The 57,671-nt window shown below is 45.7% G+C and carries 56 protein-coding genes and 2 pseudogenes (2 of these 58 only partly in view); 45 read left to right on the top strand and 13 right to left on the bottom strand.

Annotation, left to right across the window (positions count from 1 at the left end):
• The 8 genes from nuoL to GRQ40_RS17490 form a co-directional block, all read left to right on the top strand.
• Positions 1-948: the 3' portion of an NADH-quinone oxidoreductase subunit L gene (gene nuoL, locus GRQ40_RS17525; protein WP_159720606.1), read on the top strand. The gene continues 909 nt to the left of window position 1, outside the view; the window shows 948 of its 1,857 coding nt (coding positions 910-1,857); its start codon lies beyond the left edge, outside the window; its stop codon occupies positions 946-948.
• Positions 948-2,480 (top strand): NADH-quinone oxidoreductase subunit M, encoded by a 1,533-nt coding sequence (locus GRQ40_RS17520; protein ID WP_159720604.1) that lies wholly within the window; start codon positions 948-950, stop codon positions 2,478-2,480. Before nuoL ends, GRQ40_RS17520 begins: the two co-directional genes overlap by 1 nt.
• Before the next feature lie 5 nt (positions 2,481-2,485).
• Positions 2,486-3,994, top strand: coding sequence for an NADH-quinone oxidoreductase subunit NuoN (gene nuoN / locus GRQ40_RS17515; protein WP_159720602.1), 1,509 nt, complete (start codon positions 2,486-2,488; stop codon positions 3,992-3,994).
• Positions 3,995-4,273: 279 nt separating this feature from the next.
• A complete protein-coding gene (locus GRQ40_RS17510; protein WP_044741566.1) occupies positions 4,274-4,510 on the top strand; it encodes a DUF1146 family protein in 237 nt (78 codons plus the stop codon).
• A 123-nt stretch (positions 4,511-4,633) separates the two neighbouring features.
• Entirely contained in the window at positions 4,634-5,386 is a 753-nt protein-coding gene (locus tag GRQ40_RS17505; protein ID WP_159720600.1) for a YwmB family TATA-box binding protein, read from the top strand.
• Between the two features lie 31 nt (positions 5,387-5,417).
• The gene (gene murA, locus GRQ40_RS17500) at positions 5,418-6,722 is read left to right on the top strand and encodes a UDP-N-acetylglucosamine 1-carboxyvinyltransferase (RefSeq protein ID WP_044741568.1); all 1,305 of its coding nucleotides are present in this window, start codon (positions 5,418-5,420) and stop codon (positions 6,720-6,722) included.
• Positions 6,723-6,918: 196 nt separating this feature from the next.
• Entirely contained in the window at positions 6,919-7,953 is a 1,035-nt protein-coding gene (gene spoIID, locus GRQ40_RS17495) for a stage II sporulation protein D (RefSeq protein WP_066150580.1), read from the top strand.
• A 238-nt stretch (positions 7,954-8,191) separates the two neighbouring features.
• Positions 8,192-9,118, top strand: a complete 927-nt coding sequence (locus GRQ40_RS17490; protein WP_044741570.1) for a stage II sporulation protein SpoIIQ — start codon at positions 8,192-8,194, stop codon at positions 9,116-9,118.
• Between the two features lie 122 nt (positions 9,119-9,240).
• Here GRQ40_RS17490 and GRQ40_RS17485 read toward each other — a convergent pair whose 3' ends face one another.
• Positions 9,241-9,714: a BsuPI-related putative proteinase inhibitor gene (locus GRQ40_RS17485; RefSeq protein WP_159720598.1), complete on the bottom strand. Its 474-nt coding sequence runs from the start codon at positions 9,712-9,714 to the stop codon at positions 9,241-9,243.
• Between the two features lie 257 nt (positions 9,715-9,971).
• Between GRQ40_RS17485 and spoIIID the strand changes: the two genes are divergently transcribed.
• The 7 genes from spoIIID to GRQ40_RS17450 all read left to right on the top strand — a co-directional run bounded on the left by spoIIID (position 9,972) and on the right by GRQ40_RS17450 (position 14,428).
• The gene (spoIIID, locus tag GRQ40_RS17480) at positions 9,972-10,229 is read left to right on the top strand and encodes a sporulation transcriptional regulator SpoIIID (protein ID WP_027407999.1); all 258 of its coding nucleotides are present in this window, start codon (positions 9,972-9,974) and stop codon (positions 10,227-10,229) included.
• A gap of 116 nt (positions 10,230-10,345) precedes the next feature.
• Positions 10,346-11,347 carry a rod shape-determining protein gene (locus GRQ40_RS17475; protein WP_044741596.1) on the top strand — a complete coding sequence of 334 codons (1,002 nt, stop codon included), beginning with the start codon at positions 10,346-10,348 and terminating at the stop codon, positions 11,345-11,347.
• Positions 11,348-11,463: 116 nt separating this feature from the next.
• The gene (locus GRQ40_RS17470; RefSeq protein ID WP_159720596.1) at positions 11,464-12,300 is read left to right on the top strand and encodes a flagellar hook-basal body protein; all 837 of its coding nucleotides are present in this window, start codon (positions 11,464-11,466) and stop codon (positions 12,298-12,300) included.
• Between the two features lie 24 nt (positions 12,301-12,324).
• A complete protein-coding gene (locus tag GRQ40_RS17465; protein WP_066150574.1) occupies positions 12,325-13,173 on the top strand; it encodes a flagellar hook-basal body protein in 849 nt (282 codons plus the stop codon).
• A gap of 16 nt (positions 13,174-13,189) precedes the next feature.
• Positions 13,190-13,432, top strand: a complete 243-nt coding sequence (locus tag GRQ40_RS17460) for a DNA-directed RNA polymerase subunit beta (protein ID WP_066150571.1) — start codon at positions 13,190-13,192, stop codon at positions 13,430-13,432.
• A gap of 113 nt (positions 13,433-13,545) precedes the next feature.
• Positions 13,546-13,983, top strand: coding sequence for a 3-hydroxyacyl-ACP dehydratase FabZ (fabZ, locus tag GRQ40_RS17455; protein WP_080859589.1), 438 nt, complete (start codon positions 13,546-13,548; stop codon positions 13,981-13,983).
• Between the two features lie 97 nt (positions 13,984-14,080).
• The gene (locus tag GRQ40_RS17450) at positions 14,081-14,428 is read left to right on the top strand and encodes a hypothetical protein (RefSeq protein WP_066150565.1); all 348 of its coding nucleotides are present in this window, start codon (positions 14,081-14,083) and stop codon (positions 14,426-14,428) included.
• 243 nt (positions 14,429-14,671) lie between these two features.
• On the opposite strand, the gene GRQ40_RS17445 is transcribed toward GRQ40_RS17450, so the two are convergent.
• Positions 14,672-15,736: an LLM class flavin-dependent oxidoreductase gene (locus tag GRQ40_RS17445; RefSeq protein WP_159720594.1), complete on the bottom strand. Its 1,065-nt coding sequence runs from the start codon at positions 15,734-15,736 to the stop codon at positions 14,672-14,674.
• Between the two features lie 507 nt (positions 15,737-16,243).
• On the opposite strand from GRQ40_RS17445, the gene GRQ40_RS17440 reads away from it, so the two are divergent.
• Complete coding sequence (locus GRQ40_RS17440) at positions 16,244-17,101, top strand: Cof-type HAD-IIB family hydrolase (RefSeq protein ID WP_159720592.1); 858 nt, start codon at positions 16,244-16,246, stop codon at positions 17,099-17,101.
• Positions 17,102-17,282: 181 nt separating this feature from the next.
• Here GRQ40_RS17440 and GRQ40_RS17435 read toward each other — a convergent pair whose 3' ends face one another.
• The gene (locus tag GRQ40_RS17435) at positions 17,283-18,317 is read right to left on the bottom strand and encodes a substrate-binding domain-containing protein (protein WP_066150554.1); all 1,035 of its coding nucleotides are present in this window, start codon (positions 18,315-18,317) and stop codon (positions 17,283-17,285) included.
• Positions 18,318-19,091: 774 nt separating this feature from the next.
• On the opposite strand from GRQ40_RS17435, the gene GRQ40_RS17430 reads away from it, so the two are divergent.
• From GRQ40_RS17430 to GRQ40_RS17365, 14 genes are all read left to right on the top strand, one after another.
• Positions 19,092-20,159 (top strand): BtaManbiosPhlase, encoded by a 1,068-nt coding sequence (locus GRQ40_RS17430; protein WP_159720590.1) that lies wholly within the window; start codon positions 19,092-19,094, stop codon positions 20,157-20,159.
• Between the two features lie 98 nt (positions 20,160-20,257).
• On the top strand, positions 20,258-21,586 hold the full coding sequence (locus GRQ40_RS17425) for an ABC transporter substrate-binding protein (RefSeq protein WP_159720588.1): 1,329 nt from the start codon (positions 20,258-20,260) through the stop codon (positions 21,584-21,586).
• Positions 21,587-22,465 carry a carbohydrate ABC transporter permease gene (locus tag GRQ40_RS17420; protein WP_159720586.1) on the top strand — a complete coding sequence of 293 codons (879 nt, stop codon included), beginning with the start codon at positions 21,587-21,589 and terminating at the stop codon, positions 22,463-22,465.
• The gene (locus GRQ40_RS17415; protein WP_159720584.1) at positions 22,452-23,282 is read left to right on the top strand and encodes a carbohydrate ABC transporter permease; all 831 of its coding nucleotides are present in this window, start codon (positions 22,452-22,454) and stop codon (positions 23,280-23,282) included. The genes GRQ40_RS17420 and GRQ40_RS17415 overlap by 14 nt, the downstream gene beginning before the upstream one ends.
• Positions 23,283-23,537: 255 nt before the next feature.
• Positions 23,538-24,485, top strand: a complete 948-nt coding sequence (locus GRQ40_RS17410) for an MTP-1 family protein (RefSeq protein ID WP_159720582.1) — start codon at positions 23,538-23,540, stop codon at positions 24,483-24,485.
• Positions 24,486-24,558: 73 nt separating this feature from the next.
• Positions 24,559-25,782 carry an MFS transporter gene (locus tag GRQ40_RS17405; protein ID WP_159720580.1) on the top strand — a complete coding sequence of 408 codons (1,224 nt, stop codon included), beginning with the start codon at positions 24,559-24,561 and terminating at the stop codon, positions 25,780-25,782.
• A 20-nt stretch (positions 25,783-25,802) separates the two neighbouring features.
• Positions 25,803-26,750: a mannose-6-phosphate isomerase, class I gene (gene manA, locus GRQ40_RS17400; protein WP_080859600.1), complete on the top strand. Its 948-nt coding sequence runs from the start codon at positions 25,803-25,805 to the stop codon at positions 26,748-26,750.
• Positions 26,751-27,006: 256 nt separating this feature from the next.
• Positions 27,007-27,996 (top strand): LacI family DNA-binding transcriptional regulator, encoded by a 990-nt coding sequence (locus GRQ40_RS17395; RefSeq protein ID WP_066150528.1) that lies wholly within the window; start codon positions 27,007-27,009, stop codon positions 27,994-27,996.
• Entirely contained in the window at positions 27,993-28,889 is an 897-nt protein-coding gene (gene rbsK / locus GRQ40_RS17390; protein ID WP_159720578.1) for a ribokinase, read from the top strand. Before GRQ40_RS17395 ends, rbsK begins: the two co-directional genes overlap by 4 nt.
• The gene (gene rbsD, locus GRQ40_RS17385) at positions 28,886-29,281 is read left to right on the top strand and encodes a D-ribose pyranase (RefSeq protein WP_044741589.1); all 396 of its coding nucleotides are present in this window, start codon (positions 28,886-28,888) and stop codon (positions 29,279-29,281) included. The genes rbsK and rbsD overlap by 4 nt, the downstream gene beginning before the upstream one ends.
• 50 nt (positions 29,282-29,331) lie before the next feature.
• Complete coding sequence (locus GRQ40_RS17380; RefSeq protein WP_159720981.1) at positions 29,332-30,807, top strand: sugar ABC transporter ATP-binding protein; 1,476 nt, start codon at positions 29,332-29,334, stop codon at positions 30,805-30,807.
• Positions 30,807-31,772, top strand: coding sequence for a ribose ABC transporter permease (gene rbsC, locus GRQ40_RS17375; RefSeq protein ID WP_159720576.1), 966 nt, complete (start codon positions 30,807-30,809; stop codon positions 31,770-31,772). Before GRQ40_RS17380 ends, rbsC begins: the two co-directional genes overlap by 1 nt.
• Positions 31,773-31,813: 41 nt before the next feature.
• Positions 31,814-32,746, top strand: a complete 933-nt coding sequence (gene rbsB, locus GRQ40_RS17370) for a ribose ABC transporter substrate-binding protein RbsB (RefSeq protein WP_080859615.1) — start codon at positions 31,814-31,816, stop codon at positions 32,744-32,746.
• 353 nt (positions 32,747-33,099) lie between these two features.
• Positions 33,100-34,407: an EAL domain-containing protein gene (locus GRQ40_RS17365; protein ID WP_159720574.1), complete on the top strand. Its 1,308-nt coding sequence runs from the start codon at positions 33,100-33,102 to the stop codon at positions 34,405-34,407.
• 50 nt (positions 34,408-34,457) lie between these two features.
• Here GRQ40_RS17365 and GRQ40_RS17360 read toward each other — a convergent pair whose 3' ends face one another.
• Positions 34,458-35,138 carry a DNA alkylation repair protein gene (locus GRQ40_RS17360; RefSeq protein ID WP_159720572.1) on the bottom strand — a complete coding sequence of 227 codons (681 nt, stop codon included), beginning with the start codon at positions 35,136-35,138 and terminating at the stop codon, positions 34,458-34,460.
• Between the two features lie 432 nt (positions 35,139-35,570).
• Between GRQ40_RS17360 and GRQ40_RS17355 the strand changes: the two are divergent.
• From GRQ40_RS17355 to GRQ40_RS17345, 3 genes and pseudogenes are all read left to right on the top strand, one after another.
• Positions 35,571-35,705, top strand: a pseudogene (locus GRQ40_RS17355) (type I phosphomannose isomerase catalytic subunit); the annotation flags it as partial.
• Between the two features lie 35 nt (positions 35,706-35,740).
• Positions 35,741-35,966: pseudogene (locus tag GRQ40_RS17350) on the top strand (UTRA domain-containing protein); the annotation flags it as partial.
• Positions 35,967-36,176: 210 nt separating this feature from the next.
• Complete coding sequence (locus GRQ40_RS17345) at positions 36,177-36,623, top strand: VanZ family protein (RefSeq protein ID WP_159720570.1); 447 nt, start codon at positions 36,177-36,179, stop codon at positions 36,621-36,623.
• Between the two features lie 16 nt (positions 36,624-36,639).
• Here the strand turns inward: GRQ40_RS17345 and GRQ40_RS17340 are convergent, their stop codons facing one another.
• A complete protein-coding gene (locus tag GRQ40_RS17340) occupies positions 36,640-37,638 on the bottom strand; it encodes a Gfo/Idh/MocA family protein (protein ID WP_159720568.1) in 999 nt (332 codons plus the stop codon).
• A gap of 395 nt (positions 37,639-38,033) precedes the next feature.
• Between GRQ40_RS17340 and GRQ40_RS17335 the strand changes: the two genes are divergently transcribed.
• The 5 genes from GRQ40_RS17335 (at position 38,034) to GRQ40_RS17315 (ending at position 42,632) form a co-directional block, all read left to right on the top strand.
• Positions 38,034-38,909, top strand: coding sequence for an ROK family protein (locus GRQ40_RS17335; protein WP_159720566.1), 876 nt, complete (start codon positions 38,034-38,036; stop codon positions 38,907-38,909).
• A gap of 219 nt (positions 38,910-39,128) precedes the next feature.
• Positions 39,129-39,290: a hypothetical protein gene (locus GRQ40_RS17330; protein ID WP_156450556.1), complete on the top strand. Its 162-nt coding sequence runs from the start codon at positions 39,129-39,131 to the stop codon at positions 39,288-39,290.
• Positions 39,291-39,305: 15 nt separating this feature from the next.
• Entirely contained in the window at positions 39,306-40,220 is a 915-nt protein-coding gene (locus GRQ40_RS17325; RefSeq protein WP_159720564.1) for a TetR/AcrR family transcriptional regulator, read from the top strand.
• Positions 40,221-40,306: 86 nt separating this feature from the next.
• On the top strand, positions 40,307-41,908 hold the full coding sequence (locus tag GRQ40_RS17320) for an MDR family MFS transporter (RefSeq protein ID WP_044742415.1): 1,602 nt from the start codon (positions 40,307-40,309) through the stop codon (positions 41,906-41,908).
• A 127-nt stretch (positions 41,909-42,035) separates the two neighbouring features.
• Positions 42,036-42,632 carry a TetR/AcrR family transcriptional regulator gene (locus GRQ40_RS17315; protein ID WP_159720562.1) on the top strand — a complete coding sequence of 199 codons (597 nt, stop codon included), beginning with the start codon at positions 42,036-42,038 and terminating at the stop codon, positions 42,630-42,632.
• Positions 42,633-42,948: 316 nt separating this feature from the next.
• On the opposite strand, the gene GRQ40_RS17310 is transcribed toward GRQ40_RS17315, so the two are convergent.
• The 5 genes from GRQ40_RS17310 to GRQ40_RS17290 all read right to left on the bottom strand — a co-directional run bounded on the left by GRQ40_RS17310 (position 42,949) and on the right by GRQ40_RS17290 (position 48,855).
• A complete protein-coding gene (locus GRQ40_RS17310) occupies positions 42,949-44,604 on the bottom strand; it encodes a hypothetical protein (protein ID WP_159720560.1) in 1,656 nt (551 codons plus the stop codon).
• Positions 44,605-45,049: 445 nt separating this feature from the next.
• Positions 45,050-45,385 (bottom strand): DUF779 domain-containing protein, encoded by a 336-nt coding sequence (locus GRQ40_RS17305; RefSeq protein ID WP_044742418.1) that lies wholly within the window; start codon positions 45,383-45,385, stop codon positions 45,050-45,052.
• A 93-nt stretch (positions 45,386-45,478) separates the two neighbouring features.
• The gene (gene adh / locus GRQ40_RS17300) at positions 45,479-46,999 is read right to left on the bottom strand and encodes an aldehyde dehydrogenase (protein ID WP_159720558.1); all 1,521 of its coding nucleotides are present in this window, start codon (positions 46,997-46,999) and stop codon (positions 45,479-45,481) included.
• 197 nt (positions 47,000-47,196) lie between these two features.
• Positions 47,197-47,724, bottom strand: a complete 528-nt coding sequence (locus GRQ40_RS17295; RefSeq protein WP_159720979.1) for a VanZ family protein — start codon at positions 47,722-47,724, stop codon at positions 47,197-47,199.
• A gap of 564 nt (positions 47,725-48,288) precedes the next feature.
• A complete protein-coding gene (locus GRQ40_RS17290) occupies positions 48,289-48,855 on the bottom strand; it encodes a hypothetical protein (RefSeq protein WP_159720556.1) in 567 nt (188 codons plus the stop codon).
• A 245-nt stretch (positions 48,856-49,100) separates the two neighbouring features.
• Here GRQ40_RS17290 and GRQ40_RS17285 point away from each other — a divergent pair, with 245 nt between their 5' ends.
• From GRQ40_RS17285 to GRQ40_RS17265, 5 genes are all read left to right on the top strand, one after another.
• A complete protein-coding gene (locus GRQ40_RS17285) occupies positions 49,101-49,607 on the top strand; it encodes a competence protein ComK (RefSeq protein WP_080861596.1) in 507 nt (168 codons plus the stop codon).
• A 133-nt stretch (positions 49,608-49,740) separates the two neighbouring features.
• A complete protein-coding gene (locus GRQ40_RS17280; protein ID WP_066150477.1) occupies positions 49,741-50,175 on the top strand; it encodes a DUF1284 domain-containing protein in 435 nt (144 codons plus the stop codon).
• Between the two features lie 92 nt (positions 50,176-50,267).
• On the top strand, positions 50,268-51,641 hold the full coding sequence (locus GRQ40_RS17275; protein WP_159720554.1) for an aspartate kinase: 1,374 nt from the start codon (positions 50,268-50,270) through the stop codon (positions 51,639-51,641).
• 379 nt (positions 51,642-52,020) lie between these two features.
• Positions 52,021-52,983, top strand: coding sequence for a processed acidic surface protein (locus GRQ40_RS17270; RefSeq protein ID WP_052660930.1), 963 nt, complete (start codon positions 52,021-52,023; stop codon positions 52,981-52,983).
• A 1-nt stretch (position 52,984) separates the two neighbouring features.
• Complete coding sequence (locus GRQ40_RS17265; protein WP_159720552.1) at positions 52,985-53,605, top strand: class D sortase; 621 nt, start codon at positions 52,985-52,987, stop codon at positions 53,603-53,605.
• 6 nt (positions 53,606-53,611) lie between these two features.
• On the opposite strand, the gene GRQ40_RS17260 is transcribed toward GRQ40_RS17265, so the two are convergent.
• On the bottom strand, positions 53,612-54,073 hold the full coding sequence (locus tag GRQ40_RS17260; protein WP_044742424.1) for a YwpF-like family protein: 462 nt from the start codon (positions 54,071-54,073) through the stop codon (positions 53,612-53,614).
• Between the two features lie 283 nt (positions 54,074-54,356).
• On the opposite strand from GRQ40_RS17260, the gene ssb reads away from it, so the two are divergent.
• Together ssb and GRQ40_RS17250 are read left to right on the top strand one after the other, a co-directional pair.
• Positions 54,357-54,701, top strand: coding sequence for a single-stranded DNA-binding protein (ssb, locus tag GRQ40_RS17255; protein WP_080861607.1), 345 nt, complete (start codon positions 54,357-54,359; stop codon positions 54,699-54,701).
• Positions 54,702-55,049: 348 nt separating this feature from the next.
• Complete coding sequence (locus GRQ40_RS17250; RefSeq protein WP_159720550.1) at positions 55,050-55,544, top strand: hypothetical protein; 495 nt, start codon at positions 55,050-55,052, stop codon at positions 55,542-55,544.
• A gap of 159 nt (positions 55,545-55,703) precedes the next feature.
• Here the strand turns inward: GRQ40_RS17250 and GRQ40_RS18835 are convergent, their stop codons facing one another.
• Entirely contained in the window at positions 55,704-55,838 is a 135-nt protein-coding gene (locus tag GRQ40_RS18835; RefSeq protein WP_255458239.1) for a hypothetical protein, read from the bottom strand.
• Positions 55,835-57,671, bottom strand: the 3' portion of a protein-coding gene (locus tag GRQ40_RS17245) for a DEAD/DEAH box helicase (RefSeq protein ID WP_159720548.1). Its footprint extends 932 nt past the window's final position; 1,837 of the gene's 2,769 nt are visible here — the last part of the coding sequence; its start codon lies beyond the right edge, outside the window; it ends in the stop codon at positions 55,835-55,837. The genes GRQ40_RS18835 and GRQ40_RS17245 overlap by 4 nt, the downstream gene beginning before the upstream one ends.

The raw sequence follows: 57,671 nt of genomic DNA, 5'->3' as shown, positions 1-57,671 counted from the left end.
CTCGCATATTCAACCGTGAGCCAGCTCGGTTATATGATGCTGGCGCTTGGCTCTGGGGGATATGTGGCGGGAGTTTTTCATTTAACGACACATGCGTTTTTTAAAGCCTTGTTGTTTCTTGCTGCCGGCAGTGTCATTCATGCTGTGCACACGCAAGATATTGAGAAGATGGGCGGCCTTTGGCGCAAGCTGCCGTTGACCGCGCCGTTGTTTTTGATTGGAACGCTAGCCATTAGCGGAGTTCCGCTATTGTCCGGGTTTTTTAGTAAGGATGAGATTTTAGCGGCTGCATGGATGCATGGGCATGTCGTATTATTTTGGATTGCTGTAGTCGCCGCCTTTTTCACCGCCTTTTATATGTTCCGCCTCTTTTTCCTTGTGTTTAGCGGTGACGGGCGCAGTGAAGCGGGCGATGTTCATGAATCTCCGGCAACGATGACATGGCCTATGATCGTTCTCGGCATCCTGTCCATTGCCGCTGGATATGTAAATACACCGTGGTTTGGCCCATTCCTTGGCGACTTTTTAACAGGTGAATCCGCTCCTTCGCATGAAGAAGCTCCTTTATGGATCATGATCGTTGCCACAGCTGTATCGCTCGCCGGCATTTATCTCGCATGGCTGATGTACGGAAAGCGTTCGCTGGCACGGGATTGGCTTAGCTCCAAAAATTCGCTTACATATAACGTGCTGCTGAATAAGTATTATGTCGACGAGTTTTATCGCATGACCGTTGGTTATATGGTGAAAGTATTGAGCCTGTTTTTGCAGTATCTCGACCGCTTTATTGTTGAAGGCTTCGCCAATGTGTTGGCTGCTTTCATACGGGCGATCGGCACAGCGGGATCGAAATGGCAAAATGGACAGGTTCAATGGTATGGGGCGGTTACGTTTATCGGCTTGACGGTTCTGATCGTCATTCTCGCGTTTACGGGGGGGTATTTATAATGAACGAGACGTACTTCCTGTCATTGCTTATTTTTTCCCCATTGCTTGGCATGATTTTACTAGCCTTTGTACCAAAGGAGCAGGAGCAAACGATCAAATGGCTTGGTGTGTTGGGGACATTGCCATCGCTTATTTTAGCACTGTTTGCTTTTAGTCAATACTTAGGTGGATATGACTTAAACCGTTTAGCGGAAAAGCATGCCTGGATTCAGTTCGGGAAGTTTGCTTTTCTGTCCAGCTCAACGTTTACCGTGGATTACGAGCTGACGGTTGATGGTTTAGGACTTGTCATGATGGTGCTGACCGCGCTGCTAGCAACGCTGGCGGCCATTGCCTCCATTCATATAAAAAAAGAATGGAAAGGCTATTTTATGCTGTTTCTATTGCTTGAGATCGGCATGCTAGGTGTATTTGCTGCCGGAAATTTAATCTTGTTCTTTATTTTCTTCGAACTGACGCTTGTTCCGATGTTCTTTTTAATCGGGAAATGGGGCTATTTCGAAAAAGAAAGAGCCGCATACAGCTATTTGATCTATAACGGAATCGGCTCGGCCATTTTGTTGCTTGTCATTTTAATTTTATTTGCGCGCACAGGGACATCCAACATTGCGCTACTAAAAGAAATGCTTCACAATCCGCAGGCAGCAGCCCAGATGATTGCGCCGATCTCGACGGATTTGCGATACGGCTTATTGATTGCCTTGCTCGTCGCTTTTGGCGTTAAATTGCCGATTGTGCCGCTTCATAGCTGGATGTTGCGAGTCCATGTGCAGGCGCCTCCAGCGATTGTCATGCTGCATTCAGGTGTGCTACTGAAAATTGGCGCGTTCGGTTTGATTCGTTTTGGCATGGGATTATTTCCTGAGCAATTTTATCGGCTGGCGGCCGTGATTGCGTTATTGGGGGTTATTAATCTACTATATGGGGCCTTTTTAGCCTTTGTCCAAGAAGATTTTAAAATGGTGCTGGCTTATTCTAGTATTTCGCATATGGGAATTGTTTTGATTGGGCTGGGCGCTTTGAATGAAGCAGGGATACAAGGCGCTATCTTTCAAGTCGTTTCTCATGGCCTGATCTCAGCGCTTCTCTTCTTATTAATTAGTATTTTATATGAACGTGTTCAGACGACACAGCTTGGTCATTTAGGGGGGACAGCCAAAATAATGCCACTGGCCTCTGGCTTTTTATTGGCAGGGGCGATGGCTTCGCTTGGCTTACCTGGCATGTCTGGATTTATTAGTGAATTTATGGCGTTTTTGGGCTTATTTAGGTCAACGCCCATCCTGGCTGCCATCGGTACGCTCGGAATAATTATGACCGCTGTCTATTTATTGCGAGCCGTTCTGAATATCACTTACGGAAAAGCACAGTCCAGAGTGGCGGAGGCAAACGTGTCAGATATTCATGCGATAGAGCTTATTCCTGTCCTTATATTGCTTGGTTGCATTATTTTAATAGGCATTTACCCCCATATTTTAGCGCAGCCGCTTAAAGCGCCGATTCAACTGATGATGAATGGGTTAGGAGGGTGAGAGACATGAGTTGGGACACACTTATGCAATACAAATGGGGAATCATGACGCCGGAATGGATCATTCTTGGCGTGGGAATTGCTCTCTCGCTCATCGACCTATTTCTGCCGAATGATAAAAGCCGTCGGCCCCTTGGCTGGTTTGCGTTTGTTGGGGTGATCGTAGCGATCGTGTCGCTTGTGGCTCTCCTTCCCGTTCATACAACCACTATTTTGAATGATTCGTTTCGTCTTGATTCGTTCGGCAAGGCTTTTAAGTTGCTTTTATTGTTTGGCGCGGCGTTCGTGCTTCTGTTATCCATTGATTATCAGCCGCGCGAGGGCATGAAATACTATGGCGAATTCTATTATTTATTCTTAACCGCTTTACTCGGTGCGATGGTGATGACATCAAGCGGCGATTTGATCACATTGTTTGTCGGCTTGGAGCTTTTATCGATTTCCTCCTATATTTTGGCCGGGTTGCGAAAGGCGCATTCTTTGTCCAACGAGTCAGCGCTCAAATATGTGATTAATGGCGGGATTTCTACTGCCATTACTCTATTTGGGATGAGCTATGTATTTGGTCTAACAGGCTCCACGAATTTGAAGAAAATCGGAATGCAGCTCAGTACACTGCAAGATAGCGGCCATCAATATATATTGGCTCTTGCGTTTTTGTTGCTGTTGGTCGGTCTTTCATTCAAATTGTCATCCGTTCCGTTTCATATGTGGGCTCCTGATGTCTATCAAGGGGCGCCAACGCCAGTCACTGCTTTTTTAAGCGTTGTCTCGAAGACGGCAGGATTTGTCATCATCTTGCGTTTGTTTATTACCATATTTGCCGCTGCTCCTGCACAAGGAAAAGATCCATCCTCTATGCTGCTGTCGATGCAGGATTATATCGCTTTTTTGGCGGGAGCGACCATGGTGATTGGCAATGTGATCGCTTTAAAACAGCGTAATATCAAACGGTTATTTGCTTACTCAAGCATCGCCCATGCGGGTTATATATTAGTGGGGTTTGCTTCCATGTCTTGGGTGATGATTGACTCGATTTGGTTTTATTTAGCTGCTTATTTGCTGATGAATTTAGGGGCGTTTGCCGTGTTGCAGATCATTACAGATCAATCGGGATCGGAAGATATTAGCCAGTTTGCCGGCTTATATCGGCGTCATCCGCTTTTGGCGGTATTGATGGGGATTTTTATTCTATCTCTGGCTGGAATCCCTGGAACGGCCGGCTTCATTGGAAAAGTGCATATCTTTTTAGGAGCATTTGCGACGGATCCTGCTCACTATGTTTTAGCATCCGTGATGGTGGCGGCCACGGTTGTTTCCTACGTGTATTATTTCGGTTTATTTACACAAATCTTCTTTCGCCCGGCTGCTGTTCACGAACCGATCAAGCTGCCGATTGGCGCTGCTCTTGTCGTCCTTATTTGCGCGGTTGGCACGCTCGTTTTTGGCGTGCTGCCGGGGATGGTCTATCACTTTTTAGACCAGTTTCAACATTTTGATGATTTTTTGCATTAATATTACAATAAAGGAGGATGTACTCCTTGAGATTGTAGACAAAGTCAACATCGACTTTGTCTACAATCATTTTAATCTTCTTCATGGATGGAACGCTTGACAGGCAAGGAATGCAGCTGAGTGAAGAAGGGGAGTTCATGAGCGGACGATCGAGGCCTATGACGCAGGATAAAAGCGTTTGTCAACAAGTCTGGAGAGGTTAGAAGTAAGGAACTGTCAAGCTTTACACTCACAGGCGGGCGCTTTTCGCTTTTATATATGAGAAAGGAGTAACTGGAGATGATGGTAGGAGTAGGACAACAAGCTTTGTTAAGCATTATTTCCCATCTTGTGTTTATGGCTATTACATGGTGGGTACTGCAAGGAGTACATATTGAAAAGCTCTTGAAGCCGAATCGCATCATTCAAGCTCGCTTATTTTACATACTATTGACCATTGCGATCGGTTCGACTGTCAGCAACTTTTTCCTTGATTATTTTCTTTGGTCGAAGCAACTGCCATTCCTTTTTCAATAAAGAAGAGGCGTTGCGTTTTTTGTCAAAAAGGAAAAAATCTCTTTGTGATTTTGTCGACCGTTTTTGTGTATGTTCACTTCCAATCTGGCAACAATAAAAGCTAAGGAGAGGAAGTGAAACGGGATGATAAAGAGAAAAAATATGATCATGCTGGCAATGGCATTTGCCGTACTCATGATCATGTATCAATATTCTATCGGTGAAGCAAAGGGGAATGAGCCGCTACAAGAAATAAGAACAATGGCTCATGTTTTACAAGAAAATGGTGCATCGATCCAACAGTGGACCATTTACACAAGGGAGTATGCCCAAGTTATTGAAAATGATTCAGCGTTTTTAAAAAAAGCCAATGAATTAAAGAAAAAATTCCCGGCGTTTCGCTGGGTGATGGAATCAGATCAGCATGTTCAGAAAGTGACAGGCACGTATGAACATTCCTCCATGCAAGAAAAAATTCAACTCGTTACTACCGTTGCAAATGAAAAGCCCCAAACGTATATCCTCTATGAGCTAAAAGGATTTGGTTGGAGCGAACAAGTATGGGAAAAAATCAGTAGCACCATCAGACAAAAGTCATCTAAACTCTTTATGAAACAGCCGGTATTTTTCTCTTGTGTAAAAGGGGAATTCAATGATAAGATGGAAGGTGTTTTGTTAAAACAAGCTTACCATCTTTTACATGAATTCAACGCAACGCCTGTTGAGGCGCTTAAGGAAGGGACGTTTGTTTCCGTATCTGCATATACTGGGCAGTGGGAGAACGTTCTTCCGACCAAAACACATCCAATGAATATTCAGCTAGCTCTCAGACAGACAGGATTGGGCGGTCAGACGACTGTTGTCGTTGGAACCCCAATTATTACAATTGAATATTAATATAGAGAAATTGGACGCGGAGGGGAATACCTTGGAAAAAATCATCGTCCGTGGCGGGAACCGGTTGAGCGGCACTGTGCGAGTAGAAGGAGCAAAAAATGCCGTTTTGCCTGTTATCGCTGCAACTTTATTAGCAAGTGAAGGCAAAAGTGTAATTCATGATGTTCCTGCTCTCTCCGATGTATATACAATCAATGAGGTGCTGCGTTACTTAAACGCAGAAGTCAGCATGGAAGGAAATCAAGTGACTGTAGATGCATCCCGAGAGCTCAAGTTAGAAGCCCCGTTTGAATATGTGCGTAAAATGCGAGCCTCTGTTCTTGTGATGGGACCGCTGCTTGCGCGAAACGGCCGGGCTCGCGTCGCGTTGCCGGGCGGCTGTGCGATTGGTTCGCGCCCGATTGATCAGCATCTAAAAGGATTTGAAGCGATGGGCGCTTCTGTCAAGGTTGGCAATGGCTTTATTGATGCAGAGGTAACCGGGCGGCTGCGCGGAGCGAAAATTTACTTGGATTTTCCGAGCGTTGGAGCGACGGAAAATATCATGATGGCCGCCGTATTGGCTGAAGGAACCACAGTGATTGAAAACTGTGCGAAGGAACCGGAAATCGTCGATTTAGCTAACTTTTTGAATGCGATGGGCGCAAAGGTAAGAGGAGCCGGTACCGGAACGATTCGAATTGAAGGAGTTTCTGAATTGCAAGGGGCTGTGCATACAGTGATTCCGGATCGGATTGAAGCAGGTACGTTTATGGTTGCTGCTGCGATTACAGGTGGAAATGTTTTGGTGCAAGGAGCTGTTCCAGAGCATTTAAGCTCATTAATAGCGAAAATGGAAGAAATGGGTGTGACCATTATCGAAGAAGAAAATGGCCTTCGTGTGATCGGTCCCGAAAAGCTGAAAGCAGTTGATATTAAAACCATGCCGCACCCAGGTTTCCCGACCGATATGCAATCGCAAATGATGGCCTTATTATTGAAAGCCGAAGGCACAAGCATGATTACCGAAACGGTATTCGAAAATCGTTTTATGCATGTAGAAGAATTTCGCCGGATGAATGCGGACATCAAAATTGAAGGCCGCTCGGTCATTATGAATGGCCCTTGCCGCTTGCAAGGGGCAGAAGTAGCGGCGACTGATTTGCGCGCTGCCGCTGCGTTGATTTTGGCAGGACTTGCGGCTGAAGGGTATACGCGTGTGACGGAATTAAAGCATTTAGACCGCGGCTATGTCCGTTTCCATGAAAAGCTGGCGGCTCTTGGCGCAGACATCGAGCGTGTTCGTGAACAGGAGTCCACAGTGAATGAAGAGAAGCTAACGGACTTGAATATTTGAAGCAAAAAACGACCGTCAGCTACAGCTTACGTAGTGAAAGGTCGTTTTTATTTTTGACGAAAATCGACATCGGACTGTTGTCAGCTTCGTTCAAACAATTTGTCATATATACTTGTCCGAGCCCATACATTATGTAATAACGAGCACGCAAGCAGCTGCTTGCGCTTGAAAATTGGATATTGGAGGGCTCGGGAAAATGAAACGTGTAAAACTACTAATCGTACTAGCTTCTCTATTATTGATTGTGGTTCTGCTGATCCCGACACTGCTCGTCATTCCATTTACCGACAAGGTAGACGGAACGTTGGCGGAGGAGCTTCGAAAGCAGTCCATTTCTACAGAGCAAGAAAAGCCGAAAGGTACAACAGGTCCTCATGTGGAGGTAGCGGTATATCGGAGCAAGGAGAAACAAATCGAGCATATTCCGCTTGAACAGTATGTCATCGGTGTTGTCGCAGCTGAAATGCCTGCTGATTTTGAATTAGAAGCACTCAAGGCGCAGGCGTTGGCAGCAAGAACGTATATTGTCAAGCAGATGTTGAACGATCAGCCGATTAGCCTGCCAAAGGGAGCAAATGTGACGGACACGGTGATGCACCAAGTTTATTACAGCGACGATGAACTTAAACGGCTATGGGGAGCCGATTATAATTGGAAAATCAAGAAAATCACAGAAGCTGTTCAAGCGACAGAAGGACAGATTGTCACGTACAATAACGTTCCTATCGAGGCGTCTTTTTTTTCCACAAGTAACGGGTATACAGAAAACTCAGAAGCCTATTGGGGGAATGCTTTTCCGTACTTAAAGAGCGTAGCGAGTCCCTGGGATAAAGATTCTCCAAAATTTTATAATCAAACAGCGATGTCCGTTTCCGAATTTGAACAAAAGCTAGGTGTGACGCTTCCGAAAGACGGTTCAGTCGGTAATTTGCTAGGACGTACACCAGGAAAGCGAGTTGAGGCTGTTCAAATCAATGGAAAAAAACTGACAGGAAGAGAAGTGCGAGAGAGATTAGGATTAAAATCAACCGACTTTACGTGGATGCGCAAAGGAAACGAGATTATCATTACCACGAAAGGGTATGGACATGGAGTAGGCATGAGCCAATATGGGGCTAATTTTATGGCGAAAACAGGGAAAACATATGATGAAATTATCAAATATTACTACCGCGGGGTAAGCATTTCTTCTGCGACTGCCTTTTTAAACAAATTAACCGCGAAAAAATAAACCATCGATTCGCATTCAAAGCCTAAAAAGATCCATTCATTTGCGACTCATTCATGGGTGAATGGGTCTTTTCTTTTTGGGGTTGATCGCATAGCCGAAACGGTTTCGGCTTCAGGTTTACAGAGCTTCTTTTTTTATGTATAAAAAGCGATTCTTTTCAAAAAATAAACGAAAAAAATGTTTTTTGATGTATAGATTTTCCTCTTTCTGTTCAAAATGGTTGCTGAGGTGATGAACAATGAGAGAGGAAGAAAAGAAACAACCTTCTCCAATGAAACCAAGTTTAAAACGCGTGTTGCGCAAGCGTTGGGTATTTCCTGCTGTATATTTAACGAGTGCCGCAGTGATTCTAGCCGGAGTGCTTTGGTTCCAAAGCAATCATGATGAGCAGTCGCAAAAAGATGAATATGAATACAGCCAAGATGCTCCAGGAACTTCTTATAACGAGAACGACTCCATTCCGGTCAACGAATCTGTCGAACACATCTCAATGCCAGTCCTTGATCCGAACGCTGTCGAAGTCAAAACGCCTTTTTATGATTATGCCGCATCGAAAGAAGAACAAGAAGCAGCTCTCGTCTTTTATAATAATACGTATTATCCAAACCACGGCATTGACCTTGTAATGAAAGACGGAAAAGAGTTTGAGGTGACCGCTTCTTTAAGCGGGACAGTGACAACAGCGAAAAAGGATCCGATTTTAGGCTATGTGGTAGAAATCGATCATGATAATGGCGTGGTAACGGTTTATCAATCATTAGCCGATCTACAAGTAAAAGAAGGCGACACCGTGAAGCAAGGTGAAGTGATTGGGAAGGCCGGACAAAGCCAGTTTAACCAAGAAGCGGGCACTCACGTTCATTTCGAAATTCGGAAAGATGGAAAAACGGTTAATCCGCTTGACTATGTAGACAAGCCTGTGACATCCTTAACGGAATCCAACGCAGCGGAACAAAATGACAAACAGCAAACAGAAAATCAATCGGAAAACAATCAACTAAATAACCAATCTCAAAGCGACCAGCAAAATAATCAGGCACCAAGTGAACAAAACCAAAGCGAACAATCACAATCTAATGACCAATCAACAACAGATGAGAATAGCACGAATCAAGATTCTTCTTACAAAACGCCTGATTCCTCAATCGGAATGGCGCGAACATAAGGGAAAGGCCGTCTGAACCGCTCTCTTTTGATTCTATGAAACCACGATCATGGGCGTCGAAGAGGAAGCGAGCAGATGGCACGAAATAAGCGGTACGAGCGATGAAATCGCCGTACCGCTTTTTAGTTGACAGAAAAAGACATGGTCGCTTTCGCCTCAGGCCATTGCGGGTCAGTCAGCCACCACGTAATGGTATACTGTCCTTTTGGAAGCGGAGGCAATAGGTTGCGAAATGATAGTTCTTCCCCTTGCTTGAGAATGCGTTCCTCATATACGGGAGTAAACATTTTCCTATCACTGAATTGGAAAAATTTTTTTCCGTTGCGATACAAGATATAATCATATGTTTGGCTGCTTGTAAATGTCACCTTTTGTTCACGCTCTGTTTGATTTTTGACGCTAAATATGAAAAGATAACGCCCGTTTTGTTTTTGATAAGTCAACGATGGCTCAAGCGTGCCGGCGACGATGCGATGTTGTGGATCTTCCTCGCGCTGTTTGGCGATAGAGGGGGTTGCCTCATCCCAAAGCGGCCATGCGATGCTTAGGATCAGGAGGGACAGCAGCACACCAACGGCTTTTTTCTGCAGATTCATCTTTTCACCGCCTTTTTAGTTGATTTAATTATGTTATTCCCCATCTTATTGCAAAAAAATAGCATATCTGTACCATTTCCTTAATAAAATGTTACAAACTTATCAACTAACGGGAGTGTTTGAGGTGGGGATCGTCCATAACAGCAGGAATAAAGCCTAGGATGCTTTCGAATTGAACAAGAAGAAGTGCTTTTGATCAACCACGAAGCGAGTCTCATTTCACACTTCTCACATCCAATTTAGGGAGGGCGAGTGGTGTGCACGATTACATCAAAGAGCGTACTATCAAGATTGGAAAGTATATCGTGGAGACGAGAAAAACCGTTCGCGTCATCGCGAAAGAATTTGGCGTTTCCAAAAGTACGGTTCATAAAGACTTAACAGAGCGGCTTCCAGAAATTAATCCGGAGCTTGCCAATGAAGTCAAAGAAATTCTCGATTATCATAAATCGATTCGTCATTTGCGTGGGGGGGAAGCAACGAAAAAAAAATATAAGAAAGAAACGATTCAATAAACTTGGGTCTTCCTTGCTTTCAAATTTCGTAAAAATAGTATCAGTTTCCTATCTTCCTATGATAAAATAATCAATTAGGAGTAATTCGATGGATTGAAGCAAGGAGGAACCTAATGATGTTTGCGAGAGATATCGGTATTGATCTCGGTACAGCGAACGTATTAATTTACGTAAAGGGCAAAGGGATCGTGCTGAACGAGCCGTCCGTTGTGGCAATTGATACGAATACGAACAAGGTATTGGCGGTTGGGGAGGAAGCACGACGAATGGTAGGGCGTACCCCTGGGAATATCGTTGCCATTCGGCCGCTCAAAGACGGTGTCATTGCCGATTTTGACATTACCGAGGCGATGCTAAAACATTTCTTAAACAAGCTTGACTTAAAAGGATTTTTTGCGAAGCCGCGCATTTTAATTTGCTGCCCGACGAATATTACTTCTGTCGAACGAAAGGCCATTAAAGAAGCGGCAGAAAAAAGCGGCGGCAAAAAAGTGTATTTGGAAGAGGAACCAAAAGTCGCGGCGATTGGCGCCGGCATGGATATTTTCCAGCCGTACGGCAATATGGTCGTCGATATTGGCGGTGGCACAACCGATATCGCCGTTCTTTCGATGGGAGATATCGTCACCGCCTCTTCGATTAAGATGGCGGGGGACAAGTTTGATATCGAAATTTTAAACTATATCAAACGGACGTACAAGCTATTAATCGGAGAGCGCACGGCTGAAGAAATTAAAATGAAAGTGGCAACTGTATTCCCAGGTGCACGCGCAGAAGAAATCGATATTCGCGGCCGTGATCTTGTTACAGGATTGCCGCGTACGATTACGGTTCGTTCAGCTGAAATTGAAAAGGCGCTGCATGAGCCGGTTGCTGTCATTGTCCAAGCGGCCAAAAGTGTTTTAGAGCGTACGCCGCCTGAATTGTCGGCAGATATTATCGACCGTGGAGTGATTTTAACGGGCGGAGGCGCGCTTTTACACGGAATCGATCAGCTGTTATCCGAAGAATTAAAGATACCGGTATTAGTGGCCGAAAATCCAATGGATTGTGTAGCCATCGGAACCGGTATTATGCTCGACAATATCGATCGCGTGCCGAAGCGAAACTTTGTATAACGGCATGCTATACGCGAATAGGTAGTGTTTTTCTTCACGGTACCTATTCGCTTTTTCATTGGTTTGGCGTATAATAGGAGGTAAGTATGGACATTGAACAAATGAGGTGACAATCGTTGTTGCGCGGATTTTATACAGCCGCTGCCGGCATGCTAGCTGAGCAGCGCCGAGTGGAGATGCTAACAAACAATATCGCCAATGCCAATACGCCGGGGTATAAGGAAGACGAGGCCGCATTGCGCGCTTTTCCAGAGCTGTTGCTTTCACGGGTGCAGGAAACGACGACGCCAACAAGCGATCCCGCTTCACGGCTTCATCATTCTCCGGTCGGCTCTATTCATACAGGCGTCTATATGCAGGAACTCATTCCGAATTTTTTGCAAGGGGATGTGAAAGAAACGGGGCAGCCTACCGATATCGCGTTAGTGGATGGGACGGTTCCGATCGATGCGCAAACGGGGATGAAGGGTGCGCTCTTTTTCGTTGTTCAAAACGCCAATGGCGACATCCGTTATACAAGAAACGGCAATTTTACGCTTGATGCCGAAGGCTATTTAACGACAAATGAAGGCTATTATGTTCTTGATGAAAATAATCAGCGCATTCGTTTAAACGGAACGGATTTTGCAGTCGCTCCCGATGGGACGATTACGGAAAATAATGCTCGTGTCGCTCGCTTGAATGTGGCCTTTGCTGCTAACCCGAATACGGTTGTGAAAGAAGGAAACGGATTATTCCGCAACGATAATGGACCGCTGCCAAGCGCTGTCGACAATCCCAATGTTACATATGAACTGAAGCAACGTTTCCTCGAACGGTCAAATGTTGATGTCACTCGTGCGATGACCGATATGCTCTCAGCTTATCGTTCATTTGAAGCCAATCAAAAAATCTTGCAAGCATATGATCGAAGCATGGATAAGGCGGTAAATGAAATTGGCCGCCTCAAATAACGAGAGAGAAGAGAGGTAGGGCTTATGCTGCGTTCGATGATCACAGCCGCTAACACGATGAATCAGCTTCAACAGCAGCTGGATGTCATCAGCCATAATATCACCAATAGCAATACACCGGGATTTAAGCGCCGTGAAACGAATTTTTCTGAGCTGCTCGTTCAGCAATTTACCAATTTGCCAAATGATCAAGCGAACCGCTTGACTCCTGCTGGTGTCCGCCGCGGTGTCGGCGCCAAGCTGGGTGAAACGAATCTTGTGCTAAAGCAAGGTGCCTTGATGCAAACAGGCCGTCCGCTAGATGTCGCCTTTGCTAAAGAAGGGCAGTTTTTTCGCGTTCTCATCAATCATCAAGATGGGACAAGCACGATTGGCTATACACGGGATGGGGCGTTTTACTTGAGTCCATCAGAAGCGGATCCAAATGAGCTTATGCTTGTGACAAGCGACGGGTATCCGGTTCTTGATCGAAACAATGAACCGATTCTTGTTCGCGACGGCTTTCAAAAGATAACGATTACGAATACAGGCACAATCCAAGTCACAGACGCGAACGGAAATGTGTCGCAAACTGTAGAGCTAGGCGTAACGAACATTTTGCGTCCGCAGCTATTGCAGTCTATTGGCGATAATTTATTGGCATTCCCGGATTTGGCGCAGCTGGGGGTAGGAGAAGCTGATGTGGCACAGGATATGATCGGGAACATGCGTTCGCAAATTCATCTTCAACAAGGAGCGCTTGAGCAATCCAATGTCGACTTAGGAACGGAAATGACCGATTTGATGCTGACTCAACGCTCCTATCAAATGAATGCGAAGTCCATCTCCATTTCGGACCAAATGCTTGGATTGATTAACGGAGTCCGCTCATAATGAGGGAGATGAAGCGATGGATGAACAACAACGTCAGGAAGAAAAGCAACCGAAGCGGCGCTGGAGACGGTCCCGCACTCGCCTGTTTCCGATTTGGCTCCGTCTTTTGCTTGTGCTCGTGTTGGTGGTGATCAGCACGGCTGCTGGCGCCATGATTGGCTATAGCGTTCTTGGCGATGGCAAGCCGCTTGATGCGTTAAAGCCGGCGACATGGCAGCACATCGTCGAGATTGTGACAAAGGATGTGAACAGCAAATAGCCGTTACGCTAAACGGCTAAACGGCGTTTGCTTATGGATATCCGGCTCTTGCACGGCTTGTGCTGCGTTTTTATAGATGTCGAGGAGCAGAGAAAATCAAAGGAGGCATATAGATGTTTGATATCCAGCAAATTCAAGAAATCATCCCGCACCGTTACCCTTTTTTATTAATTGATCGAATTTTAGAGGTTGAAGAAGGAAAGCGGGCCATCGGTTTGAAAAATGTCAGTGCGAATGAGCACTTTTTTGTCGGCCATTTTCCTGAATATCCGGTGATGCCGGGCGTTCTTATTGTCGAAGCGCTGGCGCAGGTTGGAGCCGTTGCGCTGCTGATGAAAGAAGAAAATCGCGGCCGTCTCGCTTTTTTTGCCGGCATCGACAGCTGCCGATTTAAAAAGCAGGTCAAGCCGGGCGATCAGCTTCGCCTAGAAGTCGAGATTATCCGCAGCAAAGGGGCCATCGGCAAAGGACGCGGCATTGCAACAGTGGATGGAGAAATCGTCTGTGAGACAGAAATCACCTTTGCCCTTGGCGAAAAGAAAGACGCGTAAATCGACCATTCATGCATGAAATTCTCCTTTCTGGATAAGATAAGCAAAGATGGGTCTGAAACACTTATCAATGATCGACAGAAAGGAGAAAAGAATGATGAAGAGACAAGCTTTGCTTATTCGGCTGTTTAGCGTATTGGTCGCCATGGCGCTCGCAACAGGATGTAATGCCAACCGCGACAACGATACGCAAAATCCTCCGCCACCGGCCAACAATGAGACAAACGATATCCAAGATCGAGATGTGAATCCGGCAGACGACATCAACCAAAACGATGATGTCGATCATGATAACAACGTGCCGAACCATGATACCAACCCATTGCCTCCTGGCGATGATACAAACAATGGACCTGGCGATGACGAGAACGATACCGTTCCGGATCCAGAAGATGCTGTTGAAGACCCTCAGGATACCAACGACAGAGACAATCGAGATGAATAATCGAAAAACCGCCTCCTCAGGGCGGTTTTTTTGTTGAAAGAGATGGAGCAGCCGAGCAGCTGACGTAACTTAACATGTGAGAATATGAACTCAATGGATCAGATAGACAAACAACACGCTTCACAGAACCGCAAGCGGGTTTGAAAACGGTGCTGTTCAGAGCTTTTATGTTGGCGTGTGGAAGGTCAATCGCTACATGCCTACCATGAGCATGGGCGGGTGTCATTTGCTCTATAGCTGGATTTAGATCGTCTCTTCTTTTTGTTCCGCTTCCCAGCGGTCAATTTCCTCACGAACGATAGGCGCTACTTCTTTTCCAAGCAATTCAATCGCTTTCATGACATCTTCATGCGGCATGGAGCCAACCGGTACGTGGAGCATAAAACGCGTAATCCCCACATTTTTGCGGAGAAAAATAATTTTTTCCGCTACGGTTTTCGGATCTCCCACATATAAGGCCCCCTCCAGTCTTCGGGCCACATCAAATGTCTCTCGAGTGTATGGAGCCCATCCGCGTTCTCTTCCGATGACATTCATGGCATACTGGGTGGACGGGAAAAATTTTTCCGCAGCGATATCCGTATTTTCCGCGATAAACCCATGAGAGTGTGAAGCGACCGTTAATTTCGCCGGATCGTGGCCATATTGTTTCGCCGTCCGCTTATACAACTTCACAAGTGGCGCAAAATGCAGCGGGCTGCCGCCGATAATGGCCAAAACGAGCGGCAAACCGAGCATGCCGGCGCGAGCGACAGATTCCGGTGTTCCGCCGCTGGCAATCCAGACAGGCAGCGGATTTTGCACAGGGCGCGGATAAACGCCTCGATGTTGAATGGCTGGCCGAAATTTTCCGCTCCAGGAGACTATTTCTGATTCGCGAATGTTCAACAGCAACTCCAGCTTTTCGTTGAAAAGCTCGTGGTAATCTTCTAAGTCATAACCAAACAGCGGGAAAGATTCAATAAAAGACCCCCGTCCTGCCATGATTTCCGCCCGTCCGTTTGAAATCGCATCGACGGTTGAAAATTGCTGGAAGACTCGAACGGGATCATCAGAAGACAGGACGGTGACGGCGCTTGTCAGGCGAATGCGCTTGGTCAGTGCGGCCGCTGCGGCTAAAATAGTAGCTGGACTCGAACTGGCGTAGTCTTTCCGATGATGTTCTCCCACTCCGAAAACATCAAGCCCGACTTGATCAGCCAATGTAATCTCCTCAATTACTTCCCGGATCCGTTCGGCATGGCTTATCGTCTTGCCCGTATGGACATCCGGGGTTGTTTCAACAAATGTAGTGACACCTATCTCCATTTTTTATCCCTCGCTTATGTTCTGTATAGTTTGACATTATCATAGTAAACGTCTCAGCTCAAATCAATCACCTTGTTTATCGCAGGCGGTTGATCCCTCCTCCTTGTCTGCCAAGCGTTTTCCAGACAACCTAACTCGTTCGTACGTGGCGGGATTTTATAAATTTAGAAGATGATTGTTGGAGAGCAGTTACCGTTTCTTTTGCCCTTGTGTTATTTTTCTTTTTTGCCGCTCATTCCATCGCTTCTCATGGCTTGATTGGAAGCATTGATGGGCTTGCGGGAGTCTCATGATTGGCACGATTGAGCCAAACGCGATAAAATGGGGTCATCACCATAAACTGTAGGCAGCCAACCATGAGTATCGTGAAGCATGGCTGATGGTTTGATAGAATTGGATTTCTGCTTTTGCCTAAGCAAGGCTCGGCATTCTTATATGAGATCATGAATGACCTCTGTTGGTGAGATTGGATGAACGAAAAGATAGGAAAGGCGTGGAAAATAAACGATGAAATTAATAGCGATTGATATGGATGGAACGCTGTTAAACAGCGCAGGAAGGGTAACCGCTGAAAATGCGGCAGCGATCAAGCAGGCACAAGCTCAAGGGATCGAGGTGGTCATTGCGACGGGGCGCACGTATTATACAGCCAGCGGTCCGTTAAGAGAAGTGGATCTTCGCATTCCCATCATTTGTTTGAATGGGGCTGATGTCCGCGACCAGGATGGACGGCAGCTGACGCGTATCCCGCTTGATGCTTCGTTGTTTCTTGAAGTCGATCAAGCATGCCAAGAGCACGGCGTCCACTTGGAAGTATGCACGAATGAAGGCATTTATTCCAAAAGCAAGGAGAAATCGTTGCAGATCCGGCTGGATATCGCTCAGAGCGCGAACGAACAGGCTGATGAGGAGCGTGTAAGGCGGCAGTTTGCCGATTATATCGCTTCCGGGTATCTGCGTTGGACGGATCACTTTCAGCCATTGTTGGACCGCGGGATTGACATCTATAAGCTTCTCCTTTTTTCCTTAGATCAAGAAGCGCTCGCCCATGTTAAACATACATTTATAGCATGTGAAGCGTTTTGTATTACGTCGTCTGCCCATCACAATCTTGAAATCAATCATCGCGATGCGCAAAAAGGGATCGCGCTTGAAAGATGGGCGGCAAAGCGGGGAATCGATATGAGCGAGGTCGTGGCGATTGGCGACAATTTAAACGATCTATCGATGCTGCAAAAAGCGGGGAGAAGCGTGGCGATGGGCAATGCGGAAGAAGAAGTGAAGCGCATCTGCCACTGGGTTACTAAAACTAACAACGAGCACGGCGTTGCTTATGCGATACGTGAAATGCTCCAAAATGTCTAAGGGTGTTGGGCAGGGCTGCAGCGATCGAAGCTGAGTGGCCTGGTTTGTTTTTTTCTCAGGAAGCCCTATTTTTAGCGGCATTTGCGAAAGTGGGAGATGCATGGCGGTCACAGAACGTGAATGTCTGTGACCGCAAACCTTTTATCTACATACCGTTTCAAGGCAGAGATTTTTTGAAAAATTAACTGCTTTTATTCACGATTTGCTTTGGAGCCGGAGCGGTCGATTCCCGCTTAATCAGCTTGGAAGAAAGCAGCATCTCCTGGAATGGTTCGTGGGGATGCTCCATTCTCCAGAAAAGCTGTTCGACTGCCCGTTTCCCGTAAAGCTCTAGGTCAATATCGACCGTTGTTGTTTTCGGAGTTGAAATTTTTGATAATTGTCCATTATCGTAGCTGCATATGGATGCTTGCTCTGGAACGAGAATCCCTTGCTGTCTCAAGCCGGAATTGACTAAAAACCCGAGTCCGTCGTTGACGCAAAACCATGCGGTCGGCTGCTGCTTCAATTGGCGGATATAGCCGAGGATCGTCTCTTCCTTTTCTTCGGCATCTGTAAAAAGAAACGCGGGATTCGGTTCCATCCCATAATCTCTGAGCGCGAGCAAATATCCTTCGTACCGTTCTTCATAGCTCGGCGAATAATCAATATCGCCGACAAACGCAATATCGCGATGGTTTAATTCAATCAGATGCTGAACGGCGACATAGGCGCCAAAACGATTGTTCGTGAGTACCGCATCGGCATGAATATTGGGATGATGGTGATCGACGAGAACGGTCGGAATGCCCGTCGAAATCACTTTGTTGATATAGTCTGTGCTGATGTGGGAAAGAATTAAAACGCCATCGACTGTTTTGTTTTCAATAAACGCCGGCAGGATGAGCCGGTTTTTTTGTTCTTGATGAATCGATTGGATATGCAAATGCATGCCGCGTTTTAATACTTCTTTTTCAATGCTTAAATAAATTTCGCCAAAAAAATTTTTAAATGAAAAGGCGCGGTCAGAGGCAATCAGCCCGATGTTTCCCGTCCTTTTTTGGCTGGTTTGCTTTCGGGAGTCAGGATATTGATACCCCATTTCTTTCGCTACGCGCATCACAAGCTCGCGCGTTTCTTCACTGACCCCATCTTTCCCTCGAAGCGCCTGCGAAACAGAATTTTTCGATATGTTTAACCGATCTGCGATATCTTGCATCGTAACTTTCTTTTTCATTTTTCACACCTACTATCTTTCTGCAGTTTAGCGATACACACGCGGGCCATTCACCTTGCTGCGATGGGAGGGCATCAATCATGACCTGTTCACTTAAACCAAGCGCCAAGTGTAGGAGCCTATTAATGATTCCATTCAAATCGCTTGATTTTTAGCTGTTCCATCCGCTGGACATGTTGATCCATCATGCTCTTCTCGAACCATGAATGCTTTGCGGACAGATGGTTTGGCCCCCTCGCTCTTGTTCGAGGGAAGAGGCGGAAAAGCTGGTGTTCCCTCAGGTCATTCTACGTTTTTCATCAAATAATCGCTCACCAACATGTATTGAAAACGGCTGGGATGGTTGTCATTCATTATTATAAGCCGGAAAGCGGCTGACAGCTATCCTGCAATTTGTCATCGTCCTCTAGTAAGGAAAGGAGTCGTTTGTAAATAAAAAAATAACATAAATGACCTAACATTACAATAATTATTAATAACGTTACAATATTATTTGTAATGGTAAGAAAGTCTATTATATAAAATAAAAGTTCATTCGTAAAATTCATAAAAAAGTATTGACGAGCAAAATAAAAGGTGAAATAATTTATTGAAAGATTACAAAAATAAAGTAATCAATTACAAATCGTTTTGTAACGTTACAAATAATTTCTTCACTGTTTGTTAAGCGCTTTCATTTTCTTGGGTTATGAATGTGTTTCCCAGTCGCCTTTGGTAGAGGAAAAAGCTGTTATGACCGTGTATCAAAGATCATCAGTTTGGAGGAATGGATGTATGAATGTTTATCGCTTTCCGGAAAACCCGCTTATCACCCCAAAAGATGTGAAACCTTTTCACGATCATCATGAGGTGATAGGGGTATTTAATGCAGGAGTCGCTAAATACAATGGGGAATTTTTGCTGCTGCTTCGGGTGGCCGAACGACCAATCAGCCAAGACACTCAGCTCGTCAAAGCACCCGTCATTGATTTTTCAAACGGCGAAGGGAAGTTAAAGGTGATTGAACTGCATAAGCAGGATGCCCGATTTGATTTTTCTGATCCTCGTGTCATTGCCTATAAAGATTCTGCGCGCGGAGTCGCTTATTTAACATCGATATCGTATATTCGCATTGCCCGCAGCAAAGACGGGCGTCATTTTACGATTGATGACAAGCCGTTTATTTATCCGGAAACCAAACGGGAAGCATGGGGGGTAGAAGACCCGCGCGTTACGCAAATTGGCGATACGTATTACATTCAATATAGTGCGGTATCGGCAGAAGGAATTGGCGTCGGGCTCGTCTCTACAAAGGACTTTGTCACTTATGAACGATTAGGATTGATGCTTCATCCGGAAAATAAAGATGTCGCGATTTTCCCTGAAAAAATTAACGGAAAGTATTACGCCTTGCATCGTCCGGTACCAAAAGGAATTGGCAGGCCGGAAATTTGGATTGCGGAATCGGATAATTTGCTGTACTGGGGAAACCATCAGTATTTGTTGGGGTTGAGCGAGAACGGCTGGGATAATGGCCGAATTGGCGGAGGGGCCGTTCCGTTTAAGACGGATAAGGGATGGTTGGAAATCTATCATGCTGCGGATCGGTATGACCGCTATTGTTTGGGGGCATTGCTTCTTGATCTGAATGATCCGACTAAAATTCTTGCAAAAACAGAGGAGCCGATTTTAGAGCCGCAAGCCGATTACGAAAAAAACGGGTTTTTCGGCAATGTGGTCTTCACTTGCGGGGCATTGTTGGAAGGAGATAAAGTGATCATTTATTATGGCGCGGCTGATGAAGCGATTGCGGGGGTCGAGCTCAGCTTGAACGAAATGATGGAAAAGTTAGTTTACATGTAATCAAGTCTCTCATTCTCGCGAATGGATTCATGGTGAAAAAGGCAACTCTTTTGTTGTCTTTTCCATTATAAAATTTTAGTTTTGAAGGGGGAATACGCATGAAAAAGAAAGGTTTTGTCCAAATGGCAGCGGCATTGCTCACGGTCGCTCTGATCAGCGCCGGATGCCAAAATGCCGACAAAGACACGGGTACGAAAGAAGGGAAATCGAGCCAAACCGTGACATTCGATTTTTGGGCCGCACCTAATCCGACACAGCAAGCTTTTTGGAAGAGTATGGCAGATGAATATATGAAGGATCATCCGAATGTGAAAATCAAAGTGTCGCCGATGCCGGAAAGCCCTTCATCTGAAGCGGGAATTCAATCAGCGATCGCCTCTGGGCATGCTCCGGCGGTTTCTGAAAATATTTCAAGGGGATTTGCCGCCCAGCTGGCCGCGAGCCGGGCCATTGTGCCGCTGGATGAATTAAAGGGATTTGATGAGCTGATTGAACAACGGAATATGAAAACGACGATTTCAAGCTGGGAGTTCGCCGATCAGCATCAATATGTGTTGCCGATTTATTCGAACGCCATGCTATTTGGCTGGAGAATGGATATTTTAAAGGAGCTTGGGTATCAAGAGCCGCCGAAAACGTATAGTGAGGTAATGGAGGTTGGCCAAAAACTTAAAGAGAAATATCCTGATAAATTCTTGTGGGCGCGGGCCGATTTAGTGAAGCCAACATGGTGGGCGAGATGGTTTGACTTCTTTATGTTATATAATGCCGCTTCTGATGGCAATAACTTCATGAAGGGAAATCAACTCGTTGTAGACGATCAGGCAGGAGTGAAAACGCTGCAATTTTTTAAGGAGCTTCAGAAAAATGATTTACTGTTAACGCGGGAAGCAACCGATCCATTTGAAAATGCGACCTCCATTATGGTAGACCTTGGGCCGTGGACATTCCCGTACTGGGCAGAAAAGTTTCCAGAGATGAAATTCCAGCAAAATTATGCCTTGTCCTTACCTCCGGTGCCTGATGATGTCGATCCAAACAAAGCGAAAACATTTGCCGATACAAAAGGTCTTGTAATTTATGCTTCGGCTACGAAAGAACAGCAGCAAGCGGCGTTCGATTTTATTCGCTGGGTTTATTCCGATGTGAAGCATGATTTGGATTGGTTCAAGCAAACGAATTTACCGCCTGCGCGCGACGATTTGTCCACAAATGAGGCATTTGTCTCTTATTTGGAGGAAAATCCGCAATTAAAGCAATATGCAGAAAACATTCCGAACGCCATTCCGCCAGTTGATAATGAGAAAACGGTCGAAATCCAAGAGCTTATTGGAAAAGAAGCGTTAACACCTGTGATCAAAGGGCAAAAAACTCCTGAGAAAGCATGGGAGGACATGAAAAAGGCAATTGATGGGGTGTTAAAATAAATGAACAAAACGACAGCAAGGCTGGGTTGGCTTTTAGCCAGCCCCTACCTTATCTATTCATTCATTTTCTTTTTGTTTCCGTTGATATGGGCGCTTTATTTAGCTTTTACAAATTGGAACTTAATTGCTCCAGATTATGAAACGGTCGGGCTTCAAAATTTTATCGAAGCTTTTTTTAGCCAAAGCGTCAGAGCCGCTTTTTGGACGACATATAAGTTTATGCTCATGTTTGTTCCTATTGTAGTTGTCGGCGCGCTTTTTTTGGCTTTGATTATCCATTCGTTGCCTCGATTGAAGGGGCTGTTTTCGGTGGGATATTTCCTTCCTTATTTAGCGTCGGGAGTGGCTTCAGCGATTGTAGTAAAAGGGGTTCTTTCCTATAACAGCCCATTGAATATTTTTTTCCGAAATCATTTAGGGATGGATATTAATTGGCTCGACTCCCCCATTTTAGCTCCGCTTATGATTGCGCTCATGATGGCTTGGAAATTCGTCGGCTATTATGCGTTATTATTTTTATCTGGATTAGAGAGCATACCAAAAGAAATTTATGAAGCAGCCGAAATGGATGGGGCGGTTGGCTGGAAGCGGTTCTGGTATGTTACGATCCCGATGCTGTATCCTTCCTTCTATACAGTGACGATTTTAGCGGTAGGTCTTATGTTTGGCATTTTTACAGAACCGTATGTATTAACGGGCGGAGGCCCTGATTATTCAACACATACGTGGCAGCTAGAAATTTATAATCAGGCATTTGAAAAATTAAATGCCGGATATGGAACAGCGGTAGCCATTATCAACTCCATTGTGACCTTTGCTTCTATTCTTGTATTTCGCAAAATCTTAGAGAAGTGGGGTGCCAAGCATGGTTGGGAATAAGCGATTCAAGACAATCTTGCTTTATACATTGGCGTTCATAGTGCTTATCATCATGGTCTTTCCCTACTTATATATGATATTGAGCTCGCTAGCCCCGTGGGAACAGGTGGACCGTAAAATCATTCCAACGAAGCTGACCTTGCGTTCGTACGAGTGGTTATTGACGGGAGGAGAGAACGTCATACCGCGGCCATGGCTGCGTGCGTTCTTTAATAGTTTGCTTGTGACGATGTCCTCTACGTTGCTTATGCTGACCACAGCGATTTTGGTTGGGTATTCTCTAGCCAAACTGAAATTTAAAGGCAACCGCTTGATTAATAATATGATTCTATTTCAAATGTTTTATCCTGCGATTATTCTATTAATTCCTCTGTTTTTAATTATTCGTTATTTTGGATTGTACGATACGTATTGGGCGATGATTTTACCGAAGGCTGTCAATTTGTGGGCGATTTTTATGTATACAAACTTTTTCCGCGGCATACCAGATGAGCTGATAGAAGCGGCTAAAATGGATGGGGCGGGACAGCTGAAGATCATCACCAGGATTATTTTGCCGATGTCCAAGTCGATTACGACGATTATTTTTCTGTTTCTCTTTATGGAAAGATGGGTTGAACTATTATGGGATATGTTAGTGGTGAACAGTGAAAAAATGCTGACGCTCAATGTGCTGTTGGCGCAAATGTTCGGCCCGTATGGAGGATATCCTGGCCCAATGTATGCGGCCTCTGTGCTGCTGACGCTGCCAATTTTAATTTTGTTTATCATCTTTAGCAAAAATTTCAAAGAGGGAATGCAGTTTGTGCTGAAATAAAAGCAGCTACTGATATAAAAGAACGCCACAAGGGAAAAAGGCGGCTGTTGCAGAAGTGAATCCAGAGTTTGAGACGTTTTCTTCATCGGTCGGGTGGCCGAACGACGCCGCTTTATCGAACCGTCCATGGGATGGGATGCGGCGTGGCTTCAAGCTTTGATACGTGGGTGCGTGACGAAAAGGAAAGCCGCAGGATTCTTCCCGTTGTAGGTTTTTCCTATTGGATATGGATAGTAAAAGTGTAGGAGGATTTTTATGCAATTAAAAAAAACAGAGGTCAAAACTTGCGCGATGCTATTGGAGGAATTTCAATATCGCCCGCAGCCCGTTCATCCTGAAAAATTAATATTTAAAGGTGTCGGCGATCGCGACGTGTACAATATTTCTGCGCCATTTGAAGAGGATGGCGAGCAAGTCATTGCCGGACGGGTGGAGCCTCGTGACAGCGAGCGCTCGGAAGTGTATTTTTTTGTGAATCGCCATGGGGAGTGGGTGCCGCGGGAAGGAGCCCCGATTTTCCAGCTGCAAGATCCTTTCTTTACGAAAATTGGCGGTGAGTTGATTTTTGGCGGAGTGCAAACTTTCCCGCATCCGGTCGTCGAAGGAGCGCTAGGATGGAGAACGGTATTTTACAGGGGAAAGACGATTCGCGAGCTGCGGGAGTTTGCGAAAGGTCCAGATGGAATGAAGGATTTGCGATTAATCGAACTGCAAGACGGATCCATTGGCGTGATTACGCGGCCGCAAGGAGCAAGGGGAGGCCGCGGCAAGATTGGATTTACCCGCATTTCATCGCTTGATGATTTTACCATCGACGTCATCCATGAAGCTCCGCTTTTAGAGGGACAGTTTGCAGAAGAAGAATGGGGCGGAGCGAACGAGCCGCATTTGCTGGAGAATGGGCTGGTGGGTATTTTAGGCCATATTGCTTGTTTTGATGAAGAAGGAAACCGCCATTATTATCCGATGGTATTTGCTCTTGATCCTGAGACAGGGGAATATTCAGATATCGAATTGATTGCAGCAAGATCGCACTTTTTGGCCGGAGCCGCTAAGCGGCCTGATCTGGAGGACGTCGTGTTCAGCGGCGGCTTGATCCGTAAGGGGGATGGCACCGCTGATTTATACGCGGGCATCAGCGACGCGGAGGCGCAAAAGATTACGATCCCCGATCCATTTATCAAATATGAAACGATTAAGTAAACAGGGGCTAGTGCATACAGAGGGTTGAGAAGAGTAGATTCATATTGACAAAAAATAATAGAGGTCATGAACCATGAAAGGTTTTCTGCGTGATGTATCGCCAGAGGCAACATATTACTTAGCGATGACTGGATTATTTTCATTCGGCAATGCGCTGTCAGGGATGTTCCTGCAAATTTTTATATGGCGGCTGGACCGCACCTTTACGCTGCTGGCCCAATATAGCTTCTATACGTCGCTCTTTATTTTATGCAGCTTTTATTTCTGTGCATGGCTGGCGCGGAAAACAAGCCCGATGGCAACGATGCGCTGGGGCATTGCCGGTTATTTTCTTTCTTACTTGCTGGCGCTCGTCCTTCGCGATGCGCTGATTCATCACCTTCTTTTATTGGGGTTGCTGCAGGGATTGGCGATCAGTCTATTCTCTGTTGGCATGCATATGGCCAACTTGGATATGGCGACAAATCGCGGAAGAGACCGATTTTTATACATGCAAGGCTTGGTGGCGGCGATTGGCGGAGTGGCCGGCCCTCTCGTTTCAGGTGCGGTGATTAGTTGGTTTGATCAGATGCTCGGTTACTATCTTGTCTTTTTTATGGCTTGTGTCTTTTTTGGTTTGGCGGCCATCGTCTCGCTGCGTATTCCAGAGCGGCCTGTCGAGCTGCAGAGCCGTTTGCTGGCTGTGCTGCTCCATGCCCCAAAGGAATGGAAGCGCATGTATCTCGTGATGCTGGGAGACGGGATTGCTTCTGGAGTATATGTCACATTTTTGATTTCCATGATGATGTATCAGGTGGCTGGTGGAGAGTGGAAGCTTGGGGTTTTTCAAATGATGTCAGAGCTTGTTTCGATTGTTTCTTTGGTGATCCTCGCACGCCGATCGCGTCCAGATCAACGGATGCTTGTGTACACAATCGGAACGCTGGGCATTTGGCTCAGTTCGCTCTTTTTGGCCTATCAGCCAACGATGCTAAGTCTGATGTTGTTCGTGCTTATGAAACCGATCGCCTTGAACATGATGAATACAACGATGAACGCGCTGATTTATGCAGCGATTGAAAAAGATCCTTGCTATAAGCAGATGCAGCTCGACTATATTACTGTCAGGGAAATTCCGCTCGGTCTCGGAAGAATGGCGGGAGTCTTTATTTTTTTCATGATGCGGAATTACCTCGATTTCGACCAGCTGCTGCCGGTATCCTTTAGCTTGTTTCCATTGATTTATGTGGCGATGATCCCTGTGCTGTACTTGATTTGGCATAAAAATCAAACAGAGGCGGGCAGGACATTAACTTAAAATAAAGGGAGGATGCAGGAATGAAACAGCCGATCTTTTTCCGTCCGGTTTTCCAAGAAAGAATTTGGGGCGGAACCAAATTGCGCGATGTATACGGATATGATATTCCTTCTGAACGAACAGGCGAGTGTTGGGCCATTTCGGCTCATCCAAACGGACAAAGCGTGGTACGTTCTGGTGAATGGGCAGGAATGCCGCTCGGGCAGCTATGGCAGGAGCATCGCGAATTATTCGGCTACTATGACAGTGACCGTTTCCCTTTACTAACCAAAATCATTGATGCCAATGACGATTTATCTGTGCAAGTGCATCCTGATGATGAATATGCATCCAACTATGAAAAGGGCGAATGGGGAAAAACGGAATGCTGGTATGTCATCGATTGCGAAGAAGGTGCCGAGATTATTTTCGGACATCGAGCGAAAACAAAGGAAGAGCTGGCCGATATGATGAAAAGGGAACAGTGGGATCAGCTGCTGCAGCGTGTACAGGTAAAGGCGGGGGACTTTTTTTATGTTCCAAGCGGCACGGTTCACGCTCTATGCTCCGGTTTGCTTATTTTAGAGACGCAGCAAAACTCGGATACAACCTACCGCGTGTATGATTATGGACGTCGTGATCGCGATGGCAAGCCGCGCGAGCTACATGTTGAAAAAGCGCTTGATGTGATCACGGTGCCCCATGTACAGCAGTCAATCGAGCCAACCGTGGTCAAAATGGCGGGGGCGACGGTGACGACATGGGTGCGGAGCGACTACTTTACGGTTTCAAAATGGGAGGTGCATCCACGGCTTGAAATGGAACGAATTCAACCGTTTCTGCTGCTGAGCGTAATGGCCGGGACGGGAGCGATAGCCACGGAAGAAGGAGAATGGCCGCTGCAAAAGGGAGACCACTTGCTGTTACCGTATCAATTTGGCCCATTTCGAATCACGGGACATGTCCAACTCATTGCGTCGCAACCGTAATATATAGATGCTTAAATAGGTGAATAGGGAAGGTGGACTTTCCTTCCGTCTTCGGTGAGCGGTTACGTTTTGGTATGACCGCTCATCGAATGTGAGCTTTGACATGACAGATACCGTTCAGTACAGGAATCATAAGTGAATCGATTGGAGCTGGCGACACGAGTAATATTTATATAAAAAATCTCTTGCCTCTTTTAATCGAATTCTGTTATAGTGTATGTAACCGGTTACAGAGATAAAGGTGGAGAGAATCAGGATGGCAACGATTCGTGATGTTGCTAAATTGGCAGGTGTATCGGTGGCGACCGTTTCGCGTGTGCTGAATCAAAACGGTTACGTCAACGAAGATACTGAAAAACGAGTGAAAAAAGCGATTGAACAACTGAATTATAAACCGAACGAAGTAGCACGAACCTTATTTAAAAAAACATCGAAAACGATTGGGCTCATCGTTCCCGATATTTCTAACCCGTTTTTTCCAGAGCTTGTTCGGGCCGTTGAAGATGTCATGAATATTTATGATTACACGGTGATTTTGTGCAACTCTGATGAAAAAAGCGAAAAAGAAAAGCAATACATCGGGATTTTAAAGCAAAAATATGTGGACGGCATTATTTTGACGACCAATCAGCTAGAAAGCGATGAGGTGCTGGAGCTGGGGGTTCCGGTTGTTGTCCTCGACCGGCCATCGATGCATTCATTTCCGTCTGTTATCGCTGACAATTACGGTGGCGCGCGTTTAGCAACAAGGCATTTGTACGACATCGGCTGCCGGAAAATCGCCCACATTCAAGGGCCGACCCACGTGGTGAATGCGATGGAGCGCTTTCGCGGATACCGTGATGAAATGCAGGAGCTGGGTCTTTGGAATGAACAGTTGATTATTCAAGGAAACTATCAATTAAAACAAGCAAAAGAGGCGACGCTGCGAGCGCTGCAAGAACATAAAATGGACGGCATTTTTGCTGGAAACGACGCGATGGCAGTGGGAGCACTGAAGGCGGTGCAACAGCTCGGTTTGCGGGTGCCGGAGGATGTGGCCATTATCGGGTATGACGGCATTCCGCTGACGGAAATGACGACTCCCGAATTATCGACGATCTCACAGCCTATTTATGAGATGGGAGCGATCGCTGCCCGGATTTTAGTGAAAAAAATTGAAGCTAAACCGCTTGAACAGCTTCATTATGTGCTGCCTGTGAAGCTGGTGGAAAGGCAATCGACGCAAAGGAGAGGAACGAGATGAAAAAACCAGTGATTACCGTCATTGGGAGCTTAAATATGGATTTGGTCACGGTGACAAAACGTGTTCCGGAGCAAGGTGAAACCGTATTAGGAGAAAAGTTTCACCTCATCCCCGGCGGCAAAGGCGCCAATCAAGCGGTGGCGGCTGCTCGTCTTGGAGCGGAGGTCCATATGATTGGCGCGGTAGGCAGCGACACGTTTGGCGAGGTGCTAAAGCGCCAGCTTGACAATGAGGGGATTTTTATCGACGGTGTGAAACCGGTTACAGATGTGGAAACAGGCACGGCGATGATTACGGTGTCGGATGGCGACAATCGCATCATTGTCGTTCCCGGGGCGAATTATGCGCTGCAGCCCGAAGACTTGGAGAAGCATGAAGCTGTCATTGCCAAGAGCGATATTTGTTTATTGCAGCTGGAGATTCCGCTTGCTGTCGTGGAGCGGGCCGTTGCCTTGGCCAAAAAGCATGGCGTTTTTGTTATCTTAAATCCGGCGCCGGCACAGCTCCTGCCGCCGGCGCTGTTGGAGCAAATAGATCTAGTGACACCGAATGAACATGAATGCGGCATCATTTTTCCTGAACAGGACCGCGAGAAATGGGCCGCTAAGCTTGTCGTCACAGAAGGCGCGCGCGGTGTTTCCATCACTAAAAACGGAAAGCAAATGATCGTTCCGGGCTTCCGGGTACCAGTCGTCGATACAACGGGCGCTGGCGATACGTTTAATGGCGCGCTCGCAGTCGCCTTGAGCAAAGGAATGGAACTAGAGGAGGCGTGCCGCTTTGGCAATGCTGCCGCTGCTTTATCCGTCACCAAGCTTGGGGCGCAGGGCGGAATGCCGACAGAGAAAGAAGTCATCCAATTGCTTGAGGCTGCGAAAGGAGAAGGATCATGAAAAAGGACGGTATTTTAAATAAAGAACTGAGCACGGTTTTAGCTTCACTTGGCCATACGGATACAATTGTCATAGCCGATTGCGGTCTGCCGATTCCGGATGAAGTGATTCGCATTGATTTATCCATTGTCAAGGGAGTTCCATCCTTTTTAGCTGTATTGGATCCGCTCTTAGCGGAATTGGAAATTGAAGCAATCACCGTAGCGGAAGAAATGAAAACGCATAATCCGAATATGTATGAGGCGATTCAGCAGCGCTTTTCAGGAGTTGAGCAGCATTTTGTTTCCCATGAACAATTCAAAGAAATGCTTCATGCGGCCAAGGCGGTCATCCGTACGGGAGAAGCGACTCCTTATGCCAATATGATTCTTCATTCAGGAGTGAATTTTTAAAGGCGGTTTGGGAAAGGGGGAGAGGAACCGTGACAGCACCGTTGATTCAAATGAAAGGAATTAGGAAATCGTTTCATCATCATCTTGTTTTAGACGGAATCGATTTGGAGATTCGCTCTGGAGAAGTGCATGCCTTGATGGGGGAGAACGGAGCGGGGAAATCGACGTTAATGAAAATTTTAACAGGGATGTATGAAAAGGATGGTGGGACCATTGCCGTCAATGGAACAGACGTGCATTATCGCCATCCGAAAGAGGCCGAACGCGACGGGATTGTGTTTATTCATCAAGAATTGAGCGTCATTCCTACGTTAACGGTAGCGGAAAATATTTTTTTAGGACGGGAGCATACGGTTGGACGGACAGGCATTATTCGGCGCAAGGAAATGGAAAACCAGGCCTCTGTTTATTTGCAGAAGCTCGGCGTTGACATCGCTCCGAATGAAATCGCTGGAAAGCTGTCGGTGGGGAAACAGCAAATTATTGAGATTGCTCGAGCGCTGTCGACCGATGCCAAATGTCTGATTATGGACGAACCGACCGCCGCCCTGACAGATCGGGAAATTCAAACCTTGTTTACTGTGATTCGAACGCTGAAACAGCAAGGTGTGGCCATTATTTATATTTCTCACCGGATGGAGGAAATTTTCACCATTTGCGAACGAATTTCCGTGTTGCGGGATGGAAGAATGATCGGAACGAAATCCATCGCTGAAACCAACTTCGATGACATCGTCCATATGATGGTCGGCAGGCAAATCGGAGAGCGTTTTCCAAAGCGAACAGCGCCAATCGGCGACGAAGTGCTTCGGGTGGAAAATCTGACGCAAAAAGGCGTGTTTCATAACGTTTCCTTCTCTGTGAGATCGGGAGAAATTTTAGGTGTCGCCGGTTTAATGGGAGCCGGCCGCACGGAAATAATGGAGGCGCTTTTTGGCATCCGCAAAGTCGATGAAGGAGCCGTTTATATTGATCGCCAGCCCGTCAAGCTTGGCTCGCCGCGGCAGGCGATTGAACACGGAATGGCTTTTATTACCGAGGACCGGAAAATGAAAGGGCTTGTGCTCAGTATGAGCGTTCGCGAAAATTTAACACTGCCGACATCCGAAAAGCTAGCATCGGCGGGAATCATTCGCGCAAAACAAGAAGCGGAGCTTGTCCAGTCGCTGATTGCCCGCTTAAACATTAAAACCGCTTCTGCTGAACTGGAAGTGAAAGCGCTAAGCGGAGGAAATCAACAAAAGGTGGTATTTGGGAAATGGCTCATGATGAATCCGCGCATTCTGATTTTAGATGAACCGACTCGCGGGGTGGATGTAGGGGCCAAAAAGGAGATTTATGAGATTATGAACGAGCTGACGGCACAAGGTGTGGCCATCGTGATGGTGTCCTCTGAATTGCCAGAGATTCTAGGGATGAGTGACCGGATTATGGTGGTGCATGAAGGAAAGGTCAGTGCCATTTTCGACAATGAACAGATCGATCAAGAAACGATTATGCGCGCGGCGACGGGAGGGAATGAATAATGCAGCATCCGGATAAACTCGCACAGACTGGAGCAGCTTGGCGCTTGGAAATGAAAAAGCTGGGACCGCTCATCGGCTTTATCTTGTTATGTATCGTGTTGTCGCTATTAAGCGATCATTTCTTAACAGTAGACAATTGGCTAAATATTTTTCGTCAAGTATCCATTAATGCATTGATTGCTTTTGGAATGACGTTTGTCATTTTAACAGGCGGCATTGATTTATCAGTTGGTTCTGTACTGGCGCTTTCCAGTGCGCTTGCTGCCGGTTTGATGGTAGATGGAGTCAATGGGACTGTTGCCATTGCCGTCGGGATTGCGGCTGGTCTCGTGATGGGGGCGCTAAATGGAATCATTATTACAAAAGGGCGTGTCGCGCCATTTATTGCGACATTGGCGACCATGACGGTGTTCCGCGGGGCGACGCTCGTTTATACGGAAGGGCGCCCGATTACCGGATTTTCGGATCAAGTGTCGTTCCAAATGCTTGGCCGCGGTTATTTTCTAGGAATTCCGGTTCCGATTATTTTGATGCTTGTCATTTATGCGGCACTATATTTTGTGTTGAAAAAAACAACCTTCGGCCGCCATACGTATGCCGTTGGTGGAAATGAGGAGGCGACGCGCATATCAGGCATTCGCGTCGACCGCTTGAAAATTTGGATTTATTCGTTGACGGGCGGTTTATCAGCGCTTGCGGGACTTATTTTAACCTCGCGCCTCAACTCGGCGCAGCCAACCGCTGGAACATCGTACGAGCTCGATGCGATTGCTGCGGTGGTGCTCGGCGGTACAAGCCTATCGGGCGGCCGCGGTTGGATTTTTGGAACGCTCATTGGCGCGCTGATTATTGGTGTGTTAAATAACGGTCTCAATCTCTTAAATGTCTCGTCGTTTTATCAGCAATTAATTAAAGGTGCGGTCATTCTTCTTGCGGTGATTTTAGACCGCCGCAAAGAAGTTTGATATAGATGAAATGAAAGAAAAACAAAGGAGTGGGGGAAATGATGAAGAAATTTTTCAGTATGCTGCTAGTGCTCCTCTTAGCGGTTGGGGTAGCAGCGGGCTGCTCTTTAGACAATGGCGATACAGGCAGCAAATCCGAGGATAAGAAAGAAGGCAAGCTAAAAGTTGGTTTATCGATTTCTACCTTAAACAACCCGTTTTTCGTGACGTTAAAGGAAGGCGCGGAAAAAGCGGCGAAAGAAGCCAATATCGAATTAACGGTTGCGGATGCACAAAATGATTCGGCAAAGCAAATCAACGATATTGAAGATTTAATTCAACAAGGTGTCGATGTCCTTTTAATCAATCCGACCGACTCCAGCGCGGTAACATCGGCTATTGAGTCGGCGAATCAAGCGAACATTCCGGTCATCACAGTCGACCGCAGCGCGGAAGGCGGCAAGGTGGCCTCACATATCGCTTCCGATAACGTAGCAGGCGGGAAAATGGCTGGAGAATTTTTAATTGAAAAATTAAAGGATGGCGGCAATATCGTCGAACTGGAAGGAATCCCTGGCTCATCAGCGGCTCGTGAACGCGGAGAAGGCTTCCATCAGGCCATTGACGGCGCTGCCAATATCAAAGTAATCGCCAAACAAGCGGCTGACTTTGATCGCGCCAAAGGATTATCCGTAATGGAAAACATTTTGCAAAGCCATAAAGATATCAAAGCCGTCTTTGCCCATAATGACGAAATGGCGCTTGGAGCGTTAGAAGCACTGGAAGCGCACGGCATGAAAGATGTATGGGTCGTCGGCTTTGACGCCACAGAAGATGCTGTGAAGGCCGTCAAAGATGGAAAAATGGCGGCGACGGTAGCGCAAAAGCCGGAAATGATTGGCGAACAAGCCGTACAAACAGCCCTCAAAGTATCGAAAGGCGAAAAAGTAGAATCCTTTATTCCGGTACCGCTAGAACTAGTGAAAGGCGAATAATCACGTTGCAATCAATAGGGAGAGAGCGATCCATCGAAACGCTCTCTCTTTTTTCATTATGATTGGAAAAGGGAAGGCTGGCGATTTTATGCAATAGCTAACAAAGTTTTGTCAATAGAATGGGAGAGCGATCGTCTGTTTTGACAGATGGTGGAGGAATGGCAAGAAATGTAGCCGGCTATTGAAATTTCCATTTTTCAGAAGAGTTACTTACTAAGAAATCTTTCCTGTCTTCATCATGATTGAAACATGAGATTCATGAAACCTTTACAAAGCCTTCACGCTCCGGTTATATTAGTGTGCTATACTGTTCTGCGCATGAATAGTTTGGTGTGTTGAAAGGAGTCCCGAACATGGACGACCAGCTTGCATCGGTGCTGCTGCTTACCGACAGCTTAAACCGCGAGAATATCGTGGATAAGGCAGCGCATTTCATCTCTGAATATTCATTGGGACTGATTTATTTAGATATAAAAAATTGCAGCCAAATGGAACAGAAGTATGGAAAGGAAGCGTGCCAAAAGCTGTTGGCGGCAGTCAAACAAATCATGACAAACTTAGAGAACGAAGAACCGTTTGGCATATGCGCCCACCGCATGTTTGGGGATGATCTGCTGGTATTGATTCGTATGGAGAGTGGAGCAGGGGAGGCTCATTTACGCTGTTTGGCGCATAATATATATCAGCGATTCAAAACAAGCATGGCTCATCAAGCGAAATGGGCTGAGCCCGTTGATTTTTATGTGGGCGTATCGTTGCTTGATTCAGGTGCTGAAAAAGCGCTGGAGCATTTGTTGTACGAGGCGGTTAAAAAAGCGGTAAGCGAGGCAAAAAAGGCAACAAATGCTGAGCAGCAAAAGCTGCAAACGGAATTTCGCCACATTTTGGCCGGTCAGCATCTTACGGCACACTACCAGCCGATTGTATCACTGCTTGACAAAAAGATTTATGGGTACGAGGCATTGGCGCGCGGACCGCAGACAAGCTATTTTGCAACGCCCCATCGTTTATGGGAATTTGCTGAAAAAGAGAACCAACTGTATGCGCTGGAGAAACTGGCACGGCAAAAAGCGATTGAAGGATTTTCCGCGAGCGATCCGAATTGGAAGCTTTTTATTAATTTAAATGCCAATGTCATTCATGATCCGCAGTTCACCCCTGGACAGACGCTGGCGTTTCTGAAAAAAAGAGGGCTTACGCCGCAGCAAGTTGTATTTGAGATTACCGAACGTCAATCGATTGATGATTATGCCTCCTTTAAAAAAGTGCTCAGCCACTACCGCAAGCAAGGATATCGCATCGCCATTGATGATGCCGGAGCGGGCTATTCTTCCCTTCAGGCGATTGCTGAGTTGCGTCCGGACTATATTAAAATCGATCGTTCGATTATTCATAAGGTTGATGGCCATTCAGTCAAGGCCATTTTACTGGAAACCCTTGCTGGATTTGCCCGGAAAATAGGCTGTCATCTCATTGTCGAAGGAATTGAAACGCAGGAAGAGCTCCAAGTGGTCACCAAGCTCGGCATCCCGTTTGGCCAAGGCTATTGGCTGGGACGGCCGCATCCGCATTTGCGTCCCATTGCTCATGAGACGCTGCGAACGTGGAAGCTAGTAGACCAACCTTTGGCGGAGGATGACCCGCAGACATGCCCATCATAACGAGCGGATCACGTTTTGATCGTGATCCGCTCGTTTATTTGCCGGCTGTATTAGCGGCGGCGTTGAATCACCTTTAATGCTTCTCGTTTACTTAACGGCGCCAATGTTTCGTTTTCCACGAACCGCTGGACGCTTGCCGGATGGGTCTTGGAATATTCGCGCAGCGCCCAGCCGATCGCTTTTTGAATAAAGAATTCCGATGACTGCCGGCATTGGCGGATAAGCTGGTAAAGCAAAGCTTCATCGGTCTCTTCTTTATATCTTAATTGAAACAAAATGGCTGTTCGCTGCAGCCACATATGATTGGACTGCATCCATCGTTCTGTGTAGACGGGAATACACTCTGGTTCGTTTTTGAAAAGCGGTCCGACGATATTGGCCGCAAGCATATCAACGGTGTCCCACCAAGGTTTGTTTGTAATGAGCTTCTCTATGAATTCTAAATCCGTTTTTGAGAGACTTCTCTTTTCTTTTTCCAGCAAAGCAAGTGCGCAATATTGCAATTCACGCTCCGGCCATTCCCAAAGTTTAATGACGATGTCTGCCAGCTCAGTGCGCGGCGGAAGGCCGTGCTGCGCGAGAAACTCTTTTAGCAACGCGCGGCGCTCTGGGGTTTTGATTCCGAGAAATTCAAATTGGTTGCGCATATATTGTTTCATCGGTCCAGCATTCGCTTCATGGCGATGGGCTCGCAGCCATTGCGCGAGGCGGTGAGCATATGGATGTGTCATTCGCTTAATCCCTCTTTCGTTCGTTTTGTAAAAATAGAATAGCAGATCGAGTGAGAACAAGGAAGAGGGTTAGACACGAACGGCCGCTGGGCTGACATTGTTCGCCGCGACCATAGCACATCTCCTCTATCGATCATGCGTGTTGTCCCTGTCGCATAAGCAGCTTCGTCCGAACGGAGCCAGATGATGCATTGCCCCAAGTGTACCGATTCGCTTCAGAGAATGTTTCGCCGCAAGCCTGTTGCTCGTTTGTTCAGCCTTTCTGTTCTTGTTGGGTTGGCCCAGGTGCAGCCGGATTTGGGTGGAGTACGTTAAAAAGGTGACGAATGATTTGTAAAGTGATGGTTGATGCTTTAACATGTACATTGAGGGTTCTGCCGTCTCGAAGCAAGGGGGGACGGAACAATAAGACAAAACGAAGGGGGAGACAGAATGAATCAAGAGCCATTGTTCTTGGAGCCGATGTTTCAAGAGCGGATTTGGGGAGGAACGGCATTAGCTGACCGGTTCGGCTATCGCATTCCTTCTGATCGAACGGGCGAATGCTGGGCGATTTCCTTTCATCCGTAGTTCACACGAGGATGTGTTGCACGCTTCCATTTACACATGGGCTCGGACTAACGATCGCCGGCTGTCATTAGGAAAATTCGCGCGTCAAAGCCAACGGAGCTGGATCAAACGTATTTGCACTGCGCGCCGGATGATCCGATTTTAGAGGTCGAGCAGGTTGGTTTTCTAAATAATGGTGTTCCATTTGAATATTCTTTTTCCAGACATCGCTATGACAAGTTCGTGTTTACAACGGTCAATATCCGCCGTAATAAATAGCAAGCGTTATCCTTTGGAACGAATGAGCTTAAAACCGCATCCGCATAAAAGAGAATGCTTGAGGCGGCGAGACGGCTTCTGGCATTTCGGACAAATCGTTTGTTTCATTTTTTTCCTCCTTTCGCTTATCGCCGTATACATTTAGTATAACAATATTTTTGTGATAATCAATATCAAATTATAATAATTATAAAAATAGAGGAGAAAGCAATGGTTCGCAAGTGGGTTTGGTGGAGCTTAGTTGGCATATGGTGTTTGGTGATTTATTGTTTTAGCGAGGCTTCCTATTTTACAGGGGAAAATACGGCGCACATCCTTCAAAAATGGATCGGCCACGAAGGATGGGAGGAAGGGGAGGGAGCCGCTTCTCCCTTGAATTTTGTCATCCGTAAGTTTGCTCATTTGTCTGCTTTTGGGATTTTGGCTGTACTGGTTTTTCAAGCGCTGTATCCGAAGCGGTGGGCCTATGTGTGGGCGTGGAGCTTTGCGGCCGTTTATGCGGCGACAGATGAGTGGCATCAGTCGTTTGAACCGGGGAGGACGGCGCTATTTTCGGATGTCGTGATTGATGCCTGCGGCGCGCTCGTCGCCTTATGCCTTGTATGGATGTGGCAACAACGGAGGAAGCCAGCGCGCCTCAAGCGAAAAATTTCTTAAAATGAGACCCTTTGCTTTATTGGCAAAGGGTCGACTCGTCGGCAGGGAATCGAATGCCGGTTTGTTTTCGCGCTTCCTCCATTATTTCAGCTGTGATGAACGAATGGGCGTGTGAATTTGTTTCTGATTGGCGCTGGCCGCGCGTGATAAGCTGCGTCCATTCAAGCGCTTCATAATACATCGGATGATGCGTCTGAGGCTCTGTAATATCCTCGACTCGGCCATCGCGGTAGCGAATTTCCACTTTGGTCGGAGTATGGATGGCATCAATGACGATGCTTCCTTCTTCTCCTTGAATTTCTGCAGGAACATAGGAATTCGTGATTTTTGAATACATCACAACCGCATCCATATCGCCGTAATGAAGGACGATGCTTCCCTCGCCGTCGACGCCTGATTCCAGCATGACACTGCTGGCTTTTAACGATTGCGGTTTTCCAAATAAAACAACGAGCGGGTAAAGGCAATAAACGCCTAAGTCCATCAATGCGCCGTTTGAAAAAGCCGGATTAAAGGCATTTAATACCGTCCCTTGCTTATAGGCGTCATAGCGCGAGGAATATTGGCAGTAACTAGCGAAATAGCGGCGTATTTTTCCGATTTTATGAAGGTGGCGGCGGATCGCTTGGAAATTGGGGAGAAGCGTTGTTTTCATCGCTTCCATCAATACGACATCATTCGCTTTAGCCGCCTCTATCATCGCTTGGACTTCTTTTGTATTGGAGGCCAATGGCTTTTCGCATAAGACATGTTTGCCATGATTCATAAGCAAAACGGCTTGCTCGGCATGGAGCGAATTGGGGCTGGCGATGTAGACAGCGTCGATCTCATCGCTTTTGGCCATTTCTTCTAAATGAGTAAATGTGCGTTTCGCTCCGGTTTTTGCGGCAAACTGCTTCGCTTTTTCCTCGTCGCGGGAATAGACAGCGGTCAATGTCAACTGGGAAATTGGCTGAGCAGCTTGTAAAAATTCTTGAGTAATCCAGTTCGTTCCGATTGTTGCGAGTCGAATCAAAAGTATCCTCTCCTTATTCATATTTAGTATCGTTCATTTTGCGTATGATGGACGAAAAAGCCAATCGTTTCAAGCGGCATGCTGTTATTGGACATCATGAGCCTCCTTCGTTCTGCCGCACCACCCTAGAATCGATTTCATTTAGCTTTCTGGCAGCGTGTATGTAAGACCATCGCAGTCCAGACTTACGGCGCGAAAAAACATCCAAAAAGCGAAGGTTTTTAAGCATGGATGAGCGAAATAATTGCTAGCGAGAAAGTCTTAGAAGCACTGCTAAACAATGCCGTTAAAGGGTGGTGGTGTTTATTATACATGGGGTGACTAGTTTTTTCCATAGAGAAGTCTGGAGTGGATTGGTGCGACCATAAAAAGTGAACAGAAAGTGAGGAAAAAGCATGTATCTTGGCGCAATTGAAGCGGGTGGAACAAAATTTGTTTGCGCAGTCGGAGATGATGATGGCCGCGTTCGTCAAAGAGAGATGTTTCCAACAACAACACCTGAGGAAACGATGCGGAGCGTCATCCGTTTTTTTCAGCAGTTTGAACTAAAAGCGATCGGTATTGGATCATTTGGTCCGATTGACTTAAATAAAAGCAGCCATACATATGGTTACATTACCAGTACGCCAAAGCGGAAATGGGAAAGCTTTAACTTTGTAGGAGAGATGTCCAAATATTTTCCTGTTCCGATCGGCTTTGATACCGATGTCAACGCTGCTGCTTTAGGGGAGCGATTATGGGGAGCGGCCAAAGGAACCAATAGTTGTCTTTATATGACGGTTGGAACGGGAATCGGTGTGGGGGCTATCGTGGAGGGCCGACTGTTGCATGGGCTCTTGCATCCGGAAATGGGCCATATTCTGGTCCGCCGTCATCCTGAGGATGGTTTTGCCGGCTGTTGTCCATTTCATAACGATTGCTTGGAAGGAATGGCTTCGGGTCCTGCGATTGAAAAGCGCTGGGGCAAGAAGGGAGCCGAATTGACGAACCATACGGAAGTGTGGGAGCTTGAAGCCTTTTATTTAGGACAGGCGATCGCCCAATATATCCTGACTCTTTCTCCTGAAAAAATCATTGTCGGCGGCGGGGTGATGAAGCAAACGCAGCTGTTGCCGGCTGTTCGCCGTTATGTGATAGACTTTTTGAACGGCTATATTCAGCATGAAGCGATTTTACAGCATATCGATGAGTATGTGGTGCGGCCGGGACTTGGTGACAATGCCGGCATTTGTGGCGCCCTCGCATTGGCAAAACAGGCATTAGGTGAATAATATCAAAATGGATGACCGTTCATTCAAAGCGGAGATCAGAACGGTCATTTTTATTGTGGATCATATATAGATTGACTATTTGGTCATTTTTTGTCGATAAAATTTTGACTAATAGGTCATTTTTGTTTGAATATTATTCTTGATAAATGATGAAAAAGTATTTATAATGAGAATGACTGTTTGGTCGAAATTCGATGAGCGAATTGAGGTGCCATTTTCATGGGAAAATATAAAGAAGAATTGTCTTGTAAGCAGCTTGTGGAAAAGCTTCAGAAGCATGGAGTTCATGCCGAGCTGGTGAAGCCTCGTACGAAGCTGTCCATTTATCCGAAGGTCTTTGTAAAAGGGTGCCTGCCTAACCAAAAGGTGTCTTGGACTTAGGAGTGGAAAATAGGAATGACAAAGCAACGCAAGGTTGAATTTATTAAAACCGCGATGAAGCTGTTTGCTGAAAAGGGGTATTATTCCACTTCCATTCAAGATATTGTCGAAGCTTGGGGCATTTCTAAGGGAGCATTTTATCATCATTTTTCCTCAAAGGAAGAGTTGATGCTCTCGGTTGTCAAATACTATTTAGATCAGTTGTTTTCACAGTTTATCCATGCGAAGCACGAGGGAGAAGCGGAATCGGAAAGGGAAGTGTTGATCAAACAACTCGAAGTACAGTTAGAAAGCATTCATTCACAGAAAGATTTTTTTCAGATGGTAGTGGCGGAGCAAATTCCCAAAATTAACGAGAACCTTCATAGCTATTTACGCATGCAGCGCTCCCGCATATTCAATTGGCATTGTCAACGGTTGATTGAAGTATATGGAAAAAAAGTAGAAAGATATGTGTATGACGTAGCCGCCATGTTAAGCGGCATTTTACGTGAATACACCTTTTATATGATGTTTCATCCGAATAGGTTTCAAGCAAAGGAAATTGCCGCGTTTATTGTCCGTCGGCTTGATGCGATTGTCATGCACTTTTCTGAACACGAGGAGCCGCTGTTAAAGCAAGAGATCGTTCACTCTTTTATGGAAATGGCTGAACAGGAAAAGCGTAAACGAAAAATGCAAATGATGGCTCAAATGGAAAGCTTAAAGAAAAAGCTATCGTCATTGTCGCTTGATAAAAAAACGTACCATCAGCTTCATTCCGCGCTGGATACGCTTGAGGCGGAATTTATGAATGAGCAATCAGCGCCGCGGGAATATGTGGTGAAAGGGATTTTATTATATATTGAAAGTCAGCAGCTTCATCCGTTATGTGAAGCGCTTGATTCATTAAAAGAAGCCGTTCATGAATATATGGCCCAACATCATTAAAGTTCATATTCTGTTCATAAACATCAAGTACCATTGTTCATGAATATATGATATGACCTAACATCATGATAGATAGGAGAGATACGATGTCAGACACAGCTATATTAAATGCGCCATCTGCGATTAAGCATCGCAATTTGTTAATCACAGGATTAATTATTGCGATGTTATTCGGTGCGCTTGATGGAACCATTGTTGGAACGGCCATGCCGCGCATTGTCGGTGAGCTTGGAGGGATTGGCCTGATGACATGGCTGACGACCGCTTATATGCTCACATCGACAGCGGTCGTGCCGATTGCCGGAAAATTGGCGGATTTATTAGGACGAAGAGTCGTTTATGTATCCGGATTGGTCATTTTTATGGTGGGTTCGGCACTTTGCGGGATGGCGCATCATATGACCGAATTGATTATTTATCGAGGCCTGCAAGGGATCGGCGGCGGAATTATGATGCCGATGGCCATGATTATCATCGGGGACTTGTTTACTGGAAAAGAGCGCGCCAAATGGCAAGGGGTGTTTGGCGGTTTATATGGTCTTGCCTCCATTTTAGGTCCGCAAGTGGGCGGATGGATTGTCGACCACATGAGCTGGGAATGGGTGTTTTATATCAACCTTCCTGTCGGGATTTTGGCGACGATTTTCATTGCGATGGGACTAAATAAGCATCAAGCAACAGGACCTGTCAAATTTGATATTGCCGGTATGTGTACGATGATTATCGGCGTTGTCAGCTTGCTGTTGGCGTTAACGTTTGGCGGCGATAAGTATGAATGGACATCTTGGCAAATTATTGGTTTATTTGCTGTAGCCATCGTCTTTTTAACAGCGTTTGTGTTGGTTGAGAGAAAAGCCGAAGAACCGATTTTGCCGATGCATTTCTTTAAAAATCGGACATTTACGATATTGAATGGCCTTGGCTTTTTAATGAGTGTCGGCATGTTTGGCGCGATTATGTTCGTTCCGTTCTTCATGCAAGGGGTTGTCGGCGTGAGCGCGACGCAATCTGGTACCATTATGACTCCGATGATGATCACAATGATTGTCGGAAGCATTATTGGCGGTCGAATTGTTTATAAAATCGGAGTGAAACCGCAGCTCATCATTGGTATGCTCATCATGGCTTCCGGTTTTGGTCTGCTTAGCACAATGGATATCGGAACGACAAAATGGACAGCGACATTTTATATGATTGTGCTCGGATTAGGTGTCGGGCTAGTGATGCCACTTTTGACGTTGGCTCTGCAAGAAACCTTCCCGAAATCGGAAATCGGAGTCGTTACATCGTCAAGCCAATTTTTCCGCTCCATTGGCGGAACGTTCGGAATGACGATTTTAGGGGCGATTATGAATCATCGTTCAAGTCAGATTTTAGAAGAGCGCCTCATGCCAACTTTAACGGCGCTTCCGCCACAGGCGAAGGAAATGGCGGATAAATTTTCCCATATGATTCATGATAATCCACAGTCGCTGTATTCGATGTTGTTTAGTCCAGAGATGCTGGCGGGCATGCCTCAGCAAATGAAAGATGCGTTTATTCCTATTTTAAAGCATTCGCTCATCGAGTCGCTCCATTCCGTGTTTCTATTTGGTCTTGTGTTCATCGTATGTGGAGCTGCCTTGACATTAGCCTTGCGAAAAATCACCTTGTCGGATCAGCGCCAAAAAGAAAAAGCGAGTGCATAATCGCACAGAAAAGGCGGGTTGTAGTCAAAGTCAACATAGGCTTTGACTACAGCCTTTTTACATTCCTTCATTTTTGCTAAAAATATTATAACACACTTGTATTAAAAAAACGTGATATAATATACGTATGCCTAAAATCGTGGATCATGAAAAACAGAGAAAGATGATTGCCGAAGCGACTTGGAGAGTCATTATGAGAGATGGATTGGAAAAAGCAACAGTTCGCAACATTGCAAAAGAGACAGGGATTTCGGTCGGTTCATTGCGGCATTACTTTGCCTCTCAGTCAGAGCTTTTAGCCTTTTCTATGCAGCTTGTCTCCGAACGGGTAAAAGAAAGAATGAGCGCCTTGCCTGTTTCCGGTCCGCCGCTTGAAGCGGTAAAACGTTTCCTATGCGAGCTTTTACCGCTCACTGATGAAACAAGAAAGGAAATGGAGGTGTGGTTGGCGTTTACTCAAAAGGCATTATGGGATAAGGAACTCCAGCCTTTAAGCAAACAAGTGTATGAGGAGCTTCGTTCTGGAATTCGATCGTTGCTTGAAGCATTGATTCGTCTTGGAGCAGTAAATCCTAATGTGCCAATTGAAATGGAAACAGAGCGTCTCTATGCGCTTATTGACGGCTTGGCCATGCATGGCATTATGCAGCCGCATCAGTTATCTTCTCAAGAAATCGAGGCGGTCATCGACTATCATTTACGTTCCATTTTTTATGAAACATAAGAATATGGAACATGTTGAAAGAAAAAAGGAGGCCTGTTCAAGCCTCCCTTTTTTTATGCTAAACACGCTGCGGAATGATCAACATGAAAATGCCGCTACTTTTTGTATTTTTGTCTGATAGATCGATGCAACTGGACTTTTTAACATTCGACGGTTGGACGGCCGCTGCGCCATTCATTTGTTCTGTAAGCGGCCTATTGTTCGGTCTTGCTTTAGCGTGACAAAGGCCGGTCTTGGCTTGTCTCCGACCGTCAAAAATAGATTTGGCTTTTGCAGGGGAGCTATATGGGCCGTCAGAAAAGCACCCCATCATTTTTTAATAATCCGATACGTTTTTATAATCTTTCACCAAATCGCCGAATCCTCCTTCTTCAAGAGAAGCGATCACGGCTTTCGTCATCTCGATGTTGTGATTGACAAGGTATTGGGTTTTTGAAGTGATGAACCGATCGAAAACAGGGCTTCTCCCTGCCCCTACCTTTTCCAAATTCTTTTGGGCCTTCAATAAATCCTCTAATGTTAACAGCGGATAATCGGTGCCATGAAAAGTAAGGTCAGGATTTAACTGATACCATAAGTCTTTGTTGTCTTTAATCCATCTGTCTCCGATGTCTTCAATGCCCGTTTTAATATGTAACGCTGCTGTTAAATACGCTTCTTTTTTTGTTTCCAAATAGCTTTCTAGCAGGAAATTCATTTCTCCCAATGAATGATTTAAGGAAGCGTGAGTCTTTTTCTTTTGCGTGTTTCCGTAGAAATCACAAATAATATAGCCGTTCTCGGTTTGGATGTAGTTCTTTTTTTCCACCTGGTCTAATAAGTAATCAGCGTAGAACAGAGCGATATCTTGGTATTCCGGAATGTTGAATAGCTTGCTGATCCGCTTTAAATAAATAGCGATATACTCGTTAAAGCGAGTATCATAATACGGAGCGGTAATTCCATAATTGTCTTTCAGCCACGTGCTCGTAATTTCAGTTGGAATCGGCTTGCCTAATTGAGCGCCATAATTTAATAAATTGGCCACTGAGTTTAGGATAAAGTCGTAAAAATATCTTTCTTTTGTTTTTTCATAGTGATCGGCATAGCGTCGATCATGGACAAGAGCAAAATATCGTCCGTATCCAAATTTAGTAGACGGTTCGATCGACCACGGCAGCTTGCCAAACGGCCCATCAGCGGTATACCATTTGTTAATTTTCTTATACTCTTTCAAGGTGTGCTTTTCCCATTCTTTAAAATTTCCCATGTTTTGAAAAAGCGGTTGGGAGGAGTATAAGAACCAGCTTTCCGATAAACTTTGCCTTTTGGCCACATGAGGCATATGAATGACAATGCGCTGCCCTTGTCCAGTGATTTTCGTTTCATCTGTTTCTTTTATTAATTCGCGCAATTGGCTTTTTCGCGTATCACTGTATTGTTTGACTAATGGCACAGAATTATAATTTTTGCTAATGACCATATTCGCATAAGCATCATCGCCTTTGAGCTCAACGAGTCCATGTGGCGTCGATGTAGGGTCCACGCCTAAAGTGGAATCATGCTCATGCTTAATTTTTTCAGAATGAAAACGAGTCACTGTATAGTTTGTAAAAGGCTTCTTGAACGATAGGGAAAAGTCAATCGTACTAGGTCGCGTCGTTTCATTTTGAAACTTGGTAAATACAAACATATCGTTGTTCTCTAATTTTCGAACGGTAACAGTCAGTGTGCCATAATGACGCGAAAGCGACGTGGATGAGAGCTGATAGATCGTAAAATAGTCTTTGGATTTAATAGAGGATTTCGTGCCGCTTTTGATTTTTTTGAGACGGACGTCTTTGGCCTGAAGCTCAATATTTCCGTCTGTGATCATCCCGTTTACTTGTATATGTAGAGTTTTGAAAAAAAAGAAATAGGCCAGTATGCTGGCAGCTAACAAAAGTAAAACTGCCGCCCCGATTACAGGCTTCCACCGTAATTTATTGATCACGTTTCCCACTCCTTTTTTGTCAGCCTAAATGAAATGGTCGAACTTAGAAACTAGATCCATGCCACGTATGCCCATTTTTTTGGGCGCTTCTTTTTTTGATAAAACATGTTGTAGGTTGCTGCTCATTAGCTTAAGCCAGGCGCTATGCCTTTGGGATCATCATTTTCTATAAACATTGATTCTAGATGTCATGATTGTCGAAATATGGAGTCAATAAAGCCACTCCCATTTTACAACATTTCTCATCAAATGGAAATTCCATATTTTTTGCTGAAGGCTTTTCTCACGCTTTTATATCGGAAGAAATAGGAAAATATAGAAGAGGTTCTAAGGAGGGGAAGGAGTGCTGGATATTCTCGAGGCAGATGAAGAGATCTGCTTGTTTGGCGGCATAAAAAAGAAGGACCATGCGGCCCTCTTAGTTTGGCAGGGTCTAGCGCGTTTTTTAGCCGAAGACCCGCGAGCGCGTTAAGAAGCGCACCCCTTCTGGGCCTTCAAGCGAAAACATGCCGCCGCGTCCGGGAACAACATCGATAATAAGCTGAGTGTGCTTCCAATATTCGTACTGCGCCGCCGAAATGTAGAACGGGCAGCCGCCGATTTCGCCAAGAAGCACATCTGAATCGCCGACGATCAACTCGCCTTGCGGATAACACATTGGAGAGCTACCATCGCAGCAGCCGCCAGATTGATGGAACATCAGCGGTCCATATTTCGCTTTTAGCTTTTCAATCAATTCTAGCGCCGCTTCCGTCGCTATCACTTTTGGCTGTTCGCCCATCATTTTTCCCTCCTTTCAAAAAAGGCAGCGCGCAAGCTGCACACTGCCTTGTTGAAATGTTTGCTTAGCCGTCGATCTTTACGGCGTTTTTTATTAAAAGAATCCAAGTTTTTGAGGCGAATAGCTGACAAGCAGATTTTTGGTTTGTTGATAATGCTCAAGCATCATTTTGTGCGTTTCGCGTCCGATACCGGACATTTTGTATCCGCCAAATGCAGCGTGAGCTGGGTAGGCGTGGTAGCAGTTCGTCCAGACGCGTCCAGCCTGAATGCCACGTCCAAAGCGGTAAGCAGTGTTGACGTCGCGCGTCCAAACACCAGCGCCAAGACCATACAATGTTTCATTGGCGATGGCGAGCGCTTCCTCTTTGTCTTTGAATGTCGTCACAGATACGACTGGTCCAAAAATTTCCTCTTGGAAAATGCGCATTTTATTGTGGCCTTTGAAAACGGTTGGTTTGACATAATATCCATTGCGTAATTCGCCTTCCAAGAAATTGCGCTCTCCCCCGATGAGCAGCTCGGCTCCTTCCTGCTTTCCAATATCAATATAGGATAGGATTTTTTCTAGTTGCTCGGAAGACGCTTGAGCGCCGATCATTGTTTCGGTATCGAGCGGATTGCCTTGCTTAATTTGTTTGACTCGCTCTAACGCCCGCTCCATAAAGGTGTCATAAATGGATTCTTGAATGAGGGCGCGAGATGGGCATGTACACACTTCGCCCTGATTGAGAGCAAACATCGTAAAGCCTTCAAGCGCTTTATCAAAAAATTCATCGTCTTGTTCAGCCACATCGGCAAAGAAAATGTTTGGTGATTTGCCGCCAAGCTCAAGTGTAACTGGGATGATGTTTTGCGATGCGTATTGCATAATGAGCCGGCCTGTTGTCGTCTCGCCTGTGAATGCCACTTTGGCAATGCGAGGATTGGAGGCGAGCGGTTTTCCTGCTTCGAGCCCAAAGCCGTTTACAACGTTGACGACTCCTTTTGGCAGAAGATCTTCGATGAGTTCAATCAATACGAGGATGGATGTTGGTGTTTGTTCTGCTGGTTTTAATACGACGCAGTTTCCTGCCGCCAGTGCTGGTGCCAACTTCCATGCCGCCATTAAAATCGGGAAATTCCAAGGGATGATTTGTCCGACGACCCCAAGCGGCTCTTTAAAGTGATAAGCAACTGTATCATTGTCGATTTCTGCAAGCGATCCTTCTTGAGCGCGAATGCAGCCAGCAAAATAGCGGAAATGGTCAATGGCGAGCGGAATATCGGCCGCGAGTGTTTCGCGGACGGGTTTGCCGTTTTCCCACGTTTCGGCAACCGCCAGCATTTCCAGATTTTCTTCCATGCGGTCAGCAATTTTATTTAAGATGCGGGCCCGTTCCGTGACCGATGTGCGGCTCCACGCTTCCTTTGCTTCATGGGCCGCGTCTAAAGCCAACTCGATATCAGCTGCTTTCGAACGAGGCACCTCGCAATACGGCTGTCCAGTCACTGGAGAAATGTTTTCGAAATATTCCCCGTCGACCGGAGGCACCCATTTGCCGCCAATAAAGTTTTCATAGCGTTTTTTAAACGTGATGAGAGAACCAGGGTGTCCAGGTTGAGTATAAATCATCCAAATTCCCCCTTTGTTTCTCTTATATGCGCTTACAAAGGAAGCGCATACAAAATATAGTGAAATTTCTCCCCAGGAAAATCATAGCATTATATGGGGAGGTTGTCAAAATAAAACGATGAATCTACACCCGATAACGATTATACTCACGGGTTTTGTAGAATATGACATAAAAGATGTGAACGACTCCCACTTCGCTAACGAGACAGGAATCTTTCGTTTTCATTTATTTCGTAAATATACTTCAAAAATGGGTTTAATTTAATATTCAGTTTATGTATCCATGCTTTGAAAAGGATCATGAACGCTTGAAAGAGGCCGTATCCTAAAATGGCACCAGAGAAATTGAATAGGACATCGTTCATATCGACGTATTTAAAAGTAAATCCAACGATTAATGCGATGATTAATTGTAAGCATTCCAGACAAATTCCTAATAAAACTCCCAATAACGCGATTCGTTTGCAATTAACCTTTGTAATAAAAGGAATACCAAATCCAAAAGGGATCGTTAATAAAATGTTGAGAAGCGATGTTTTCATATCTTCTTTATTGAGGTTAAACGGTATAAAATTAGCATCTCTCCATACATTTTGCCCGATTTCCTTTTTCATTTCAGGATCTAAAATAATCGGAAATTGAGTATAGTTTAATACATTGCATAGGTAAATGTAGAATAGGGAAAAGAAAATAAGGTAAAGATTCGTTTTTTTAACATTCTTCAGTCGAGAAGTCTCCCACTTCTAAATCTTGCGAAGCTTGATGAAAGTGGGAGATGAATCGACTTCGGACAAGGACAGGCTTTTGCCTGTTCAATTGTCTGACCCTGTGGTAAAATAAACCTATGTCGTTCTTTCATAACTGGATATAGGAGGTTGCATGGAGAAAATAAAATGCGAAAACCAAGCGGATCCTTCCATGCGTAAAATATCCAAGGTACAAAAGAACTCCGAATTGTCGGACATCTAGGGTTGGAACGACCCGAAGTCACGCTCAGGGAGACGAAAGGCGGCTTTCGTCGTGGAACTGAGAAGCTCCCACTTCAAGCTTTAGCTAAGTGGTGAGTAGTTCACATTTCCATTTAAGTAATACAATAAGAAATCCCCATAATAAGACGGCTCGTATCAGAATCGATCCGTCAAAATCAATTAACATAGCTCATGGCTCCCCTCTAAAATGAACTAGGGAGTCTAAAAAAATAGACATCCCCAGTTTAATTGTTTAATTGAAGACTGTTCCACTACCTTTGCATACAACATATAAAAAAGACTGACACACGGTCAGCCTTTCTAATAGGTCAGTTCCAGCCCCTCCAAAAGAAACGTCGCATATGCGCCGCTCAAATGATGGAAGGCTTCCAGCATGTCTTTTGGATCAACGGTGAAAAAGTTTTTCATAATCTCTTGGTTTTGCTCATGGATAAAGCTGAAAATAAAATCAGTTTTGATGCGATTGGCCACTAAAATAGCGCAATATGACCGTTCAAGCTGCATTTTGCGCTCGTGCTCCTCCAGCTGTGAGAAATGGGAAGCATATCGGTCAATAAGAGTCGGAAGCTGGTCTTGAATGCGGGCCTGCGCTTCTTCCATCATCGCTTCAACAGCAGCCGTCGTCGGAAACGCTTGATTGGTTAAAATCGTTTGCAAAACATTTTGCAGTGCATAGGTCGATTCTGTCGCAAAAGCCACATTTCCAAGCAGCAGTTGCATATATTCCTCTTCATGTCCAGCGTCAATTCTCATTTTCATAATCACTTCAAGCACATCGGAGTGGATTTTTTCTTTCGTCCAGCTGCCGATAAGCTGCTGCATCAACGCAGATAACACTTGTGATAGTTCTTCTTTTGTTACTTCCATCCATGGGTCCCTGCCTTGTTCTTGTATATAGTGATGTACATCTAGCATGCCATTGTTGGCAATGGAAAGTCAATAGAGAGCCTAGTGAGGAGGAAAAATTTTGCCGGAATGATAAAAATTATTTTTAAATTTGTAATTTTTTGTATAATAGAGATGGAGGTGGTCATAATGGATGAGATTTCTTTGTTCAAAAATCGAACATACGTACTAAATTTGGATGATTATCAATATAGGGGGAACTTGGAGTGAAAAGATACTATGAAATCGTGGAAGATACGCAAGCACTTGAGCCGTTCTACAATGAGTACGGCCAATTATGCACCATTGTCCATGAAACCAATGCGACGTATATAGTAGAAAAGTCGCCGTTAAAAATTGTCGAGCATAGCTGCACCTACTATGGATGCGGTTACGAAGGACGATTGGAGGCAGCGAAGCTCATTTTAGGACTCAAGCAAATGGTTCCCATTTGTGTTTGTACTTCTTTGCGATTATATATGATCCCCACTTGCTCCCCGGAAAGCGATAAATGCTTTTGGCTCGCTCTGCGCCATATTCACGGTATTGAGCGGTACAAGCAGAAGCAGGCAAAGGTCATTCTCTCCAAAGGATCATCTCTGATTCTTGATGTGCATCGCGATACACTTGAAGCGAGGCGGGCCAAAGCGACTTTGCTGTTTTTCACGCTTGAGACGCGTTGCGGCATTTATAAAATCATCGAACAAAAATTCCCATTGTGGCGGTTTTTTTAAGGCGTCCGCCGAGAGGACTTCGGTTTCCAAGTGCGGCGCAGACCGGGGCGACTTCTGACGATCTCGTACATCAAGTCCAAGTTTCGGCGTATAATGAAAGGGATATCGAAAATGGGGGAGGGGGAAGACGAATATGAAGCCATTGCGGCTAAGAGGACATCATTTATTATGCGTCCATGGATTCCGCGGCATGGGATACAGCCCGTCGTTTGTGGAAAAAATGAAAGAGATTGTGAAGGAAATCCGCAATGAAGAAAAAGATTTCCCGATTCAAGTGGTGGTGGCGCTCGATGAAGCGTGCTCCGCCTGTCCGCATCATGGAGAGTCGACATGCCAAGCTTCTCCTCGTTCCAATGACCATGTGGTCGCGATGGATCGAAGAGTGATCAAGCATTTAGGGCTTGAAGAAAATAAGATTTATTGGAAATCAGAGCTTTTGCAGCGGACCGCTGCCCGAGTGCGTCCAGACGATTTAGATCACTTATGCGCCAATTGCTCATGGCTTCCGTATGGCGTATGCAAAGAGGGCATTGCCAACGTACGCGCGGGAAATATTCAACAAAAATGAATGAATTATCAGAAATTAATGCTTCTCCTTCGGAAAAAATGTGGTATGATAACAAAATATAAATAATCTTTAAACAGAGAGGGTTATGGAAGATGAAAGTAGCAAAATTCGGGGGAAGCTCTGTGGCGAGCGCCGAGCAGTTCCGCAAGGTGGCAGGCATTATCCAATCCGATCAGCAACGGCGCATCATCGTTGTATCAGCCCCAGGAAAGCGGTATAAAGCCGATACAAAGGTGACCGACTTACTGATTCGCTTGGCGGAAGCCGTTATGAGAGGAAACGAATACGACAGCTTGATTGAAGCCGTTGTCGAGAGATATGCGGATATCGCTAGGGGCTTGGAACTGCAAGCATCGGAGGTTATAGAGCAAATGAAAGCCGACTTGCAGCAAAAAATCGCTGCCTATCATGATGACCATCTCCGTTTGCTTGATGCGCTCAAGGCGAGCGGCGAAGACCATAATGCCCAATTAATGGCCTTTTACTTGCGGAGCCTTGGCATGGAAGCGCGTTATGTAAGTCCGCGTGAAGCCGGCATTTTTGTAACGGATGAGCCCGGCAATGCCCAAATTCTGCAGGATTCCTATGAAAAGCTGAGCAAGCTGAAGCAATGCTCAAATATTGTCGTGATCCCCGGATTTTTCGGCTATTCATTAACAGGACATATTGTCACGTTCCCGCGCGGCGGTTCAGATATTACTGGTTCGATCGTAGCCGCTGGAGCCGGCGCCGACGTGTATGAAAACTTTACAGATGTGGACTTCATTTATTGTGTCAATCCGTCGATGGTCGAAAATCCACGGCAATTGCGGGAAATTACCTATCGTGAAATGCGAGAGCTATCTTATTCGGGATTTTCGGTATTTCATGATGAAGCGCTCGAACCGGTATTTAAAGCAGGAATTCCGGTATGCGTCAAAAACACCAACAATCCGGAGGCCCCCGGAACTTGGATTGTCGCCAAGCGGGACCACCGGAATGTGCCGATTGCCGGCATCGCCAGTGATACAGGTTTTTGTAGCGTTAACGTAAGCAAATATTTAATGAACCGCGAAATCGGATTTGGCCGGAAGCTGCTGCAAATTCTAGAGGACGAAGGCATCTCGTACGAACACGCGCCATCTGGAATTGATAACATGTCGGTCATTTTGCGTGCCAATCAGCTGCAGGGAGAAAAAGAGCAGCGGATTATGGATCGGATTCAAACGGAGCTAAAGGTTGATGAGATTCATATTGAATATGGCTTGGCGCTCATTATGGTGGTCGGAGAGGGAATGGAGCGCGCTGTCGGGGTCGCGGCCAAAGCGACAGCGGCGTTTGCCCAAGCGCAGATTAATATTGAAATGATTAACCAAGGCTCTTCTGAAGTAAGCATGATGTTTGGCGTGAAGGAAGAAGCGGTAAATAAAGCTGTCCGTGCCCTGTACGACGCATATTTTGCGCCCGTATATGCACAACAAGAATAGACGAAAGACAAAACCATCCATCTCTTTCTAGTTTTTTGAAGATGGATGGTTTTTATTATGGTTCACGAATGCGAGAGCCCTGCCGAGAATCATAACCAGCATGGCATCCGCTTTGTCCGGGCATTTTCAAAATGGCCTTCCTCTTTCCTCTAGCTGCTGTGCTTGTGACTTATGTAGCTGACATGTCCATTCAATCAGGAGTTCATATAAGGGAGCGGCGAAGACGTGCTGCCGGTAAATGCCCCCCTTTTCTAAATCCACTTCTCACAAACAAAGAAGCTTTTTCATGTTTGAAAAAATAAAAGATAGTAAATACATAAGAGTATGCATAATGGAAAATAATACTATCGTATGAATTTTTTTAAGGGAGGAACAAGCGTTGAAAAAGCTTCTTTGGGTCATCGTTTTCTGCTTTTTTATTGGTATAGACGGATTTGGACAGCCAGCTGCAGCGCAAGTGAACGAGAAAGAAGTACAATCGTACATAAGCAGCTTTGGATGGACGATGAATGATTTACAACAGTATTTAAGTGATTATGACAAGACGCTGGCGGATTTTGCGACGGTGGATGAACTGAAGCAATGGCTCGGAACGCCGATTACAGAGGAGCAATTAAATGAATTGCTTGTGCGCCATAAACTAACAAAAGAGGAGCTAGAAGCATTGCTCGGTCAATTCGGGGAGACGTTGCAGGATTATACGTTTATTGAGGATTTGGATGCGGCGGTTCATTTTTATTTGCATCATGATGCGGCGATGCAGCAAATCAATGATATGCTCTCTGCGATCGGATTTACTGAACAAGAGGCGAACCGCTTGTTTGACCATATCATGGCGCTTGATGAAAAAGCTCTGGCCGAGAAAATGAAAAAGCTGGACGCGAGAATGGAGCGGTTTCTCAATATAGAGGATCCGACGAAGCTGAAGAAGCAACAAAAAGAGGAGCTGCTCTCTATTTGGGAGGACATGCTGGCAACGTTAGAAATCCATCCTGTATTTTATTTAGTGAATGGTCAAAAGGAAGAAATATCCTATCAGAAACTGCTGGATATGAACACGCTGGGAGGCCGCGATTTGCTTGTTGAGCTTCGCAACTCTCAAGGAGAGATCTTGGCGGATATGCAGCTGTCTGAAGAAATGCTCAAATCAGGGTATATCCTTCATGCCGGGGAAAATCTGATTCACGCTGGGGAAATCGGCGGTGAAATGAAAGCGAAAATGCAGGGCGAAAAAATGCCGAATACGGCCTCGCCATATATGGAGAATATGCTGCTTGGTCTGATGATGATTCTGCTTGGAGCCGTGATGTATTGGCGGAAGCGGGAGAGAACGGTGAAATAAGATGAGAAAAGTGAGGTATAGGAAATATGTAGCCATTGGCTGGATGATAGCGGGAAGCATGGTGGCCGCATGGAATGGGTATGCGTATTGGGAAGGATACCGTGCCGTTCAGCCCATCGCTACAGAGTCTAAACCCATCTCTAAGCCCGTCATCTCATCTGTCGAGACAAAGACAGGTCAGCCGGAGCCGAAACTGGATGAGCACATGGGGACCTTGTTTATTCCTAAGCTTCATATTTCGATCCCCATTTATCATGGAGCGACAGAACAGCAGCTTCGCAAAGGGGTCGGGCATTATCCAAAAAGCGCTTTACCTGGCGAAGAAGGCAATGTCGTGCTATCCGGCCACCGCGACACGGTATTTCGCCGCTTAGGAAGCGTGGGAAAGAATGACGAGCTGATTGTCCAAACGAAAGCTGGCGAGTTTATTTATCGGGTGAAAAAGGTGCGCATTGTTTCGGAAAACGACCGTACGGTGCTTGTGGAGAAGCCGCGGCCGACGCTAACGGTAACGACTTGCTATCCCTTTGATTTTATCGGAAATGCCAAACAGCGGTATGTTCTTGTGGCGGATTTCATTTCGCCATCAGCCAGCCGAAAAGAGCAACAAAAAAAGGGCTAGAATCATCTAGCCCTTTGTTGCTTGATCCACTTTTACAGGTTCGCGCCACTTCATGCCGCGGCGCTCATGAAGCTCATGCTTAAATTCCTTCAGCAGCGCTTCACCCTGCAATCCTTTTTCAACAAGCCCGGCAAGCACAATCTCTGCCAAATCTGTTCGATTACGGATCATAAGTCCTTCCATGAGCACGCTAATATGCTCCTTCATCGATGTAACAGAATGAATGGTTGCAAGCATATAAGCTGGATCATTGCCGGTGTGGGAAATGGTCACTTCGAGGCGAACTTCATCTTGAGAACGTTGGAGTTTTGCGAATAGTGGTTCATATTGTTTATCTATATATGTTTCAACGAGCCATCGGTTTCTGCCATCTTCCTTATTGATGATGAGCCCGTCAATGAGCGGAATTTGCTGGCGATGTAGATGATCGTCAATGACCTGAACCCCCACAAGCTTGAAGGTTTTCATTTTATCACCTCGTCAATGTTGTCTCAAACAAGATTATAACACAATCATATTGGAAAAAGAAAATGAACAAACGGGATTGATCAACAAGCTTCACATGAAAAAAGATAAAAAAATGAAAGAAATTGAATTTTTTTGTCGTTTTTTGCATCATTAGAAAATAGTCTTATCGATATTTTGTGAAAAAGTAAATAAAAAAATTCAAAAGTCGCTATTTTACGGATCAAACTGCCATGATTTATGCTAGAAATGCGGCCAATATATAATGATAGAAGGGAGGAATGGAATGATTAACCAGGTCGTGTTAGTCGGCCGTTTGACGAAAGATCCAGAGCTTCGCTATACGGCAGATGGGGCAGCGATGGCGAATGTGACGCTGGCCGTAAGCCGCAGCTTCCGCAATACGGACGGTGAAATTGATACAGATTTTATTCATTGCAAGCTATGGCGAAAAATAGCGGAGAACACGGCTCATTATTGCCGCAAAGGTTCGATTATTGGCGTCATGGGCCGCATTCAAACACGAAATTACGAAAATCAAGCGGGAAAACGTGTATATGTGACCGAGATTATTGCCGAGTCTGTTCGTTTTATGGGCGGCAAGGCCGCCGTATGGAGCACGCAAGAGTAATCCCGTCTAAAAATGGATCCTCTTATTTTCCCCATAAACAGAAAGATGATGTCCTCATCTAATGGTTTTCCTCGATTCGTCCCCTCACATATTGGCCAGCCGCATATGGTTGGCCCTTTTTCCATCATGAGAGCTGCCTCTTATTAGGAGATTGTCGTTCAAACAAAATTTGTTCGATAGAGGCCATCTTAACTTTCAGCAAGCAAATGGAGGCTTGCCAATCAAACTCAGCTGAAGGATAGATAGTCCCATTATATTTGATCCGTTTACGTTTTATGAATGAAGCTGTACAAGGGGTTTCGAAAAAAACCTGCTGACTGAAAGATTTTTAAGGAAAGGAGAATGTTCGTGAATCTTTATCTAGCTGATATTGCCGTGCATGAAAAAAAGCAAAGCAAGCGCTGTGAGCCCTCGTGCCGCGTGTTTATTCGAGAAATCCATAGCGCCTGGTCTTTGCCGTTTCATTCAAGGCCGGCCCATCGTTTTTCTTATTCGCTCTCGCTGTTAAAGAGGGAGACGAACACGACCGCGGAGCTTTGCCGCGGACAATGGCTGCGCGTGATTCAGTGCCAAGAAAATGCGCGTGTGCATCTTCTGTTCAAATCGGTCGATCATCGCTATATGTTCGCCGTCGCCCTTCATTTAAAAACAAGAACGGTTTCCGTTGTGTCCTACGAATGGAGCGACGTGCAGCGAAAGCATGTCCGTCTCTGTGCTCATGAGCTTCTTGCGATCGAACGCCAGCTAATTTTTCAGATTCTACAAACCTTTTATATTTACCGAAAGCAGCAGATATCGTATTTGGCGATGTTCCGGCCGGAGCCGAGGCAGCCGTCGGGCTGATGGAGCCATCCTTTGATCCTATCAGACGAGCCCGGCATGCTGGCTGCTTCTCTATTTTCTTTTGCTGCATATCTTATCCATATACTATATCATATTTCATGCCCCCGTTGTTCGTGTGGATGAATGAACGATATCCATGCGGCGCAAAAATGAAATCGATCATCTGAGGCTGCTGTTTGTTTGCCGGCTGTGTTGCTGGCGGCTGGCTATTTTTTTCGCCATTTGCTCACGCAGTTTTTCCCAAGCCGTTTGCTTGCTTGCTTCCTTTGTTTTCTTTCTCCGTGTGTTTTTCATGATCGTTCCGCTCCTTTATGAACCATGGCTGGCAAAATCAATAGCTCCCGTAGTTCTTCATTAGAAAGCTCGGTGATCCATGCTTCGCTTTGGATAATTTCGTTATTCAGCGCTTGCTTGCGCTCAATCATTTCATCGATTTTTTCTTCTAGCGTGCCAACTGTAATCAGTTTGTGAACATGAACAAACCGCTTTTGGCCAATGCGGTAAGCGCGGTCTGTCGCTTGATTTTCGACAGCGGGATTCCACCAACGGTCGAAGTGGATCACGTGGTTGGCCGCTGTTAAGTTTAATCCGATGCCTCCAGCCTTTAAGGATAAAATGAACATATGAAAGGCACCTTGTTGAAATTGCTCAATCATGCGGTCGCGTTCCGCTTTCGGGACGCTGCCGTTTAAAAAGAACGCTTGTTCGTGAAAATGGGAAGAGATCAACTGTTGAATCATCCGCCCCATTTCGATATATTGCGTAAAAATTAAGCAGCTTTCTCCGCGCTCACGGATTTGCTCGATAAGCTCCAGCAATTTTTCCAATTTGCGGGATCGTGCTAAAAGGTTGGCCGGATTGGCTTCTTTTAAATACAGGGCCGGGTGGTTGCATAGCTGTTTCAGACGGTTTAGCATTTGCAAAATAAGGCCGCGCCGTTCAAATCGGTCTGCTTTTTCGATGTCGGCCAGCGTCTGCTGAACAAGCTCTTCATAAAGAGACGCCTGTTCGGCCGTCAACGGGCAATATTCTTTTTGTTCAAGCTTATCAGGAAGGTCAAGAGCGATCGCTTCATCGGTTTTCGTACGCCGCAATAAAAACGGGCGGATCAAATTTTGCAGCACCGCCACTTTTTGGGCATCCCGTTCCTTTTCAATAGGGATGGCAAAGCGGCGTTGAAATTGCCTTTGGCTGCCTAAATAACCGGGATTGATAAAATGAAAAACGCTCCACAGCTCGCTTAGCCTGTTTTCCATCGGCGTGCCGGAAAGGGCGATTTTATGACGGCCGATGAATGTTCGAATCGCGCGCGCTTGTTTCGTATCGGCGTTCTTAATGTTTTGGGCCTCATCTAAACAGATGGTGTCCCATTCAATGGATTTTAGCTCGTCGCTGTCAAGGTGAGCCAAGCTGTACGAGGTGAGGATGAGATCGGCCCGTTTGGCCGCGGCAACGAACGCTTCTTTCTTTGCGCGGTTTGAGCCATGATGAATATAGATGTTTAAAGACGGGGCAAACCGCTCGCATTCTTTTTGCCAATTACCGATCACGCTCGTTGGGCAAATGAGCAGAGACGGCTGTTGATTGGCCTCATGCTTCTGCACGTATGTCCAGTAAGCGAGCATTTGCACCGTTTTACCAAGCCCCATATCGTCTGCCAGACAAGCGCCAAGACGAAAGCGGCGCAAAAAGAGCAGCCAGTCGACACCACGCTGCTGGTATGGCCGCAGTGTTCCTTTAAATGAATGAGGAATGGAAACCGATGGAATGCGGTCAATGTTTGTCAGCTTGCTTACAAGCGTTTGAAAACTGCGATTTAGCTCAATGGCAAACCGACGGAGCTCGCCGGTCTCTTCGGATGTTTCGCTTTGTGTTTGTTGTACGAAGGCTTCCTGTAGAATGTCGCGAATGGCCACTCCTTCTTCTCGCGCTTTTTTCATTAAAGACTGTACGTGCTGAATCAGCTTAGGATCAAGCTGAATCCAACGTCCGTGCACTTGCATGAGGCGACGCTTTTGCGCGACAAGCTGGTCGAACTCCTCTTCACTAAGCTCCACACCGTTTGTGGCAATTTTCCAATCAAAATCGACAAGTGCATCCAGTCCTAATAGTGACGGATTGGATGAT

Origin of the sequence: Anoxybacillus sp. PDR2, from assembly GCF_009834045.1 — a bacterium.
Taxonomy (GTDB): domain Bacteria; phylum Bacillota; class Bacilli; order Bacillales; family Anoxybacillaceae; genus Anoxybacteroides; species Anoxybacteroides rupiense.
This window is presented reverse-complemented; position numbering and strand designations above follow the sequence as displayed.

Bases quoted from the DNA above. Each gene is read 5' to 3' on its own strand.
- GRQ40_RS17445 (WP_159720594.1), bottom strand. From the start codon at position 15,736: ATGGAGATAGGTGTCACTACATTTGTTGAAACAACCCCGGATGTCCAT.
- GRQ40_RS17315 (WP_159720562.1), top strand. From the start codon at position 42,036: ATGCCTAAAATCGTGGATCATGAAAAACAGAGAAAGATGATTGCCGAA.
- GRQ40_RS17335 (WP_159720566.1), top strand. From the start codon at position 38,034: ATGTATCTTGGCGCAATTGAAGCGGGTGGAACAAAATTTGTTTGCGCA.
- rbsB (WP_080859615.1), top strand. From the start codon at position 31,814: ATGAAGAAATTTTTCAGTATGCTGCTAGTGCTCCTCTTAGCGGTTGGG.
- adh (WP_159720558.1), bottom strand. From the start codon at position 46,999: ATGATTTATACTCAACCTGGACACCCTGGTTCTCTCATCACGTTTAAA.
- GRQ40_RS17275 (WP_159720554.1), top strand. From the start codon at position 50,268: ATGAAAGTAGCAAAATTCGGGGGAAGCTCTGTGGCGAGCGCCGAGCAG.
- GRQ40_RS17505 (WP_159720600.1), top strand. From the start codon at position 4,634: ATGATAAAGAGAAAAAATATGATCATGCTGGCAATGGCATTTGCCGTA.
- GRQ40_RS17475 (WP_044741596.1), top strand. From the start codon at position 10,346: ATGTTTGCGAGAGATATCGGTATTGATCTCGGTACAGCGAACGTATTA.
- GRQ40_RS17410 (WP_159720582.1), top strand. From the start codon at position 23,538: ATGCAATTAAAAAAAACAGAGGTCAAAACTTGCGCGATGCTATTGGAG.
- GRQ40_RS17265 (WP_159720552.1), top strand. From the start codon at position 52,985: ATGAGAAAAGTGAGGTATAGGAAATATGTAGCCATTGGCTGGATGATA.
- GRQ40_RS17485 (WP_159720598.1), bottom strand. From the start codon at position 9,714: ATGAATCTGCAGAAAAAAGCCGTTGGTGTGCTGCTGTCCCTCCTGATC.
- rbsC (WP_159720576.1), top strand. From the start codon at position 30,807: ATGCAGCATCCGGATAAACTCGCACAGACTGGAGCAGCTTGGCGCTTG.
- GRQ40_RS17450 (WP_066150565.1), top strand. From the start codon at position 14,081: ATGAAGAGACAAGCTTTGCTTATTCGGCTGTTTAGCGTATTGGTCGCC.
- GRQ40_RS17330 (WP_156450556.1), top strand. From the start codon at position 39,129: ATGGGAAAATATAAAGAAGAATTGTCTTGTAAGCAGCTTGTGGAAAAG.
- GRQ40_RS17380 (WP_159720981.1), top strand. From the start codon at position 29,332: ATGAAAGGAATTAGGAAATCGTTTCATCATCATCTTGTTTTAGACGGA.
- GRQ40_RS17345 (WP_159720570.1), top strand. From the start codon at position 36,177: ATGGTTCGCAAGTGGGTTTGGTGGAGCTTAGTTGGCATATGGTGTTTG.
- GRQ40_RS17290 (WP_159720556.1), bottom strand. From the start codon at position 48,855: ATGGAAGTAACAAAAGAAGAACTATCACAAGTGTTATCTGCGTTGATG.
- GRQ40_RS17460 (WP_066150571.1), top strand. From the start codon at position 13,190: ATGGATGAACAACAACGTCAGGAAGAAAAGCAACCGAAGCGGCGCTGG.
- GRQ40_RS17320 (WP_044742415.1), top strand. From the start codon at position 40,307: ATGTCAGACACAGCTATATTAAATGCGCCATCTGCGATTAAGCATCGC.
- ssb (WP_080861607.1), top strand. From the start codon at position 54,357: ATGATTAACCAGGTCGTGTTAGTCGGCCGTTTGACGAAAGATCCAGAG.
- nuoN (WP_159720602.1), top strand. From the start codon at position 2,486: ATGAGTTGGGACACACTTATGCAATACAAATGGGGAATCATGACGCCG.
- GRQ40_RS17430 (WP_159720590.1), top strand. From the start codon at position 19,092: ATGAATGTTTATCGCTTTCCGGAAAACCCGCTTATCACCCCAAAAGAT.
- fabZ (WP_080859589.1), top strand. From the start codon at position 13,546: ATGTTTGATATCCAGCAAATTCAAGAAATCATCCCGCACCGTTACCCT.
- rbsD (WP_044741589.1), top strand. From the start codon at position 28,886: ATGAAAAAGGACGGTATTTTAAATAAAGAACTGAGCACGGTTTTAGCT.
- rbsK (WP_159720578.1), top strand. From the start codon at position 27,993: ATGAAAAAACCAGTGATTACCGTCATTGGGAGCTTAAATATGGATTTG.
- GRQ40_RS17415 (WP_159720584.1), top strand. From the start codon at position 22,452: ATGGTTGGGAATAAGCGATTCAAGACAATCTTGCTTTATACATTGGCG.
- GRQ40_RS18835 (WP_255458239.1), bottom strand. From the start codon at position 55,838: ATGAAAAACACACGGAGAAAGAAAACAAAGGAAGCAAGCAAGCAAACG.
- GRQ40_RS17420 (WP_159720586.1), top strand. From the start codon at position 21,587: ATGAACAAAACGACAGCAAGGCTGGGTTGGCTTTTAGCCAGCCCCTAC.
- GRQ40_RS17280 (WP_066150477.1), top strand. From the start codon at position 49,741: ATGAAGCCATTGCGGCTAAGAGGACATCATTTATTATGCGTCCATGGA.
- GRQ40_RS17325 (WP_159720564.1), top strand. From the start codon at position 39,306: ATGACAAAGCAACGCAAGGTTGAATTTATTAAAACCGCGATGAAGCTG.
- GRQ40_RS17365 (WP_159720574.1), top strand. From the start codon at position 33,100: ATGGACGACCAGCTTGCATCGGTGCTGCTGCTTACCGACAGCTTAAAC.
- GRQ40_RS17360 (WP_159720572.1), bottom strand. From the start codon at position 35,138: ATGACACATCCATATGCTCACCGCCTCGCGCAATGGCTGCGAGCCCAT.
- GRQ40_RS17395 (WP_066150528.1), top strand. From the start codon at position 27,007: ATGGCAACGATTCGTGATGTTGCTAAATTGGCAGGTGTATCGGTGGCG.
- GRQ40_RS17435 (WP_066150554.1), bottom strand. From the start codon at position 18,317: ATGAAAAAGAAAGTTACGATGCAAGATATCGCAGATCGGTTAAACATA.
- GRQ40_RS17440 (WP_159720592.1), top strand. From the start codon at position 16,244: ATGAAATTAATAGCGATTGATATGGATGGAACGCTGTTAAACAGCGCA.
- GRQ40_RS17260 (WP_044742424.1), bottom strand. From the start codon at position 54,073: ATGAAAACCTTCAAGCTTGTGGGGGTTCAGGTCATTGACGATCATCTA.
- GRQ40_RS17490 (WP_044741570.1), top strand. From the start codon at position 8,192: ATGAGAGAGGAAGAAAAGAAACAACCTTCTCCAATGAAACCAAGTTTA.
- GRQ40_RS17465 (WP_066150574.1), top strand. From the start codon at position 12,325: ATGCTGCGTTCGATGATCACAGCCGCTAACACGATGAATCAGCTTCAA.
- GRQ40_RS17510 (WP_044741566.1), top strand. From the start codon at position 4,274: ATGATGGTAGGAGTAGGACAACAAGCTTTGTTAAGCATTATTTCCCAT.
- GRQ40_RS17520 (WP_159720604.1), top strand. From the start codon at position 948: ATGAACGAGACGTACTTCCTGTCATTGCTTATTTTTTCCCCATTGCTT.
- manA (WP_080859600.1), top strand. From the start codon at position 25,803: ATGAAACAGCCGATCTTTTTCCGTCCGGTTTTCCAAGAAAGAATTTGG.
- spoIID (WP_066150580.1), top strand. From the start codon at position 6,919: ATGAAACGTGTAAAACTACTAATCGTACTAGCTTCTCTATTATTGATT.
- GRQ40_RS17425 (WP_159720588.1), top strand. From the start codon at position 20,258: ATGAAAAAGAAAGGTTTTGTCCAAATGGCAGCGGCATTGCTCACGGTC.
- GRQ40_RS17405 (WP_159720580.1), top strand. From the start codon at position 24,559: ATGAAAGGTTTTCTGCGTGATGTATCGCCAGAGGCAACATATTACTTA.
- GRQ40_RS17305 (WP_044742418.1), bottom strand. From the start codon at position 45,385: ATGGGCGAACAGCCAAAAGTGATAGCGACGGAAGCGGCGCTAGAATTG.